61 protein-coding genes, 8 tRNA genes, 1 pseudogene and 1 riboswitch (2 of these 71 cut by a window edge) are annotated in these 56739 nt (G+C 45.0%); of the genes and pseudogenes, 6 read left to right on the plus strand and 64 right to left on the minus strand.

Features of this window, described 5'->3' with window-relative positions; all coding sequences use genetic code 11:
* The 12 genes from rpsC to yedF form a co-directional block, all read right to left on the minus strand.
* Positions 1–285, minus strand: the start of a protein-coding gene (rpsC, locus tag KGMB01110_RS05880) for a 30S ribosomal protein S3 (protein ID WP_117603123.1). Its footprint begins 372 nt before the window's first position; the window shows 285 of its 657 coding nt (coding positions 1–285); the start codon lies at positions 283–285; its stop codon lies off the left edge, out of view.
* Positions 286–299: 14 nt separating this feature from the next.
* On the minus strand, positions 300–686 hold the full coding sequence (rplV, locus tag KGMB01110_RS05885) for a 50S ribosomal protein L22 (protein ID WP_117603124.1): 387 nt from the start codon (positions 684–686) through the stop codon (positions 300–302).
* Between the two features lie 30 nt (positions 687–716).
* Positions 717–998, minus strand: coding sequence for a 30S ribosomal protein S19 (gene rpsS / locus KGMB01110_RS05890; protein WP_117603125.1), 282 nt, complete (start codon positions 996–998; stop codon positions 717–719).
* A gap of 23 nt (positions 999–1021) precedes the next feature.
* The gene (gene rplB / locus KGMB01110_RS05895; RefSeq protein WP_117603126.1) at positions 1022–1864 is read right to left on the minus strand and encodes a 50S ribosomal protein L2; all 843 of its coding nucleotides are present in this window, start codon (positions 1862–1864) and stop codon (positions 1022–1024) included.
* A 280-nt stretch (positions 1865–2144) separates the two neighbouring features.
* Complete coding sequence (gene rplW, locus KGMB01110_RS05900; protein WP_117603127.1) at positions 2145–2450, minus strand: 50S ribosomal protein L23; 306 nt, start codon at positions 2448–2450, stop codon at positions 2145–2147.
* The gene (gene rplD / locus KGMB01110_RS05905; protein WP_117603128.1) at positions 2450–3070 is read right to left on the minus strand and encodes a 50S ribosomal protein L4; all 621 of its coding nucleotides are present in this window, start codon (positions 3068–3070) and stop codon (positions 2450–2452) included. The genes rplW and rplD overlap by 1 nt, the downstream gene beginning before the upstream one ends.
* A gap of 30 nt (positions 3071–3100) precedes the next feature.
* Positions 3101–3778, minus strand: a complete 678-nt coding sequence (gene rplC, locus KGMB01110_RS05910; RefSeq protein ID WP_117603129.1) for a 50S ribosomal protein L3 — start codon at positions 3776–3778, stop codon at positions 3101–3103.
* A gap of 68 nt (positions 3779–3846) precedes the next feature.
* Complete coding sequence (gene rpsJ / locus KGMB01110_RS05915; RefSeq protein ID WP_117603130.1) at positions 3847–4164, minus strand: 30S ribosomal protein S10; 318 nt, start codon at positions 4162–4164, stop codon at positions 3847–3849.
* 799 nt (positions 4165–4963) lie between these two features.
* Positions 4964–5203 carry a DUF3343 domain-containing protein gene (locus KGMB01110_RS05925; protein ID WP_117603131.1) on the minus strand — a complete coding sequence of 80 codons (240 nt, stop codon included), beginning with the start codon at positions 5201–5203 and terminating at the stop codon, positions 4964–4966.
* Positions 5204–5258: 55 nt separating this feature from the next.
* Positions 5259–6431 carry an aminotransferase class V-fold PLP-dependent enzyme gene (locus KGMB01110_RS05930; protein ID WP_119299102.1) on the minus strand — a complete coding sequence of 391 codons (1173 nt, stop codon included), beginning with the start codon at positions 6429–6431 and terminating at the stop codon, positions 5259–5261.
* 31 nt (positions 6432–6462) lie between these two features.
* Complete coding sequence (selD, locus tag KGMB01110_RS05935; protein WP_117603132.1) at positions 6463–7512, minus strand: selenide, water dikinase SelD; 1050 nt, start codon at positions 7510–7512, stop codon at positions 6463–6465.
* Positions 7513–7767: 255 nt separating this feature from the next.
* A complete protein-coding gene (yedF, locus tag KGMB01110_RS05945; RefSeq protein WP_119297805.1) occupies positions 7768–8379 on the minus strand; it encodes a sulfurtransferase-like selenium metabolism protein YedF in 612 nt (203 codons plus the stop codon).
* Between the two features lie 242 nt (positions 8380–8621).
* Here yedF and KGMB01110_RS05950 point away from each other — a divergent pair, with 242 nt between their 5' ends.
* Positions 8622–9488, plus strand: a complete 867-nt coding sequence (locus KGMB01110_RS05950) for a class I SAM-dependent methyltransferase (RefSeq protein WP_117603135.1) — start codon at positions 8622–8624, stop codon at positions 9486–9488.
* Between the two features lie 225 nt (positions 9489–9713).
* On the opposite strand, the gene KGMB01110_RS05955 is transcribed toward KGMB01110_RS05950, so the two are convergent.
* The 5 genes and pseudogenes from KGMB01110_RS05955 to KGMB01110_RS05970 form a co-directional block, all read right to left on the minus strand.
* Positions 9714–10439, minus strand: coding sequence for an NAD-dependent protein deacylase (locus KGMB01110_RS05955; RefSeq protein ID WP_117603136.1), 726 nt, complete (start codon positions 10437–10439; stop codon positions 9714–9716).
* Positions 10440–10534: 95 nt separating this feature from the next.
* Positions 10535–11185, minus strand: a complete 651-nt coding sequence (locus KGMB01110_RS15805; RefSeq protein ID WP_408631091.1) for an HD domain-containing protein — start codon at positions 11183–11185, stop codon at positions 10535–10537.
* A gap of 282 nt (positions 11186–11467) precedes the next feature.
* Positions 11468–12277, minus strand: a pseudogene (locus KGMB01110_RS15955) (Gfo/Idh/MocA family protein); the annotation flags it as partial.
* Positions 12267–12926, minus strand: coding sequence for an HAD family hydrolase (locus tag KGMB01110_RS05965; protein WP_119297807.1), 660 nt, complete (start codon positions 12924–12926; stop codon positions 12267–12269). The gene KGMB01110_RS05965 and the pseudogene KGMB01110_RS15955, both read right to left, overlap by 11 nt.
* Positions 12927–12957: 31 nt before the next feature.
* Positions 12958–13470, minus strand: a complete 513-nt coding sequence (locus KGMB01110_RS05970) for a cysteine hydrolase family protein (protein ID WP_119297808.1) — start codon at positions 13468–13470, stop codon at positions 12958–12960.
* Positions 13471–13675: 205 nt separating this feature from the next.
* On the opposite strand from KGMB01110_RS05970, the gene KGMB01110_RS05975 reads away from it, so the two are divergent.
* A tRNA-Leu gene (locus KGMB01110_RS05975) sits at positions 13676–13759 on the plus strand.
* Positions 13760–13800: 41 nt separating this feature from the next.
* Here the strand turns inward: KGMB01110_RS05975 and KGMB01110_RS05980 are convergent.
* From KGMB01110_RS05980 to KGMB01110_RS05990, 4 genes are all read right to left on the minus strand, one after another.
* Positions 13801–14697, minus strand: a complete 897-nt coding sequence (locus KGMB01110_RS05980; RefSeq protein WP_119297809.1) for a DUF4299 family protein — start codon at positions 14695–14697, stop codon at positions 13801–13803.
* An 80-nt stretch (positions 14698–14777) separates the two neighbouring features.
* Complete coding sequence (locus KGMB01110_RS05985) at positions 14778–15107, minus strand: cytochrome C biogenesis protein (protein WP_119297810.1); 330 nt, start codon at positions 15105–15107, stop codon at positions 14778–14780.
* A 30-nt stretch (positions 15108–15137) separates the two neighbouring features.
* The gene (locus tag KGMB01110_RS14905; protein WP_156085436.1) at positions 15138–15278 is read right to left on the minus strand and encodes a hypothetical protein; all 141 of its coding nucleotides are present in this window, start codon (positions 15276–15278) and stop codon (positions 15138–15140) included.
* A 3-nt stretch (positions 15279–15281) separates the two neighbouring features.
* A complete protein-coding gene (locus KGMB01110_RS05990) occupies positions 15282–15917 on the minus strand; it encodes a DUF4317 family protein (protein ID WP_119297811.1) in 636 nt (211 codons plus the stop codon).
* Between the two features lie 380 nt (positions 15918–16297).
* On the opposite strand from KGMB01110_RS05990, the gene KGMB01110_RS05995 reads away from it, so the two are divergent.
* On the plus strand, positions 16298–16789 hold the full coding sequence (locus KGMB01110_RS05995) for a GNAT family N-acetyltransferase (RefSeq protein ID WP_119297812.1): 492 nt from the start codon (positions 16298–16300) through the stop codon (positions 16787–16789).
* Positions 16790–17007: 218 nt separating this feature from the next.
* On the opposite strand, the gene KGMB01110_RS06000 is transcribed toward KGMB01110_RS05995, so the two are convergent.
* From KGMB01110_RS06000 to KGMB01110_RS06035, 8 genes are all read right to left on the minus strand, one after another.
* The gene (locus KGMB01110_RS06000) at positions 17008–17739 is read right to left on the minus strand and encodes a J domain-containing protein (RefSeq protein ID WP_117888854.1); all 732 of its coding nucleotides are present in this window, start codon (positions 17737–17739) and stop codon (positions 17008–17010) included.
* Between the two features lie 125 nt (positions 17740–17864).
* Positions 17865–18260: a zinc ribbon domain-containing protein gene (locus KGMB01110_RS06005; protein ID WP_119297813.1), complete on the minus strand. Its 396-nt coding sequence runs from the start codon at positions 18258–18260 to the stop codon at positions 17865–17867.
* Between the two features lie 160 nt (positions 18261–18420).
* The gene (locus KGMB01110_RS06010; protein ID WP_119297814.1) at positions 18421–19431 is read right to left on the minus strand and encodes a DUF4340 domain-containing protein; all 1011 of its coding nucleotides are present in this window, start codon (positions 19429–19431) and stop codon (positions 18421–18423) included.
* Positions 19432–19453: 22 nt separating this feature from the next.
* Positions 19454–20956, minus strand: a complete 1503-nt coding sequence (locus KGMB01110_RS06015; RefSeq protein WP_119297815.1) for a GldG family protein — start codon at positions 20954–20956, stop codon at positions 19454–19456.
* Between the two features lie 12 nt (positions 20957–20968).
* Entirely contained in the window at positions 20969–21835 is an 867-nt protein-coding gene (locus tag KGMB01110_RS06020; RefSeq protein WP_117603153.1) for an ABC transporter permease subunit, read from the minus strand.
* A complete protein-coding gene (locus tag KGMB01110_RS06025) occupies positions 21819–22802 on the minus strand; it encodes an ABC transporter ATP-binding protein (protein WP_119297816.1) in 984 nt (327 codons plus the stop codon). The genes KGMB01110_RS06020 and KGMB01110_RS06025 overlap by 17 nt, the downstream gene beginning before the upstream one ends.
* Positions 22803–22946: 144 nt before the next feature.
* Positions 22947–24308 (minus strand): radical SAM protein, encoded by a 1362-nt coding sequence (locus KGMB01110_RS06030; protein ID WP_119297817.1) that lies wholly within the window; start codon positions 24306–24308, stop codon positions 22947–22949.
* A gap of 224 nt (positions 24309–24532) precedes the next feature.
* Positions 24533–25099: a TetR/AcrR family transcriptional regulator C-terminal domain-containing protein gene (locus tag KGMB01110_RS06035; protein ID WP_117603156.1), complete on the minus strand. Its 567-nt coding sequence runs from the start codon at positions 25097–25099 to the stop codon at positions 24533–24535.
* A 342-nt stretch (positions 25100–25441) separates the two neighbouring features.
* On the opposite strand from KGMB01110_RS06035, the gene KGMB01110_RS06040 reads away from it, so the two are divergent.
* On the plus strand, positions 25442–26401 hold the full coding sequence (locus KGMB01110_RS06040; RefSeq protein ID WP_119299104.1) for a 3-hydroxyacyl-CoA dehydrogenase: 960 nt from the start codon (positions 25442–25444) through the stop codon (positions 26399–26401).
* Positions 26402–26720: 319 nt separating this feature from the next.
* On the opposite strand, the gene KGMB01110_RS06045 is transcribed toward KGMB01110_RS06040, so the two are convergent.
* Positions 26721–27983: a zinc-binding dehydrogenase gene (locus KGMB01110_RS06045; protein WP_119297818.1), complete on the minus strand. Its 1263-nt coding sequence runs from the start codon at positions 27981–27983 to the stop codon at positions 26721–26723.
* 207 nt (positions 27984–28190) lie between these two features.
* A complete protein-coding gene (locus tag KGMB01110_RS06050) occupies positions 28191–28634 on the minus strand; it encodes a PTS sugar transporter subunit IIA (protein ID WP_174714247.1) in 444 nt (147 codons plus the stop codon).
* A gap of 227 nt (positions 28635–28861) precedes the next feature.
* Between KGMB01110_RS06050 and KGMB01110_RS06055 the strand changes: the two genes are divergently transcribed.
* Positions 28862–29143, plus strand: a complete 282-nt coding sequence (locus tag KGMB01110_RS06055; protein WP_117603160.1) for a nucleotidyltransferase family protein — start codon at positions 28862–28864, stop codon at positions 29141–29143.
* The gene (locus KGMB01110_RS06060; RefSeq protein ID WP_117603161.1) at positions 29124–29528 is read left to right on the plus strand and encodes an HI0074 family nucleotidyltransferase substrate-binding subunit; all 405 of its coding nucleotides are present in this window, start codon (positions 29124–29126) and stop codon (positions 29526–29528) included. Before KGMB01110_RS06055 ends, KGMB01110_RS06060 begins: the two co-directional genes overlap by 20 nt.
* A 208-nt stretch (positions 29529–29736) precedes the next feature.
* On the opposite strand, the gene KGMB01110_RS06065 is transcribed toward KGMB01110_RS06060, so the two are convergent.
* The 33 genes from KGMB01110_RS06065 to KGMB01110_RS06225 all read right to left on the minus strand — a co-directional run.
* Entirely contained in the window at positions 29737–31941 is a 2205-nt protein-coding gene (locus KGMB01110_RS06065) for a BglG family transcription antiterminator (protein ID WP_119297820.1), read from the minus strand.
* Positions 31920–33407 carry a PTS transporter subunit EIIC gene (locus KGMB01110_RS06070; RefSeq protein WP_119297821.1) on the minus strand — a complete coding sequence of 496 codons (1488 nt, stop codon included), beginning with the start codon at positions 33405–33407 and terminating at the stop codon, positions 31920–31922. Before KGMB01110_RS06070 ends, KGMB01110_RS06065 begins: the two co-directional genes overlap by 22 nt.
* A 10-nt stretch (positions 33408–33417) precedes the next feature.
* Positions 33418–34494 (minus strand): PucR family transcriptional regulator, encoded by a 1077-nt coding sequence (locus tag KGMB01110_RS06075; protein ID WP_119297822.1) that lies wholly within the window; start codon positions 34492–34494, stop codon positions 33418–33420.
* Between the two features lie 108 nt (positions 34495–34602).
* A complete protein-coding gene (locus KGMB01110_RS06080) occupies positions 34603–36060 on the minus strand; it encodes a PTS transporter subunit IIC (protein WP_119297823.1) in 1458 nt (485 codons plus the stop codon).
* A 48-nt stretch (positions 36061–36108) separates the two neighbouring features.
* Entirely contained in the window at positions 36109–36411 is a 303-nt protein-coding gene (locus KGMB01110_RS06085) for a PTS sugar transporter subunit IIB (RefSeq protein ID WP_117603166.1), read from the minus strand.
* 19 nt (positions 36412–36430) lie between these two features.
* Positions 36431–36913 carry a PTS sugar transporter subunit IIA gene (locus tag KGMB01110_RS06090; RefSeq protein WP_119297824.1) on the minus strand — a complete coding sequence of 161 codons (483 nt, stop codon included), beginning with the start codon at positions 36911–36913 and terminating at the stop codon, positions 36431–36433.
* Between the two features lie 14 nt (positions 36914–36927).
* Entirely contained in the window at positions 36928–37206 is a 279-nt protein-coding gene (locus KGMB01110_RS06095) for an HPr family phosphocarrier protein (RefSeq protein ID WP_117603168.1), read from the minus strand.
* Positions 37207–37234: 28 nt separating this feature from the next.
* A complete protein-coding gene (ptsP, locus tag KGMB01110_RS06100) occupies positions 37235–38947 on the minus strand; it encodes a phosphoenolpyruvate--protein phosphotransferase (protein WP_119297825.1) in 1713 nt (570 codons plus the stop codon).
* A gap of 26 nt (positions 38948–38973) precedes the next feature.
* Positions 38974–39762: an HAD family hydrolase gene (locus KGMB01110_RS06105; protein ID WP_117603170.1), complete on the minus strand. Its 789-nt coding sequence runs from the start codon at positions 39760–39762 to the stop codon at positions 38974–38976.
* Positions 39759–40661, minus strand: coding sequence for a PHP domain-containing protein (locus KGMB01110_RS06110; protein ID WP_119297826.1), 903 nt, complete (start codon positions 40659–40661; stop codon positions 39759–39761). The genes KGMB01110_RS06105 and KGMB01110_RS06110 overlap by 4 nt, the downstream gene beginning before the upstream one ends.
* A gap of 1 nt (position 40662) precedes the next feature.
* The gene (locus tag KGMB01110_RS06115) at positions 40663–41973 is read right to left on the minus strand and encodes a RuBisCO large subunit C-terminal-like domain-containing protein (RefSeq protein ID WP_117603172.1); all 1311 of its coding nucleotides are present in this window, start codon (positions 41971–41973) and stop codon (positions 40663–40665) included.
* A 64-nt stretch (positions 41974–42037) separates the two neighbouring features.
* Positions 42038–43066: a (Fe-S)-binding protein gene (locus KGMB01110_RS06120; RefSeq protein ID WP_117888835.1), complete on the minus strand. Its 1029-nt coding sequence runs from the start codon at positions 43064–43066 to the stop codon at positions 42038–42040.
* 14 nt (positions 43067–43080) lie between these two features.
* Positions 43081–44385: an FAD-binding protein gene (locus KGMB01110_RS06125; protein ID WP_117603174.1), complete on the minus strand. Its 1305-nt coding sequence runs from the start codon at positions 44383–44385 to the stop codon at positions 43081–43083.
* 12 nt (positions 44386–44397) lie between these two features.
* Complete coding sequence (locus KGMB01110_RS06130) at positions 44398–46029, minus strand: FAD-dependent oxidoreductase (RefSeq protein ID WP_117603175.1); 1632 nt, start codon at positions 46027–46029, stop codon at positions 44398–44400.
* 383 nt (positions 46030–46412) lie between these two features.
* Positions 46413–46841 (minus strand): secondary thiamine-phosphate synthase enzyme YjbQ, encoded by a 429-nt coding sequence (locus tag KGMB01110_RS06135; RefSeq protein WP_117888832.1) that lies wholly within the window; start codon positions 46839–46841, stop codon positions 46413–46415.
* 197 nt (positions 46842–47038) lie between these two features.
* Positions 47039–47425: an AAA family ATPase gene (locus tag KGMB01110_RS06140; RefSeq protein WP_119297827.1), complete on the minus strand. Its 387-nt coding sequence runs from the start codon at positions 47423–47425 to the stop codon at positions 47039–47041.
* Positions 47359–48042: a thiamine phosphate synthase gene (locus tag KGMB01110_RS06145; protein ID WP_243112686.1), complete on the minus strand. Its 684-nt coding sequence runs from the start codon at positions 48040–48042 to the stop codon at positions 47359–47361. Before KGMB01110_RS06145 ends, KGMB01110_RS06140 begins: the two co-directional genes overlap by 67 nt.
* The gene (thiH, locus tag KGMB01110_RS06150; protein ID WP_119297828.1) at positions 48035–49282 is read right to left on the minus strand and encodes a 2-iminoacetate synthase ThiH; all 1248 of its coding nucleotides are present in this window, start codon (positions 49280–49282) and stop codon (positions 48035–48037) included. The genes KGMB01110_RS06145 and thiH overlap by 8 nt, the downstream gene beginning before the upstream one ends.
* Positions 49283–49294: 12 nt before the next feature.
* Positions 49295–50071 carry a thiazole synthase gene (locus tag KGMB01110_RS06155; protein ID WP_117603179.1) on the minus strand — a complete coding sequence of 259 codons (777 nt, stop codon included), beginning with the start codon at positions 50069–50071 and terminating at the stop codon, positions 49295–49297.
* A gap of 191 nt (positions 50072–50262) precedes the next feature.
* Complete coding sequence (thiF, locus tag KGMB01110_RS06160) at positions 50263–50904, minus strand: sulfur carrier protein ThiS adenylyltransferase ThiF (RefSeq protein WP_117603180.1); 642 nt, start codon at positions 50902–50904, stop codon at positions 50263–50265.
* A 4-nt stretch (positions 50905–50908) separates the two neighbouring features.
* On the minus strand, positions 50909–51109 hold the full coding sequence (gene thiS / locus KGMB01110_RS06165) for a sulfur carrier protein ThiS (protein WP_119297829.1): 201 nt from the start codon (positions 51107–51109) through the stop codon (positions 50909–50911).
* A gap of 347 nt (positions 51110–51456) precedes the next feature.
* Positions 51457–51564: riboswitch (TPP riboswitch) on the minus strand.
* A 125-nt stretch (positions 51565–51689) separates the two neighbouring features.
* Positions 51690–53135, minus strand: a complete 1446-nt coding sequence (locus KGMB01110_RS06170) for a PTS mannitol transporter subunit IICB (RefSeq protein ID WP_119297830.1) — start codon at positions 53133–53135, stop codon at positions 51690–51692.
* 165 nt (positions 53136–53300) lie between these two features.
* A tRNA-Leu gene (locus KGMB01110_RS06175) sits at positions 53301–53379 on the minus strand.
* Positions 53380–53443: 64 nt separating this feature from the next.
* Positions 53444–53977, minus strand: a complete 534-nt coding sequence (locus tag KGMB01110_RS06180; RefSeq protein ID WP_117603193.1) for an ECF transporter S component — start codon at positions 53975–53977, stop codon at positions 53444–53446.
* A gap of 342 nt (positions 53978–54319) precedes the next feature.
* Positions 54320–54392 (minus strand) — tRNA-Lys (locus KGMB01110_RS06185).
* Between the two features lie 40 nt (positions 54393–54432).
* Positions 54433–54504, minus strand: a tRNA-Gln gene (locus KGMB01110_RS06190).
* Positions 54505–54521: 17 nt separating this feature from the next.
* Positions 54522–54595 (minus strand) — tRNA-His (locus KGMB01110_RS06195).
* Between the two features lie 5 nt (positions 54596–54600).
* Positions 54601–54674: transfer RNA gene (locus tag KGMB01110_RS06200), tRNA-Arg, on the minus strand.
* 54 nt (positions 54675–54728) lie between these two features.
* Positions 54729–54799 (minus strand) — tRNA-Gly (locus KGMB01110_RS06205).
* A gap of 5 nt (positions 54800–54804) precedes the next feature.
* Positions 54805–54879, minus strand: a tRNA-Pro gene (locus KGMB01110_RS06210).
* Positions 54880–55069: 190 nt separating this feature from the next.
* Complete coding sequence (locus KGMB01110_RS06215) at positions 55070–55549, minus strand: metallophosphoesterase family protein (protein ID WP_117603268.1); 480 nt, start codon at positions 55547–55549, stop codon at positions 55070–55072.
* A gap of 80 nt (positions 55550–55629) precedes the next feature.
* Positions 55630–56229, minus strand: coding sequence for an XTP/dITP diphosphatase (locus tag KGMB01110_RS06220; protein WP_117603194.1), 600 nt, complete (start codon positions 56227–56229; stop codon positions 55630–55632).
* Between the two features lie 3 nt (positions 56230–56232).
* Positions 56233–56739: the 3' end of a THUMP domain-containing class I SAM-dependent RNA methyltransferase gene (locus tag KGMB01110_RS06225; protein ID WP_117888826.1), read on the minus strand. The gene runs 651 nt beyond the window's last position; the window shows 507 of its 1158 coding nt (coding positions 652–1158); its start codon lies beyond the right edge, outside the window; it ends in the stop codon at positions 56233–56235.

A 56739-nucleotide genomic window follows, 5' to 3' on the forward strand; every position in this document is an offset into this window, starting at 1 on the left:
GTCAGTGAAGACTTCCAGTTCCTTCTTCACTTTCTCGATCTCAGAACCACCTTTACCGATTACCACACCCGGTCTAGCAGTGTAAACGATGATCTTTACACGCTCGGAAGCTCTTTCGATCTCGATACGGGAAATGCCTGCGCTGTATAATCTCTTCTTCAGAAATGTTCTGATCTTGTGGTCTTCTACAAGATAGTCTGCGAACTCTTTGTCTGCATACCACTTGGAATCCCAGTCTTTAATAATACCGACTCTTAAACCATGCGGATTAACTTTCTGTCCCATTATTGACCTCCTTATTATCTTTCATTGAGCACGATTGTGATGTGGCTCATACGCTTCTCGATTCTGTAAGCTCTACCCTGTGCTCTCGGTTTGATTCTCTTCATTGTAGGTCCTTTATTTGCATAACACTCTTCAATATAAAGGTTCTCAACATTCATTCCGTTGTTGTTCTCAGCGTTTGCGATTGCTGATTTCAATAATTTCTCTATTACACTTGAAGCATATCTCGGATTGTAAGCCAAAATACCGAGTGCTGTCTGTACATCCTTACCTCTGATGGCATCTAATACGAAGCATGCTTTCTGAACAGATACGCGAGCGTAAGAGATCTTAGCTGATGGTCTTGTATCCTTCTGAGCATTTCTTTCTCTCTTGATTTGGGATCTATGTCCTTTTGCCATGGATGAACCCTCCTTTCAATCTGTTAACAATTATCTAACCTTAGATTTCTTTTCGTCTTTTCCGTGACCTCTGTAAGTTCTTGTTGCAACAAACTCTCCAAGTTTATGTCCAACCATATCTTCTGTTACATATACCGGAACATGTCTTCTTCCGTCATGTACAGCGAATGTATGTCCAACAAAGCTCGGGAAGATTGTAGAACGACGAGACCATGTCTTGATTACGGATTTATCGCCAGATGCGTTCATCGCATCTACTTTTTTCAACAGACTTGCATCTGCAAATGGTCCTTTTTTCAGTGAACGAGCCATAGTTCTAACCTCCTTGTAAACGTTTATTTAATAGCTTTTCCGTCTCTTCTTCTTACAATCATCTTGTTAGAAGCTTTATTCTTCTTGCGGGTCTTAAGTCCCAATGCCGGTTTGCCCCAAGGAGTTGACGGTCCTGGACGACCGATACTGGTCTTACCTTCACCACCACCATGCGGATGGTCATTCGGGTTCATAACAGAACCACGAACTGTAGGTCTGATACCCATGTGACGTTTACGTCCTGCTTTACCAATGTTGATCAGGTTGTGGTCTCCGTTACCTACTACACCGATTGTAGCGCGGCAAACGATCGGAACCAGTCTCATTTCTCCTGAAGGAAGACGAAGTGTTGCATACTTTCCTTCTTTAGCCATCAGCTGTGCACTGTTACCAGCACTTCTTACAAGCTGACCACCTTTTCCAGGATGCATCTCGATGTTGTGAATCTGTGTACCTACCGGAATCTCAGATAATGGCAGGCAGTTTCCAACTCTGATTTCTGCATCCGCACCGTTCATAACGGTCATTCCATCTTTCAGTCCTTCCGGTGCAAGGATGTAAGCTTTCTCTCCGTCTGCGTAGCAGATCAGTGCGATGTTAGCTGTTCTGTTCGGATCATACTCGATACCGATTACCTTTGCAGGAATTCCTTCTTTATTTCTCTTGAAATCAATGATTCTGTATTTCTTTTTAGCTCCGCCTCCGCGGTGTCTTACTGTGATTTTACCCTGATTATTACGTCCGGCTTTTCTGCTCTTGGAATCCAGCAGAGACTTCTCAGGTGTTGTCTTTGTGATCTCTGAGAAATCAGATCCGGTCATCTGTCTTCTGGAAGGTGTATATGGGTTATATGTTTTGATTCCCATTACGTTCTCTCCTTTCGTGTCATCTAAATTATTTGTTCTCACGCTTCTATGCGTATAAAGGTATGTTCAGTTCGCTAAGTTCGAAAGAACTGAATCTCGTTCCGTGCGCCTAAGTGCCACATTCTTCGAAACGGGTATGTTCAGTTCGCTAAGTTCGAAAGAACTGAATCTCGTTCCGTGCGCCTAAGTTCGAACTTCGACTTCGTCTCGTTCTCACTAACGCTTGGGAACAGGTCTCAGCTAAGCCTCAATCTTCGGCTTTGCCTCGCTTTCGCCAAGCTTACAGACCTTCAAAAATCTCGATATCAGCACTATCTTCTGTCAGCTGTACGATTGCTTTTTTCTGTTTAGCAGTTGTTCCGTACTGGAAGCTTCCACGTGCTCTTTTTTTCTTTCCATCCAGGTTCATGGTGTTTACACTCTTTACCTTTGTTCCCTGGAACATTTTTTCTACGGCCTCTTTGATCTGGCTCTTTGTAGCCTCTGTGTGCACGTAAAATGTATACTTCTTATCAGCCATCAGGCCCATGCTCTTTTCTGTAACTACCGGTTTCAGAATTACGTCATAATACTGAATGTTTGCCATTATGCGTACACCTCCTCGATGCTAGCAACTGCTGCCTTTGTAGCAATTACTGTGTTGTATTTCAGAACGTCATACACATTGATTGTATTGGTATGTGCTGTCTTCACATCTGCGATGTTTCTTGCAGACAGTTCAGCGTTCTTGTTACCGTCTTCCAGAACAACCAGTGCCTTCTCAACGTTTAAGTTGTTCAGAACTGTCTGGAATTTCTTTGTCTTGATCTCGTCGAAGTTCAGTTCATCAACAACGATGAATTTCTTTTCTTCAACTCTGCTTGTCAGTGCAGATTTCAGAGCAGCTCTCTTTTCTTTCTTGTTCATCTTGAAAGAATAATCTCTCGGAACCGGAGCGAATACTACGCCGCCGCCTGTCCACTGTGGAGCTCTTGTAGATCCCTGTCTTGCATGACCTGTTCCTTTCTGTCTCCATGGCTTTCTTCCACCACCGGATACTTCAGAACGTGTCTTTGCTTTCTGCGTTCCCTGACGCTTATTTGCAAGCTGGCTGACAACCGCCATGTGTACAAGGTGTTCGTTAACCTCTACACCGAATACAGCATCGTTCAGATCGATTGTTCCAACTTCTTTACCTTCGATATTATAAACAGATACGTTTGCCATCTGTGTGTTCCTCCTTTCCTGACTCTAAGATTATGCCTTTACAGTTTCTTTGATAGTTACTAAGGATTTCTTCGGTCCCGGAACTGAGCCTTTGATCAGAAGCAGATTATTTTCAGCATCTACTCTTACTACTTCAAGATTCTGAATTGTAATCTTCTTGTTACCCATCTGTCCAGGCATCTTCTTACCTTTGAATACCTTACTCGGATCGGATGCAGAACCATTGGAACCTGCGTGACGATGGAACTTGGAACCATGAGTCATAGGTCCTCTGTGCTGGTTGTGACGTTTGATCGCACCCTGGAATCCTTTACCTTTGGAAATTGCGGTAGCATCTACCTTATCGCCAGCCTCAAAAATATCCGCTTTGATTTCCTGTGCAAGCGCATATTCTGCAGCATTTTCAAATCTGAACTCTCTGACAAATCTCTTTCCGGAAACTCCTGCTTTGTCGAAGTGTCCTTTCTCAGCCTTTGTCACACCATTTCTGTGAGCGATTTCTTTCTTGCCGCTCTTGTCTTTTGTAACGATCTTTTCTTTCTTGTCAACAAATCCGACCTGAACTGCTTCATAGCCGTCATTCTCAACTGTCTTGATCTGTGTTACAACACACGGTCCTGCCTGAAGTACTGTAACAGGGATTAAAGAACCGTCTTCGTCGAAAATCTGAGTCATTCCGACTTTTGTAGCTAAAATAGCTTTTTTCATATCATTACCTCCTGTGATTTACAGCGGAACACCGAAGTGTTCATCCTAAATTATAGGAATTACTGTTCTTATTTGTTTTTCATTTTGATATCGATATAAACACCAGCCGGCATTTCCAGTCTGGACAGTGCATCAACAGTCTTCTGTGTTGGTGCGATGATATCGATCAGTCTTTTATGAGTTCTCTGCTCGAACTGCTCTCTGGAGTCTTTGTACTTGTGTACAGCTCTCAGGATTGTAACTACTTCCTTCTTAGTCGGAAGTGGTACCGGTCCACTCACTTGTGATCCGTTCTTCTTTACAGTTTCGATGATTTTCTTTGCGGATGCATCTACCAGCTGGTGATCATACGCCTTCAATGTGATTCTCATTACTTGACTTGCCATAAAAAAAGTCGCCTCCTTTTCGTACTATTCATTGCAGTACGACAAGCGGTGACTGTACACTCTCCCGTGTGTGTCGTGAGAAACTCACACGTTGTTTCATATCCCTGGTGGATTTCCAGATGATAATCAGTTGTGATTCGTACAGTGACTTGTCGCCAGTTTCCTAACTTGACATTCGCTCCACGGAAAACCTGCCTTCTTGTGCAACTCTCACATCCAGCAGCAACCTCGCGCTTCATTGCTATCATGTCACAGCTTTTTTAGTATATATGATATCCTTTCTGTTTTCAAGTAGTTTTTCAGAAATATTGTACTTTTTTTCGTACAATCTAATTTTTTTGAAATTCTTGACATCTTTTTCCAAAAATGCTATATTGTTCACAACTTAGAGAAACCAAGGGCGGTTCCACTTTATGTGGGATCGCTTTCTTTTTTCTAAGCCAGGCATCTCTGGTAAAAGATGCCGTACATCCTTCATTGGTTGCTATGACAGAATTTGAAGCCGATTGTTTCCCCCAAAAACATTCCTGCTTCGAATTACTGATTTTTATATACACCCTCATTGCAGGACATTCCCCAGATTTTGTATATTCAGTAATGGGCTGCATAGCAACGAGGAAAAACCTCTCAATGACATACCAAAAGAAAAAGCACGGTGCAGGCCGTGCTTTTTCTGTACATTATATAATAGGAAGAAACTCCTTCTCAGCTCTACCGCTTCCAATATGAACGCGCTCATATCCCATAAGAGGTATATGTTTCTTTCTTCTTTAAATTATATGGAAGATTTTCCATTCTGTCAACGAAGCATACATTCCGCAACCGCTTCCATTTCCAGGCCTTCCTTCCCCATAAATGCCAGCAGTTCTTCCTTCTGATCTAACTGAGCGCACCAGGCAAGTCCGCAGCCCGCAGAGATTTCCTGCGGAATCGGAATCAATCTTCCCGAAATTCCCTGACTTTTGCATGCTTTCTCCATCGCCATTGCATCGGTTGTCGTGTGAAATGTTATCACCAGTTTTAATGTCTTTTCCCTCATGTATTATCCTTTTCTTATCATCTGCAACTTTTGAAACTGTTGCTTTTCCCTACGCTCAGGCAAGTTCCCGGATTGCATTTACAGCAAACGCCACTTCCTCTTCCGTATTATAATGCGAAAAACTGAACCGGACAGATCCCTGCTCTCTCGTTCCCAACGCCTCATGCATCAATGGCGCACAATGCCCGCCGGAACGGGTTGCAATTCCGTAATCCGTCAGCAGCGCATCGCTGACTTCTCCGGAATCATACTCGCCAAGATTAAATGTAACAATCGGGCATCGTTCTTTTCCCGAAAACGATCCACCGGATCTTTCTGTCGCATGCCTGGCATCAGAAAAATATCCGTAAATCCGGACTCCCGGAATCTCTCTGATGCCCTCATAGAACTGCCACATCAGATCCTGTTCTTTTTTTCGAATATTCTCAATTCCAGTTTCTTCCAGATACTTCAAAGCCGCATTTAAGCCCGAAATTCCATGCCCGTTTATCGTTCCGGCTTCCAGTGCCGTGGGCATTTCTTTCGGGTGATGCGGATTATAGGTTTCAATTCCACTTCCGCCTCGCGTCAATGGTTCGATTTCCAGGCCCGGTTTCACATAAAGTCCTCCGGTTCCCTGCGGGCCTAGCAAAGACTTATGTCCTGTAAAACATAATACATCAATCTGCAACTGTTGTACATCGATCGGGAAAACACCTGCCGTCTGAGATGCATCCACAATCAGCAAGGCATTTTTTCGTTTCGCCGCCGCGCTCACCTTCTGAAGATCTACCAGATTTCCCGTCAGATTGGAGCCGTGGGTACAGATCACTGCTCTGGTGTCCGGACGGATGGAGCGTTCCAGTTCTTCATAATCCAGAACCCCATTTTCATCACAACCAACTATCGTTAATTCTGTTCCGTTTTCCTGTCGTTCATAAAGCGGCCGAAGCACCGAATTATGTTCCAACACCGTAGTCACCACATGATCTCCCGGACGGATCAGCCCGCGGATTGCCAGGTTCAGACTCTCTGTGGAATTCTTGGTAAATGCAATCTGGCGGGCATTTTCTCCTCCAAATAATCTACAGAGTCTTTCTCTGGTATCATAAATCATCCGCGCCGCATCCAACGCCGCTTCTCCAAGCCCCCGTCCTGCATTCCCCATAGATTCCATTGCCCAGACAACCGCCTGAATCACTTCCGGCGGTTTCTGAAGCGTTGTCGCTGCATTGTCCATATATATCATTCGTTGCTTCATACCGTGTTACTTCCTTATATTATAGAATCTGAATTCTGTATGCTCCCTTTTCCAGAACCTTTCCAATCACCGCTGCCTTCGTATTCAATCCATCCTCTTCTAATTCTTTCAAAATCTTTTCTGCATATTCCGGTGACACCGCAAAAAGCAGTCCGCCCGAAGTCTGCGGATCAAAGAATACGTCTGCAAGGTCTTCCGGTGTGTCTCCCAGATCCACCGCTGCCCCTACATATTCCCGATTGCGGTAGGCTCCTCCCGGCACCAGACCGATCTTTGCATACTCACGAACCTCTCCCATCAACGGGATCCAGTCTTTATAAAGTTCAAGCGTCACATCACTTCCGACTGCCATTTCCGAGCAGTGCCCCATCAGGCCAAATCCTGTCACATCGGTACAGGCCGTCACCGGATAATTCCGGATCACATGAGCTGCCGTTTTATTTAAGGAAGTCATCACCTGCAACACTTCTCGCTGTGCCTGTTCACTTGCCAGTTCCGCCTTTACCGCCGTATTCAGGATTCCTGCTCCTAACTGTTTCGTCAGAATCAGCACATCTCCCGGGTGACAACCGTAATTTTTCAAAATATGATCCGGATGAACCAGTCCTGACACACACATACCGTATTTTGGCTCATCATCCTGGATGGAATGGCCGCCCACCAGCACAGCACCGGCCTCTTTCACCTTATCCGCTCCACCACGTAAGATTTCTCCCAGAATTTCCGGATCCAGATCATTTGGAAATGCTACAATATTTAATGCCACTTTTGGATCTCCACCCATGGCATAAACATCACTCAGCGCATTGGTAGCCGCAACCTGTCCGAAAAGATAGGGATCATCCACCATAGGGGTAAAGAAATCGACCGTCTGGATCATTGCCTGCTCTTCATTTAATTTATAAATGGCCGCATCATCCGATGTCTCGATCCCCACCAGAAGATTCTCATCCTCAAATTTTGGCAGAGTTCCCAGCACCTGCGCCAGTACGCCGGGCCCGATTTTCGCCGCACAACCGGCAGTTTTGGTCATTTTAGTTAACCGTATTTTCTTTGTTTCCTGAGACATTTTCTCTTTTCCTCTCTTTTCTCGCGATATATTGCGACTCTCTCGCCTTTTCTGCAATCCGGCAATGTGGCAATCCGCTCTCTATGTCAGCGTCACTCTCTGCGCCCTGAAATCTGCTCTCCCAATAACATTTCCGGCTTCCCATCTTGGCTTTGCAAATTTCCGACATGCTTTCTGTTGCTGTGCTGCTCCAGCTTCTCATCTTACTTGCTTTCCCTGCGTGAAAACGATATTCCCAACACAGCTTCACAGATTTTACGGACGAATGATTCTTCCTGCCTGATTCATAGTCTCCACAATACTGTACATATTGGTTACGGTACCGACTTTCAACTTCTCTTTCAGGCCATAATAGTCCAGGCAGGTTCCACAGGTCATAATCTCCACGCCCTGCGCTTCCAGACTCTTCAGATCTTCCAGAGATTCAGAGCCCTCTGTGGTCAGTTTTGCGCCGCCATTGTAAAACAGCATCGTCTTTGGCAACTCGTCCAACTGTGTCACTGCAAACAGAAATCCTTTAATCAGGACATGTCCCAGTTCTTCATTTCCCTCACCCATTTTATCTGAAGAAACCACAACGACTGTATTTCCGATCTGATCCGGCTGACAAACAGCTGCTTCCTTCACTTCTGGCTGTTTCAATGCCGCATCTCCCACCTGAATCTCCAGACGGAATTCCTTTTCTCCAAGCTTCTCACTTTTCACGCCACACTGCATACTTTTGGCCAGCTTTGTCACGTTCTGCACTGCAATCTCATTATCCACCAAAACTTCTACCATCTCCGGTTTTTCCAGAGCTTCAATGGCTTTTTTTGTTTTCACTACCGGAAGTGGGCAGGCAACGCCCCTTGCATCTACTGTAATCATAAGTAATCCCCTTTCTTTTCCCGTTCTTTTTTCTTACTTTTCGTCACTTTGACCTTCTATTTTAAGTATACCATTCCACTGTTTTTCTGCAAGTTCTATCTGCGGCGCACTTGCATTTGCGTTCTGTTTATGAGATGATGAAAATGTTTGGATAATAAACTGCCTCGAATCTCAATAAATTTTTTTGAAATCACTTCAGAAAATATAGAAAAAGAACATCAGAAAGGATATGAAAAGAAATTATGTGGATTGCCGATCAATGGAAAGATTACGAAGTCATTGACTGTTCAAAAGGAGAGAAACTGGAGCGTTGGGGCTCTTACATTCTGGTTCGTCCGGATCCGCAGGTCATCTGGGATACTCCCAAAACGGACGGTCGCTGGAAACATAGGAACGGACATTATCACCGCAGCAAAAAAGGCGGCGGTGAATGGGAATTTTTCGATCTCCCGGAACAATGGAAGATTCACTATAAAGACCTGACCTTCCATTTGAAACCATTTAACTTTAAACATACCGGACTTTTCCCGGAGCAGGCAGTCAACTGGGACTGGTTTTCTGAGAAAATCCGCCACGCCGGTCGCCCCATCAAGGTATTGAACCTATTTGCCTATACAGGCGGAGCTACGATCGCCGCCGCTGCAGCAGGTGCCAACGTTACCCACGTAGACGCTTCCAAGGGCATGGTTACCTGGGCCAAGGAAAATGCAGTCTCTTCCGGTCTGAAAGATGCGCCAATCCGCTGGCTGGTAGATGACTGTGTCAAATTTGTAGAACGGGAAATCCGCCGCGGCAACACTTACGATGCCATCATCATGGATCCACCGTCTTACGGAAGAGGCCCAAAAGGTGAGATCTGGAAGATTGAGGATGCCATTCATCCGCTGATCAAGCTTTGTACCAAAATTTTAAGTGATGATCCGCTGTTTTTCCTGGTCAACTCCTACACCACCGGGCTTGCACCGGCCGTTCTGACCTACATGCTCGGAACCGAATTAAAGCAATATGACGGACATGTGGACTCTCAGGAAATCGGACTTCCGGTCACCAACTCCGGTCTGGTACTTCCCTGCGGAGCCTCCGGAAGATGGGAATCAAATCGTTCGTAAGAAAATTCCTCTTCGATCGGTGATAAACAAACAATAGATTGAAATTTATCGTATTTCAAAACAGGTCGGAATCTTACTTAAAACGTAGGGTTCCGACCTGTTTCTTTCCATTCATTTTTAAATTCTTTCCAAAAAACCGGAGTTATAGGACAAAACGTGTTGATAAAAGCCATTATCCTCACGCAAAAGGTTGCAATGTGAATTGCTTACGGTTGCATTCTAAAATTATACGCGAATCCTTCCCATAATTTCTCCGATCGGAGCCGAAATCGTCAGTTCCGCTCCCACCTGTTTTGCCGTCTCCGACTTATTGATCACAACCAGATGTTTTCCCCTGAAATAATCAATAAATCCAGCTGCCGGATAAACAACCAGCGAGGTTCCTCCGATGATCAGTGTATCTGCCTGACTGATGGCACTGACTGCACCCCGGATCACCTCGGAATCCAGCCCCTCTTCGTATAACACAACATCCGGCTTAATCATGCCACCACAACTGCATCTCGGAACTCCCGCAGATTGTTTTACATAGGCCGCATCATAGAACTGATGGCATCTCATGCAGTAATTTCGATGAATGCTTCCGTGCAGTTCATAGACCACTTTGCTTCCCGCTGCCTGATGCAGTCCGTCGATATTCTGTGTCACGATCGCACGTAATTTTCCTGCTTTTTCCAGTTCCGCCAGTTTCAGATGTGCCGGATTCGGCTTTGCATCCAGAAACATCATTTTATTCTTATAGAAGTCATAAAACACGTCCGGATATTTCATAAAGAAGCTGTGGCTGACCACCTGCTCCGGAGAATATTTATAACTCTGATGATACAGACCATCCGCACTTCGAAAATCCGGAATCTTACTTTCCGTCGATACTCCGGCTCCACCAAAAAATACAATATTCTGGCTTTCATCTATGATTTTCTGTAATTTTGCAACCTCTGCTTCATACATCGCGATCTCCTCCTTCTTTCTGCACATCACATTCCCTGTCACCATGTATTCGCTCTTTTACACATCGACATTTATGAATCCTGCCAGATGCACTCTCAGTCGTCCTTCACATGTCCCATATCTATATGTTTCTGAATGATACCTTTCATATAGTCCCAGATTTCTTTGGAACTCTGGTCAATCTTTGCATTTCTCTTGTAAATCTGGGATTTGTGCACCGTATGCTCGATCCAACTGATTCCGCCGCTGGCATCATTTAACAACAATGGTTGGAAATTGTCCAGCAAATGTGCGTATTTTGCATCTGCCGTCTCGTATGTTTCAAACTCATCCCAGAGCGCACGAAGTTCTTCCCCCTGATCTTTTGGCAATAATCCAAAAATCCGCTCTGCCGCTTTCAGTTCTCTCTGGTGTTGCGTTTTTGCTCCCTCTGTATCATAGGCATAGGTATCTCCTGCATCAATCTCTACCAGATCATGTGCCAATACCATTTTCATCACCCTCGGCACATTGACAGACGCATCTGCATGTTCTTCCAGAAGCCCTGCCATCAATGCCAGATGCCAGGAATGTTCCGCATCATTTTCTTTCCGGCTGCCATTCGCAAGCGGTGTCTGTCTGGTAATCAGCTTCACTTTGTCCACTTCCCGGATGAAATCAAGCTGCTGTTCCAGCCTTTCTTTCAATACGTCCGGATCTTTATCTGCCGGGAAAATGATTCCGTTTTCCTTTCGCACCTGATCCATCACATCCATGACATCTTTAGAAATCTTCTCATAAACTTGCAGAGAATCTTCATCCACCAATTCTTCCTCATGTGCTGCTTCTGTATCAGACTTTTTCTCCTTCTGATCTCCTTGCAACTTCAAAGGATTCTCTCGATTTTTCACATAAGTAATAAAATCCTCTACTTCATAGATCAGTTCATTTTCCGCAACCTCTACTGAAATTTCTTCTCTGGTTCCGTCCGGATGCACCAGCGTGATCTGTCTCGGTTCCTGAATCGCATCCACCAGAAAGGATCCTTTTTCTCCCTGAATCTCACTGGGAATAAATCCATCCACCAGCTTGGAAAATCGAATCTGCGCCGTCAGTTCCGGATAGGTTGCCAGAATCATACCGCCCAGATCCACTTTTTCTTCCAGTCCCGGCATTTTCACAACGGAACCGGTTATTTTTTCCGGTTTTCCAAGCAGTCCAACCATCGCCTGCAGACAGTAGACTCCGATATCCGTCAGAGCCCCTCCTGCATATTCATGATTAAAATTGTTGGTCAGATCTCCGGATTTCAGACGATCCAGCTTGCTGGATTTCTGATCATAACACAGAGTCGCCGCCCGCACCGGTCCGATCTCTGCCAAATGTTCCTGAAGCCAGCGGTATGCCGGTTGATGCAGTGTTCGAACAGCTTCCATCAGCGCCACATGATGTTCCTCTGCCGTCTGAAACATTTTCGCCACTTCTTTGGTATTTGCTCCCAACGGCTTTTCACAGAGTACCTGTTTTCCGGCTTCCATCATCTGAATTGCGTGTGCACAGTGCAGAAAATTCGGACTTGCAATGTAAACCGCGTCAATCTCCGGATCTTCTGCCAACTTTCCCAGAGAATCATAATATTTTCCCACTCCGTATTTTCCGCCAAATGTCTTCGCCTTTTCCAGATTTCTGGAATAAACAGCCTCCAGCTTAAACTCCGGACATTTCAAAGCCGCATCCAGAAAATGATCTGTGATCCAGCTCGTTCCGATCGTCGCAAATCTTATCATGCCGTCCGCTCTCCTTTCATGCGCTCCCTCTCCTCTATTTCTCCGAAGATCTGATGCCATCTTAATTTGCATTGATCTTCTCAATCCAGCCAATCAAGTCAGCCAGATCCTGCAGTTCCGCGGAAACGCCTTCTCTCGCCTCTTTCGGAACTGTCGTCACATCCTGAATAAATACAGAATATCCCCCTGCTGCTTTCGCTGCAAGGATTCCCGGCTCACTGTCTTCCACCACAACGCACTCTTTTGGGTCCACGCCCAGAGCCTCTGCTGCCATATGGAAAGTCTGCGGATCCGGTTTACTCTTCGTCACCATGTCTCCGTATACTCCCGCCTGCAAATAGTCATAGACTCCGGCATTTTTCAGATTTTTAATCGCTGCTTCAGACCGTGTGGATGTTGCCACCGCTGCCGGAATCCCTTCCTTTTTCAAATACTCCAGAAGTTCTACCAGCCCTTTTTTCTTCGGCACACCATCCCGATCCATAATCTCATTCATATAATGGGTACGAAGTGCTCTCGCTTCATCATAATTTACAGAATTCCCGTAAATTTCCTGAAAAATTTCCCGCACACGATTGGTCGTTCTTCCTCTCATGGAATCAATGGTTGCTTTCGTAAGCTCAAACCCTTTCTCCTTTGCCACTCGCTGCCAGACCCCGGTGGATAATCTCTCGGTATCAATCATCGTTCCATCCATATCAAAAATCACTGCCTTAATCATCTCGTTTTACTCCTCTTACTTCTTATCCTACTTACTCTTCTATCTGAATCTGACATACTTTCATGGCTTCCAGTGCCCGCTCATGGCTTTCCGGCGTTACGCCTGCGCAACAGGAGGCATCCACTGTGATCGGGATCTCCGGCATAAATGCTTTTAGCACCATCGCATTGGAAATCACACAGATATCCGTGCAAAGCCCTGCTAATGTAATGCTGTCGATTTCTGTTTCCTGTTTCTTCAGAAATTCCGCTAGCTTCCGGCTGCCAAATGTAGGCTTGTCCATCACTTCCGCAGAAATCAGTTCCTGAATCTCCGGTCGCAGTTCCCATCCATTTGTTCCACGGATACAATGTTCCACCGGCAAGTTCTTTCCTTCCTGCGTCTGCAGATAGTCCGCCTCGTGGGTGTCTCTGGTTGCCAGCACCATTCCGTCAAAGTTCCGGATCTTCTCTACGACACGCGGCACGATTGCTTCTGCTTCTTTCGTTCCAAGTGCTCCGTCGATAAAATCATTTTGCATGTCAATAACAATCAGTACGTTCATGGTAATCCTTTCCTTATTTGTACTCACATCTTGTACAGTGTTTCCAGTGTTATTATACTGTTGTCTCGGATTCGATGTCAAACCGGATTCTGCACTTTGAAAACCCGGAAATGATTCGCATGAAAATCCGGAAAATGTTTTCGCAAAAAAATTAAATTTAGGGGTTTACAAACCCAGATCATTGTGATAAGATATTTTTTGTCGAGCGGAAGTGGCGGAATGGCAGACGCGCTAGATTCAGGTTCTAGTGGGAGTTTATCCTGTGAGAGTTCAAGTCTCTTCTTCCGCATGAAACCCATAACTATTACAGTTATGGGTTTTTTGTTTATCTCAGTGTTTATGCTTGTTTGATTCTTCCACCCACTCCCGCAACGTCTCTAGCGGGATTCCCTCAAACAGGAATTTATCCCCGTCAAATCGTTCTGCCTGAGAAGATACTTTTCGTGCAAATTCATCAAAATTGCATTTTCCAATCATTTTCTCCATCGTTGTAGAATAAAAGAAAACTTCAAACTGATCACATTTCAGAGCTTTCCCCGTCTCCGGATCTTCCATGCCAAATGGCACCTGTGCTTTCACCGGGAAAATGGTTCTGCAGCCTTCTGTTACTGCATACCCTCCCAGGATTCCGTTTGGAGTCCGATAAAACTGCGGTCTTGCGAAATAAGCATCCATGGTCTGTCTTTCATGTAGCCAATCTGCAAATGCATCCATCTTTATATTTTCCGGATCTTCTCCGAAAAGTTCCGCCTCTTTTTTCCCTAAAGTCAGCGGGAACATGACACTAAATAACGTCAGTGCACTTTTTTCTCCCGTCAGGATATCTGTGCAAATGTCCCCCAACACGCCTCGGTTAAATTCCTGAATTTCCGGAATCCGTGACTTTAACTCCTCCGCTTTGATGATTTCACCGTCCATTTCGATCTCGCATTTCCAGTACTCTGAAATCCGCGCAATCGTATCAAAAAAGTCCTGCAAGCCTTCCTCGCTGTCCGGATTTACCGCCCGCAGATCCACAAAAGTTTTCTCTTCTGGATTCCAGGTGATACTGAATCCTCTGGAGACATGCTGCGGATGATAGAGCAGAATTTCTTCCCCTTCCAGATTTCCTTCTTCAAATTTCGTCCCATCGCCGCTTCCATAAACCAGGGTTCCCCCGGTAATTACTTCCAGCGGAAGTGTCTTTTTCCGCAATCCTTTTTGCGTAATTCGAATATCAATTGACATTTTCTTCTCCTTTTCTCACATCTGTTTCTATTGACGGTAACTGATTTCCACGATTCCTTCGTAATCACACAGTTCACATCTTAGAAGCTGGTTCTGTATAATGGAATTGCATTGATCACCGGCTCTTCATATGGATGTACCTTTTTAATCGCCTCAATCGTCATGTCCACATTTTCCGCGTAAACCGTTACTTCCACCTTCAATTCCGGTTCACAACTGATTTCTCCCATCGATCCAAGATAGGGATTGCAGCCATCAAGCGGTCGCCAGTAACCCATCACTTCCGACACAGATAAGCAACAGTCATAATTGCCAATGTGTCCCGCATCCACCGACTGCAATGCTTTCTGAAGGACCTCCAAATGGGACTTTGGAATAAAAATTTCCAGCTTACAGTACTTTACTTCCATCGAATCTTCCTCCCGCTCTTCCTGATACCATCATGCTATCACATGATTCTTTCCATCCCGGAAAACCTGTCTGTCATCGGTAGTCTCACCTCTTCCGGATATTATAATTTCATCAGGTTCTTCATCCCTTGCGCCATATTCCACTACCGACACCATTCTCGTCTCTTTCAAACGCTATCTCACACCCAAAATCTTCATCTCCAGCTCTTCTTTTGCACGCGTTCCATTTTTCTGAAATACATTAATATGATTCAGATCCGCACAGCGATCCGTATATGCCGGAAACAGGAATCCACATTCCGGTTCTCCCGGCTCATATTCCCCGATCAGCGGACAAATGGCACAAATCAGATATTCATAGACTTCCTCTGATTCCCACAGTCTTTCTTTGTCTGCTGCCTTCATCGGCACATCATACCGGTCATGAAATACAAAGATTCCATAGGGTGTATTCTCCATGTTTGACTGGAAATGTTCCATCACCACATCGTAAAATACGTCCAGCATCGCATCATTTTTCAATCCACTCTGCCGGATTCCCATCAGCAGTTTCCACATACTTTCCGTCTTCTTTTTCTGTCCTGAAAATTCATACTGTTTCAGTTTCTCATTAGTCTCTGAAAACACCACAGCCTTCGCCAGTTTCAGTTGTTTCGTCCGCTCCGGCGCCGACAGCTTCAGAAAATTCGTATTAAAACTCCCGTCAAATTCTCCTTCTTCATCCACATAGCATCCCGCCACACGGGTAAAAGATGTCCGGGAAACATTCATTCGACGGGTCAGTTCCATCATATCTTCTCGGTTGATCATAAGATTTCTCCATTTCTACTGTTTTTTCACTGCTGTAATCTCTCGCTTCGTAATACCTTGTATATAATAATAACTCAGCAGGATTTTGGAAGAATTTCTTCACAAGTCATATGCTTTTATTATAACGTTTTTGCTCTCCACGCACAACCTGACGCTCTCAAAACCTGCAACGCTCCCCTGAACCTTTTTATCCTATACCTGGCAATAAAAACAAGAACGAATCACGGCAAACATTACCTAACATTATACACCATTGCACAAACATTCATATTTACTTCTCTCTCACGACGTTTTATAATCTTTTATAGAATTCCGGGAGCGATTTCGAGAATCCTGTTTTTTCATTTCTTAAAAGTTATACAAAAGTGAGGTCTTTTATTATGAACATTATCATTCGGGCTTTTGAGCCAAAAGACGTCCCAGAAATGGCAGTCATCTGGAATCAGGTCGTTGAGGACGGTGAGGCTTTTCCGCAGGAAAACTGCCTGAGCGATACCGAAGCCGCTGATTTCTTCGCAGAGCAGACTTACTCCGCCGTTGCAGTGGATAGCGACACAGAAACCATTGTTGGACTTTACATTCTTCATCCAAACAATCTCGGTCGCTGCGGTCATCTTTCCAATGCCAGCTATGCCGTGAAAAAAGGAATCCGCGGACAGCATATAGGTGAAAAACTGGTGACGAACTGCCTGAAAAAAGCCGGGGAATTTGGTTTTCAGATTTTACAGTTCAATGCCGTTGTAAAATGTAACTACTCTGCGATCCACTTGTACGAAAAGCTGGGCTTTGTACGCCTGGGTGAGGTTCCAAACGGATTCCGCATGAAAGACGGACATTATGAAAATATCATTTTGTTCTATCACACGATATAAGATTGCAAATAAAGCATTTATCAACAATCCCCCTGCTCCATTGTATATGCCATCGGCACAATTACACAGATTATGATTTCCTCTTCACTCTGGCAAAATTTCTATCAAAAGAACAGGTGCAATGTATCTGTTTCACCTTCCTACACTACACCTGTTCCAACTGTTCTCACTGTTCTTTATTTACTTTTGCTACGATTCTGTCTTTCCTCTTATATCTCTTACATAATCCGTCCACCCGGAGTAGTTCCTCCACAGCACATGCCTCCGCCACAGAACAGATTACACATAATATTGGCAATACAGAGTTTCATACAGAAGTCATTACTTCCCACCGTAGGAAATCCATACATAGACTGCTGCCCCTGATACCATCCGCTTCCACCTTCCATTCGTTGTAAGAACATCTGATACTGCAGATTATTCGGCTCCAGACGCACTGCCTCTTTTGCATGTTCCAACGCTGTCACATTATTCCCGGTTCCGTAATTTGCAACTGCGCTGTAATAATACCAGAGTCCATTTCGCTGTGAAATAGTATTCAACACATTTAACGCTTCCGCATAGTGCCCGCTCTGGATATAATTCGCTGCTGCACGGAAATGAATATCCGACTCGCTAGCCTGACCGTTTCCTGCTCCGTTAGTTCCATAACCGCCGAATCCACTTCCAAATCCACCAAAACCTCCGTAACCGTAGCCACCATATCCGCCGTTTGCTCCGGTCGAACCATAGGGGCCATATCCTCCCTGCGATCCACCATACTCTTTTTCTTTCATGATCTGGTCATAGGCCTGCTGCACTTCTTTGAATTTAGCTTCTGCTTCCTCCTTGTTCGGATTGTTGATATTGGCATCCGGATGATATTTCCGGCTTAGTTTTCGATATGCTTTCTTGATTTCCTCGTCGGTGGCACCTCTTGAGATCCCCAACACCTGATATGGATCTGTCATCGTTTGAAACTATCCCCCATCCGGTTTCCAGATCTTACGAAACCGGTTCTTTCTCATTTATTTCCTGATCTGAATTTCTGCTTTCTCTCTTCTCTCGTTCTGAAACATTTCTGCAAGACATCTTCTCAGCTTCGCTTGATAAACGTAGTACTGCATTTCGGGCAACGGATCTCGATCTTTCCTTTGCCTCTCGGAATCCGGATCTTCTGCTTGCAGGACGGGCATTTGTAAATATGATAGTCTTTACTCTGCGCCATCCGGTTCTTCAGGCCTGCAAATTTAGAACGGATCTTATAGGTCTTATTCAGATACCAGCGATTTTCTGCAGAACGCTTGGCATAATCTTTTGAGAACATCCGGAAATAGGACCAGATGATCATTATCCAAGCGATCATATAGAGAACTCTTACATGCGTCGCAGATGATACAACTGCCAGGATTACTCCTGCGATCACCAAAAATTTTGATAAGGCATCCGTTCCATATCTGCCCTGCATAAACCGCATAAATTTATCTCTCATATAAAGGCCTCCATTCTTTTTCATCCCTCGTATCTGATCTGTGTTTTTATCGGATCTGTTCTGATTTTCCTTTGCCGTATAAAAATGTAAAAAATATTTCTGTCCGGCTTTCGTTTGTCATATTAAAGAATATTTTCTTCCATTTTCCTTTAAAAGTCAACTACTTCTGATTCAGAATGTTCTTGCATACTGTTGTCGTGACCTTGTAGACGATACCGGAACCTTTCGGCATCACATACGTGGTTCCGTCTTCCGCCTGTGTTCCGATATACAGCGTATATGTCTTCTCCTTACCCGATGTATCGGAGTCTGAGTTCCCGGTGTCTGAATTCTCAGAATCGAAATCAGATGTCGCCGGTTCTGCTTCATCTGTTTCGCCGGCATCTGAGTCCGTACTTGTACTGTATACAGCATCTACCTGCGTACGATTTTCCTCATCCAGACCGTACGACGCCAGTTCTTCCGGCTGCACCGTATAATTTTCTACCGTATCCAACGTCAGAGCTCCTAATCCTCCGATCACTGCTGCCACTGCTTCACTGTCATCTTTGTTGTCCGCAGAATAGGTGGTTTGCGATCCAGCTTTCGTAATCGTCTCTTCCACCAGATTGCCGCTTCCGATCGACGGCACCTGATCCAGCTGCGCCATTTCTTCCAGACTGTACTGCAAATCTTCCATCACTGCTGCCGAAACCGTGTAGACCGTCTGACTGTCATCCACCGTTGCATAATACGTATCTCCGATCACATTTCCAATCGAAATCTGATGCGTGTTCCCCTTCGAATCCGAAAGCTCCACGGTATAAACCGGATCTTCCAATCCATAATCAGAAAGCTGATCTGCATCTTTTAATTCCCGCTCCGCCTTCAGGGTCCCGAAATCTGATGCAATCTGTTCCGGGTAGGTCTGTGCCAACGGGAAGTCCGGCTGAGCCTCCACTTCCCAGTTGTCACTGTCTGATTCTTTGACAAAAACCTGTTCCCCGTTGCCGATATTGTAACGGATTTCCGTCACATCCTCCATTTTGGTCAGATAGATCTCCGAAGCTTTCGCTTCTTTTTCCGCTTTCTTTTCCTGATTTTTATTAAAACCTCGTATTCCGAAATATGCCACCAGCAGGAGCACCACAGCTCCCACCAGCAGGCAGAGGGTTCTGGTTCTTTTTTCCATGTTTTTCCACCCTTCTTTCAATTTACGCCCGTCTTCTGCGGATCCATACCACCAGACCGCTGATCAGTACTGCTGCCGGGAGTACGAAAATCACCAGAATACTCAGCAGACCTCCGTGCTGTACGGAATTATACTCTGCCGTCAGACTCTTCGGTTCGATGGAGATATTCTGCGTGTCGTCAAAGTTTGCCGTTACCGCATTCATAAACAACTGACTGTTTTCCAGGGTGCTGAAAGAATCGGTTACCTGAGGATCGATCAGGGAGGCACTGGCAATCACTGTCAGTCGGCTCTGTGTCGTGTTCACCTCAGATGCTGTATTTTCCGATGTATCTGTTTCACTTGTGGCATCCGTATCCTCTGCATTTTCCGCCGAATCGCTTGTTGCAGCATCCGCTGAAGCTGCATCGGTCACACTCTCCGTCGCCACCGCACCCAATACATAGGTTCCTTCCGTCTGGGCATCCTCTGTTACTGCATACCCACCCTGAGAAGTCGTCATAAACGGGGTCGTCGTGATGGTATCCCTTGCCGGATCGATCTGGGTCAGACCGTGGCTATTGATTACCAGTACCATTTCCGAAGAAATGCCGGAAGAAAGATCGCTGTCCAGGGACAGTTCCGGGAAAATGTAATAATAGTTGCCCTGATAATTCCGCTGGGTATCTGCGATATATCCGTCAGCCATTTCCAGACCGTAAGTCTTCATCAGTGCTTCCAGATTCGGCAGTTCCCCTTTTTCTTTATCACCCAGAATCACCATCATCTTTCCGCCTTTTTGCAGATACGCCTCCAATGCAGAAACCTCTGTTTCGCTTAAATCTGTGGTCGGTGCATACATCAGCAACAGATCACAGTCCTCCGGAATCGAAGCATCCATCACCGTATTTAATTCCGTTACGGTATCATTTGACTTATCCATCAGATCCGAGATTGTGGTAGAAAAGGTACTCTCCCCATGTCCGGATGTCCGGTAAATGGTATGGTTTTCCGTGGTGGTCACATAGTTGACCGCACTGGTCAGTTGTCCTTCTCCGTCAAACTCTGCCTCCGTCGCCGTTCCGGTATAATAATAGGAAGCCTGATCCATCACGATAATATCATCAAACGATACGGTGGTTGTTTTTCCCGTCTCTTCACAGGAAACCACGATGGAATTCTCCGAAGCCTGATATTCATTCAATGCAGACGGATGTAATACCGGGTCAATCCATTTTACGGAAATATGATCAGACAGAGCACTGTATTTGCTCAAAAATGTCTTAATCCGCTCATCTGTATCACTTTTATCTGCCAGTACTGTCATGGTCACATCCTGATCCAGTTTTTTCAGCAACTCTTTTGACGTATCCGTAATTTCATAAATTTTGGTACTGCTCACATCTATGTTCCGTATTTTCTCCGGCAACTGTCCCACGATCAGATTTAAAATGATCACAATCACCAGCACCAACACGGTAATCCCCACGCTATAGGAACCATTTCTGGATTCCGTGGTCTGGAAAAATTTCTTGATTCGATTCATGTCATGCCCCTCCTAACTCCAACGTCTCTTCTGGAACGTCTGCACCGTCAGGAAGAAAAAGATCACGATCAGCGACAGATACAGCACGATTCCGCTCACATCCAGAATACTGTTGTCCGCGATTCCGGAAAATACATCCGTCAACGCCAGACCTGACAGACAGTTGGTTAAAAGGTTCTCGAACAGGCTGGATTTTACCAGATATGTGACAACACCTGCCACAATCCCCAATAACTCCAGTCCTCCGCTTAAAATAACGTTTCCCGTCATGTGGTAAATATAACCCACTGCCACTGTAAATAGCAGCAGAATTCCGATCAGTCCACCGATGGCAGAACTGGGCAGAAATCCAAGGATTCCATTCCACAGATATAACACCAGCAGAATCCCAAAAGTACTGATGGACGCGATGATCTGGCTCTCTGTCAGAGAAGAAATGAACATGCCGATTGCCACGTAGACGCATCCCAACAGATAAAAGACCAGAATCGACAGATAATCAATCCCCAGATATGCGGTTCCCTGCATTTTAATGATCAATGGAAACAGGCAGAAAATCACCATCGGAATCGCCAGCACACTGATCATTGCCAGATATTTTCCAAGAATTACTTTAAGCAGACTGACCGGTGCCGTCAGAAGCAACTGATCCGTCTTATTTTTCCGTTCTTCGGAGAAGCTCCGCATGGTCAGGATCGGAATTGCTACAAGATAGACCATCAGCGAACCCGCCAGAGAATAAGAGAAATACGGATAACCCATATTCAGGTTATATGCCATGAAATAAATTCCGGTAAATACTACCAGCAATGCCACAAACACGTTTCCTGTCATGGAACGGAAGTAGGACTGAAATTCTCGTTTATAAATTGCTCTCATCGCTCTTCCCCTCCTTTTTGTCGTCCAGTTCTTTCGCTTCTCTCTGCGTCAGTTCCAGGAACACATCTTCCAGACTGACCTTGCGTGTCTCCATCCGCAGGATCGGTGTCTTTTTCTCTGCAAAGGCAAAGAATACATTTTCCCGGATATCCTTTCCGGTTTCCGCCTGCAGAATCACATTTACCGTATCCGGCTCTGCCTTCTTCACTTCGGATTTCTGTATGTAGGAAATATTTCTCAAAATCTCTTCTGTCTTTTCTCTTGTGCCCTTCACCGTCAGTTCTACCGTTTCATTTCCCGCCATCAGCTCTTCCAGATGATCCGGCGTGTCACTTGCCACCAGCTTTCCTTTTGAAATGATCAGGACATAATCGCAGATCTCCCGGATTTCTGCCAGAATATGAGAACTTAAGATTACCGTATGATCTTTGGCAAGCTTCCGGATCAGTTCCCGGATCTCGATGATCTGCTTCGGATCCAGTCCCACTGTCGGCTCATCCAGGATCAGGATTTCCGGGAATCCCAACATTGCCTGTGCCAGACCCACTCTCTGCCTGTATCCTTTGGACAGATTATTAATCAGACGCTCCGATACCTCCATCAGTTTCGTCATCCCCATGACTTTCCGAATCTCTGCTTCTTTCTTTTCTGCCGGAATTCCTTTCAGATCCGCCGCAAATTCCAGATATTCCAACACTTTCATATCCAGATAAAGGGGAGGGATCTCCGGCAGATACCCGATACATTTTTTTGCCTCTTCCGGTTCTTTCAGAATATCATGTCCGTTGATCAGGACTTCTCCTTCCGTGGCTCCCAGATACCCTGTCATAATATTCATCGTCGTAGATTTTCCCGCGCCGTTCGGACCTAACAGACCATAGATCCTGCCCGGTTCGATCTGAAAGTTCAAATGGTCAACCGCCAGATGATCTCCGTACTTTTTGACCAGATTCTTTACTTCGATCACAACATTGCCTCCTTTAGATTTACAGTCTTACTGTTAAACCCTATCAGCATTTTGTGATAAATATGTGTAACACTTGTGATATTCCTGTGTCAGACTCCCACCTCTCACCACTTTTTATTTCTGCCAGTTACCACTTCATAGCTTCTACGCTTCCGCCTTTCCTTTCGGACTGTTTTTCCACAGTCTGTCTGCAGCTTCTTGCCAGTTCTTCGCATACTGCTCACATTTTTCACAAAGATGTTCCGCACTTTCCGGCGATTGCAGATCTGTCGAATGAGCCTGACTTTCCGCTACCATTTTCCGCAATTTCTCTGGATTTTCCAACATCGGACAAGGCCGAAGCTGATTGTCATTAAACGGCTGTCCCTTATGGTACGCCATAAAGATCGGGGACTGGAGCACTTCCAGCAAGCTGTGTTCCCGAATGTTCATATTGGAATAATGAATGAATACACAAGGATCACAATCTCCATTTGCATTAATATGGAAATAACGTCGTCCGCCTGCCACGCATCCTCCCACATATTCTGCATCATTCTGGAAATCCATAGCAAAGATCGGTTTGGTTTTCCGCACTTCGCGAATCTTATGATACATATATTCTCTCTGTTCCGGCGTCGGCATCAATTCTGGAACCGCATCATTTCCCACCGGCATATAATGGAAATACCATACGAAATCCGCACCCCACTCTACCATTTTGTCAAAATATTCCTCACTTCCGATGGAATCCAGATTCTGACTGGTGTAGCAACAACTGATTCCAAATGGCAGCTTCTTCTCCCGGAGAATTTCCATGGCATGCATTACTTTTTGGAACGTTCCCTCGCCTCTTCTGCCATCGGTGGCTGTCTCAAACCCTTCCACACTGATGGCCGGAATCAGATTGCCCACTTCCAGCATTTCCCCGGCAAACGCTTCATCAATCAGTGTCGCATTGGTAAAGGTCAGGAACTGACAGTCATGATGCTTTCTGCACAGCGCGATCAGATCGTTTTTTCTGACCAACGGCTCGCCACCTGTGTAAATATACATGTAGATCCCCAGTTCTTTTCCCTGCGTGATAATGGAATCCATCTCATCAAAGGTCAGGTTCAGCCGGTTTCCATATTCCGCAGCCCAACATCCGGTGCAGTGCAGATTGCAGGCACTGGTCGGATCCAAAAGGATTGCCCACGGAATGTTACACTGGTATTTTTCCCGCAGCTCTTCCTGCCGCTTCCATCCCATGACCGTTGCATTTAGGAAAAAATTTTCGAAGGTTGCTTTTAATACATTGGTGTCCGTATCTCTTAGTATGTGCAAAATCAGCTGATACATGTTATTTTCCGGATCTTCCAATACCTGACGCACCATTTGCCGCTGTTTTGGCAGCGTATCCGGATTGTCTCCCGCCAATTGGTCCACAAAATCCATCAATTTCATCATATTTTTTTCCGGATCTTTTTCGATATACCCAAATGCCTTTTTCAACCCATACCGTACCACTTTACTCGAACCATCCATATGCGGATCCTCCTTCTTTTTTCTAAGTTTATTATAGAAACCGCAAAACATTCGGAATATGAACAAAACGCCAAAATGTCTTATTTTTTGACATTTTGGCGTTTTTGTCGTACTTAATTTTTATCTTCTTTTCATAGAAATCCAAGGATAACTGTCACCTGTATTTGCTACAAATCTGCTGTCATTTTCTTTGATATCCGTCTATGACCTTTGCAGCACATCTTCTACTTCTCTGCATTTTTAAACCGCAGTAATGCACTGTTCATACTGCCGTCTACCAGTGTAAAATAATCCTCCAGCTGAACCTGTGTCTCGTCCTGCATCCCTTCGTCGATCCATTCCAAGAAGAAACTTAACAGGATTCTGGTATACACTTCTTCTATAAACGTTTTCTTTTCTTCCGATACTTCTTCTGCTTCCGGACACTCTGACACCAGCTGTCTTACCACCGGTTGAATTTCTTTTTTCAGAAACACCTCATAATACAGATGGTTCTTTTCGTCATATGCATTGAGTAATCCGCGCTTTCGGGAGCGCATCACTGCAAAAATCTTTCGGACATATTCTTTCCAGTCTGTGGGACTGATTTCCCGGGTTCCAAGTGCTTTCCGAAGTTCTTTATCCAGAGTCCACTCCATAAGATCATAAATATCCGAGAAATGATAATAAAACGTCTGTCGGTTGATCCCACAGCGATCGGTAATATCTTTGATCGTGATTTTCTCGATCGGCCGTTCCTGCAAGAGATCCGTCAAGGCTTTAGCAATCGCATCTTTTGTAAGCTGATTCATATGTATTCTCCTTTGACGACATTATAACATAATATTTTTTATTGTCATCCCCGGATTTTCCAACTATAATAAAAGCGTATTGTTGGTTCCGGGAGGAGTGCGGGCTTGCCCCGTATAGCCGGTGTCTAAGCTCAACCATTAGAATTTCCCTTAGAAACACGCGGCTGCCGACAATCTTTTATTTTTATCCTATCCCTTCCTTCAGTCGGGATGTATTTTCTGATATTTCAAGCACCAGCGAACGGTTTCAAGAAGATGAATGGGAAGAAATATATGAGCAAGAAATAATTCATAATAGGAAACACATAAAAAAGCATGAATTATAAAGGGAGGAACTGTATGATGAAGTATTCAAACGTAGTAGTAGCAGGCGGCGGAGTCCTGGGCAGCCAGATTGCTTTTCAGGCAGCGTATTGCGGATTCAATGTCACCATCTGGTTAAGAAGTGAAGGTTCTATTGGAAGAACCCAGCCGAAGATTGATCATCTGAAAGAGACCTATACGGAAGCGATTGAGAAAATGGCAGAAGACAAGAATGCCTGGTGTGCAGGGCTTGCAGATGAAGATACCTTCGACAAAGAAGCCTGCCTTAAAAAGGTAGAGGATGCTTATGCCAATCTGAAACTTGAGCTTGATATGGGCAAGGCTGTAGCTGATGCAGATCTCATCATTGAGTCTATGGCTGAGAACGAGAAGGACAAGATTGCTTTCTATGAAAAGCTGGCACCGCTTCTTCCGGAGAAAACGGTGATCGCAACCAATTCTTCCACGCTTCTTCCGTCCATGTTTGCAAAATATACCGGCAGACCGGACAAATATCTGTCCTTACATTTTGCAAATTCTATCTGGAAAAATAATACGGCTGAGGTTATGACGCAGTCACAGACCGACATGAAATACTTTGATGAAGTGATGCAGTTTGCCAACGATATCCGAATGATCGGACTTCCGGTAAGAAAGGAAAAAAGCGGATACCTGCTGAATTCTATGCTTGTTCCATTCCTGCTCAGCGGTCTTGACTTATATGCAGCAGGCGTCTCTGATCCTGAAAGCATTGATATTGCCTGGACAAGAGGAACCGGCGCACCGAAGGGACCGTTCCAGATTTTCGATACCGTAGGACTGAACACGGCTTACAATATTGTTCACCAGTATCAGAGCGTTCCGGGAATCTTCTCCCCGCTTCTTAAGAAAATGATGATGCCATATAACTTCAAGAAGATGGAAGCGATTCTTAAGAAATATATTGATGAGGGCAAACTGGGAATGTCTTCCGGAGAGGGATTCTATAAATATAAGTAAAATGTGTTGACGAAACCCCAACTAGCCAAACTTTACTTATCCCGAAAAAGATTTGCCCAAGGGAACATCCGCAGCCCCGGTACTTCCTTCGAGCGTGCGTGAGCACCGCTCGAAGAGTATCTCTCTATGGGGCGAAGGCAAGCGCAAGCGGTTCCCGGGGTAAACTTTTTCGGGAGGAGGAGGGTTTTTATCAACACATTTTGTCCTATAAGGCAAACTTAAGCCCGGAATCATATTTTTCATGATTCCGGGCTTGTTTCTTTCTAATCTTTTGACTTCTGTTTTTTAATTCTTCCTAATGCTCCATCACAAAATCTTTTTAATACTCTACCCCAAAATGCTCAAACAGGATATTTTCCGCTTCTGCACACCAGAGGCCGCGATTCTTCTTGCAGGCTTCATCCAGTTTCTTGAATAACGGATCTGTCTTGCCCAGCTTTCCGAAGTCTTCAATGGCTGTCAGTGGCATATCAAACTGTGTATAGGTCAGTTTCTTTCCCCCCGGAATCTGTGGCAGAGTCAGGGTTGCATCGATGATACTGTTGATTCCTCCCACATGTGTCACCATAACTGCCGGTTCGATCTTTCCGGCCGCTGCCAGGGTGTTGGCCTCAATCAGGTCATCGTTGTTTCCGCCGGTAGTTCCCACGATATGTTTGCTGGTGTAATGCACATCGTACATGTTGATGTTTGCGCTGAACTGGTTATCCGTCGGTCCTGCAAAAAAGTTCATGCATCCGTCAAATGCCATCAGCTTATCGCACAGTTCTACGACCGGTTTGATCGGCAGCATTACAAAAGCATCATCAAATCCGTGTCCGTCTGTCAGTTCCATCAGTTCTTTCACCGGGTCTGCCATGGTTGCTGTATTTACGTAACACAGTTCCACACCGTTCTTTGCAGCCTGCTCTACAGAGATTACTTCTTCCGCACGTGCCAGTTTTGCGTCATCAATATCCGTTACCACGATTTTCTTCGGATGATCTTCCAACTGGATTCCGTAGGAAATCATTCCCAGTCCCATCGGTCCGCAGCCTCCTGCTACCAGTACATATCCATCTTCTTTTACCCCTGTTTTCAGGTCGTGATTTCTCTTGTTGGTATGATAATTTCCGTGATATCCACCGATACAGCAGCTCATCGGCTCACCCAGAGATGCTTCAAAGAAGCTTCCGTCATACGGCATCAGGCATCCCAGTTCCATAACTTCATGAGGAATGATGCAGTAGGTGCAGGCTCCACCGAAGAATTCATAGGAATATCCCGGAGAAGCCAGGCTTCCTTTGTAATTCAGTGCCGGCTGCTGCGCAAATTTCATGCCCGGTTTGAACTGATCTTTCCATTTTTCTCCGACTTCCACGATCACACCGGAGAACTCATGTCCGATGATGACTGGATTGGTGTCGATGTTTTTCGGAGCACGTTTGTGGTTCTTTCCCTGCTCTACTAATTTGTACGTGGACATGCAAATGCTGTCGCTCATGATTTTTACCAGGATCTCGTCGTCTTTGATCTGCGGCAATTCAAATTCTTCCAATCTCAAATCTCTTGTTCCATACATTCTTACTGCTTTTGTTTTCATAATCCTACACTCTCCTGTTCTGACTCTGTCTTTTCGTTTCTGTTTTCTATCTCTGCCAATTCTTGCAACTTCTGTTTATTCGCTTTTTGTGTTCTACTGTAGATTTGCTTTTCTGCTTCCTGATTCCTTCGTCTTTTTCGCTCATCTCAGTCTTATTGATTTCTAATTACAAGTCATTTTGGCACTTTGAATTCTTCCGGAGCAATTTTACTTTCCGCCCAGGATTTCGTATACTGTATCCACATCTCCGGTTGCCAGCTTTTCTGCTGCCGTTTCATCCATCATCTTGTCTGCGATCACCGACAGGATATCCAGATGTTCTTCTCCCACACCGGCGATTCCGATGACTACATTTACTTTATTTCCGTCCCAGTCTGTGCCTTCCGGAAATGTCAACACTGCGATTCCAGAGGATTTGATCTCTTTCTTCGCCGCTTCGACTCCATGTGGAAGTGCCAGTCCGTTTCCCATAAAAGTGGAAAATGTTTTCTCGCGCTCTACCATTCCATCTACATACGACTGTTTCACATATCCTGAATCCACCAGCATCTGCCCCACCTGACGGATCACCTGTTCCTGCGTATCCGCTTTGCAGTTCACACGGATATTTTCCCGCAGAAGCAATTCTTTTTTCTTGGATTTAAAAAACATTTGATTCACTCCTATTTCATTTCTTCACAGTTTGTTTCAGCCCGGGTTTGCTTCATTTTCTCAATTCTTTTTGTTTCTTTCTGATCTCATTATAGTCGCCGAAAACGCACATTTTCAATCAAAAGAAGATGGGATTTGGCACCATCAGATAGTGCCAGATTTTCTTGCACCCCTCTTATGTTCCGTATTATAATGTAAATACTATGAAGCAGGAGGAACTTTGAATTATGCATACCATGCCGATTTCTACACTCATCGCCCAGGTGACCGCCATTTGTAAAAGAAACGGTGTCAAGCGTTTGGATTTATTTGGTTCTTTTGCCACCGGAACCGCCACTCCTACAAGTGATATTGATTTTGTAGTATATGGATGCAACGACTTGATAAAATTAGAAAATGATCTGACTGAAATAAATACTCTCAGAAAAATAGATATTTTTGATTTTGATTCGATTCACAACGAATTTTTATTGGAGGATATAAGAAAATATGGAAAGCAAATCTATTAATCGTTATCATACTTTTTGTAAAAGTCTGGAAAATTTAAAAAAGAGTCTGACTGCCGATCCCACGGCTGATTTTGTTTTAGAGGGAACTGTACTTACGTACTGTCTGACTTTTGATATTTCCTGGAAAGTTATGAAAGATATTTTAATAAAAGAAATGGGGATTTTGGATTTTGCCACGGGCTCTCCCCGTGAAACTTTACAGCAAGCCTTCACCAACCATCTGATCGATGATGACCGCTGGATTGAAATGATGAAAGTAAGGAACCATTTAGCTCATGATTATGATGGAACATTTGCAGTAAAACAGTTCCAGAATATTATACAGGTTTATTATCCTCTGTTTGAAATATTCCGGGATCATGTGAAGAAATATTTCGAGAATTAAGTTTTGCGCAGCTCCACGAAAGAGTCATAATATACAGCGCTAAAATAATATGTGGTACTGAGATTGTACCCATGCTTTTGAAGGTTTACTTATTTCTTCCGCAAAAGGAATGCATAAGGTAAGCGTAAGCGGTTCCCATTGTAACCTTTTGCGGGAGGATAATGGTTTTCAGCAACACATTGTCCGTATTACCCTTCCCGCTCTTGCTTTACACACCCGAAACTTCCGTCACAATCTTCTGAAAATATTTTTTCAGGTTTTTCGTAATCGCCTCTCGGATTTCGTCTTCATCTTTTTGCTCTACCGTCTCCATCAATTCGTAATCTTCGATCAACATGGTGCTGATATACCCCAGGATCTCATTGTTGATCTGCAAATGCTCATCCACGGGAACCAGCATCACAAATACCGCTGAAATTCCTTTCATATAGGGATCTGTAAATCGGATATCTTCCGGTTTCATAGAATCGTTGGGTCCGTGTTTCATTTCCTCAAAGTCTGTGTTTGCACGTTTCGTTTCTTCGAACGCTTCCCTTGCACGTTCTGCGCTCGTGAATTCCGTCTTTTCACATTTTCCCGGCAGGCAGACTGCAAGGGTCGGCCTTACCACGCCTTCTGACCGGTTATGCAAGAGTGCAAAGCCAAACTCTGCGTAAACCTGAGTTGCGATTTCTTCCCGCCGCATAATATCCGCATAGATTTTTTCCTGGCGATCCTGGTAAGGGGAACATCGTTTTGCAATCTGTTCTACCAACTGTTGGAATCCGATTGCACTGTCTTCTTCATAAATATCCAGATGCTCAATTACGGTTCGAATCTGGACTGCAATCTGATGGATCCTTGTCAGTTCATCGGAAAAAGTTTCTTCTTCCTTCTTCGCCGGCATCCGCTCATACTGATAGACCATCCGCCGAATCCGTTCCATATCCGTTTCATTTAAAAGCGGACTCACATCGATCACCGGAATTTCTGATTTTTCCATTGGAATACTGGTGATAAAGAAATCGGTATTACTCACGATATATGGGGTAATATCATTTTTCCCATAGGTTGAGATCCGCACCCGATCCCCGAACTGCTTCTCCAGCTTTGAAGACATCAGGCGTGAAATACCGATTCCACTGGAACACACCACGCCGATCTCCACTCTTCGGATCTGTTCTTTCTGTCCTTCCAGCCGCACCAGTGCTGCGCCGAAATGCACCGTCAGAAATCCGATTTCTTCTTCCGGAACCGGACAGTTCAACTTTTCACCTAATACATTTCCCACCCGGACACATTTTTCAAAAAGATCCGGGTATTCTTTCTTTATATCATCCAACACCGGATTCTGAATCTGCATGTTATGTTTTAACCGCACAAAAGTGGGCTGCAGATGCGCCAGAAGTCCCTGCAGGAACTCATCATCCTGTTTCAGAAGATACCCGGCTTTTTCATCAAATGCATCAATCATCTGATTCAACAATTGCTGAACCTCCCGGTTTTCCAGATCCAGAACTTCGGTTCCTTCCAGTGCCACCTTTTCATGCTTGGAGCCTTTGATATGCAGACAAATGTATGAGATTTCCACATCCGGGATCTGAATTTCAAATTCCTCTTCCAGTTCTTCTACGATCTCTTCTGCCAGCCGATAATCCTCATCCTTCGACAGTTCTTCCTGCCATTTCGCATTTGACTCAATCACTTCGCCTTTCAGGATTCGATTGATCGCAATGGAGATATGAATGACCAACCCCACATAAGAGTTTTCCGTCAGCGTCAAAACTTTGGTATGGTTCATCCCCCGCAGACACTCCATGACCCTGCACATAATCTCATCATTTAATATCTTTCCGATCCCACTCTTTTTCAGGGCATCTTCCCTGTCATATTCATAGGCCTCCCGGACCGCTTTTGTATCAATATTTTCCTGGATAAATGCCCGCAGTGCTTTCCGGTAATTTTCTTCCTCTCCCAGAATTACCACACCGCTTCCCGGCTTTTTCCCCACATGCAGATCAAATTTCTCCAGCCATTTTCCGACCACATCCAGATCTGTCCGGATCGTCGCTTCGCTGACCTGGAACTGACTGCTGTAATAAAACAGTTTTTTCAGTCCCTTTTCTTTCAGGATTTCCAGGATCAGACGCTTCCTTCGTTCTTCCCGGTCTCCGCCATCATACCCATCTGCATCAGAAAGTTCCCGTTTCAACCGTTCCTTTTCTTCTTCGCTTCCCTCCAACCAGACTCCCACACCGGTCTTGGAATGAAAGGTCAGATCATATCCTTTTAAGGACTGTTTTGCATATTCCAGTTCCCGCTGTACGGTTCGTTTACTTTTTCCGATCTGTTCTGCCACTTCCTGCACCGAAACCGGTTCCTTTTGATTCAGAAGTACCAGAAAAATCTGTCTCATTCTTGCTCCGATTTCCATGGACTCCCTCCGTTTCTTCTCTGGATTTTCTCAAGCAGCGGACGATACAGTTCCGTCTGCATCAGGTTTTCCACCGTATAAATTTCCCGACTATCCAATTCTTTTGGCAACAAAGGTCTGTAATCTTTCTGACACACGATAATCTGTGCGGTATCCGGCACCAGATCTGCCGCATAAGCTTCCACCGTCACATCTGTGATCTGCTCCTGTCGCAAAAGCCGCCGGAAAACAGCCGCTCCCATGGCGGAAGATCCCATGCCGCCATTGCAGACTACCGCAATTTTTTTATATTCCGCTCCCGAATCTGCCAAGTTGCTTGCGCCACCAACAAGATTCCGTCCGTTCTCTTTGTCTTGTTCTGTATTATCACATTCAAAGTTCCATGTAGGCTCTTTCGCTTTTTCCCCTTCTTCTCCCGACTTCTCACCCTCATCGTCACTGGCACTTCCCATTTTCCGACTCCTCAGCACCAGCAAGCCACCATAAAAAGACACCACCGCCGAAACGAAGATCCCCGCCAAAACCGGAACCAGGGAAGCTCGCCCGGACATCAGAAACAAGGTCACAATACTTCCCGGGGATACCACGCCTTGTACGCCGGCTCCCAACAGGGAAAAACAAACAGTTCCTGAAACACCGCCCAGAATCAACGGCAACAACAGCCGGAAATTCGACCATACATAGGGAAAATAAACTTCATGGATTCCGCCGGCCACCTCTGTCACGATGGCTGCTGCCAGTTCCTGCTTTTTCCGTTCTTCTTTCAGTTTCCAGTAAAGTGCCAACAATACCCCTAGTCCTGGTCCCGGATTTGCCTCCAGCAGAAACAGGATCGAACTTCCGGTTTCCTGTACCTGCTGTATCCCAAGGGGAACCAGAATGACATAATTGGTGACATTATTTAAGAAAAAGACCTTCGCCGGTTCGATCAGAAAGCTCAACAGCCAGGTCATTTTCTGCTGCACCAGAAAATCCACGCCGCGGTACAACCCTCCTGCCAGTACATTCAGCACCGGCACAATCGCCCACATCCCAAGGGCTGCAAGCAAGGCTCCCAGAATTCCCAGGCACAAATTTTTCACCAGCATCTGAATCCCCGGATTCACCGACTGCCGGATCTTTTTATCCACAAGTTTCCACAGGATTCCCGCTGCCGGCCCTGCAATCATCGCAGCAAAAATTCCGGCATCTGTATCTTTCATCAACATGCCACCTACTGCCAGAACCGCCAGAATTCCTCCTGACACATTGCCCTCTTTTCCACAGATCAGCCGTCCCCCCTCAAACGCCATCAAAGTCGGAAGCATCCAGCGATAGACAAATTGAGAAAGGGCATACATATTTTCATTTGGGAACCATCCCCGCTCGTGGAAGAGCACGGACAGAAGTCCCACGAAAATAAATATGCCTACATTGTTCATGATGATCCTTGTATAAAAATTGCCGATCCTGCGCAGCTTTTTCATAGGTTGCCTCTTATTCTTTATATTTTACATGCTTATGGATGACCATCGCCAGTTTAAATACGATCGCCTGATCAAAATTTCTCACGTCCAGTCCTGTAAATTTCCTCACCTTTTCGATTCGGTACATCAACGTATTTCTATGGATAAACAACTGTCTGGCCGTCTCCGATACATTCAGATTGTTGTCAAAAAAGCATTGAATCGTATCCAAAGTTTCCGACTCCATCGTCTCGAAGCTTCCCTTTATAAATACTTCTTTTAAATAACGCTCACATAGTGGAAGCGGCAATTGATAAATCAGCCGGTTGATTCCCAGATGAGCATAATTAATTACACTGGACTTTTCTTCAAACAGATACAATAACGCCAAAGCATAGATACATTGTTTATAAGATTCTGGAAGCTGCCGGATATCTGTCACGATCTCTCCGATTCCGACTGCCGGTTTTTCTCCATACAGTTCTTCTGCTGTCTGTTGGAAATAATTTCCCATCTCATCCAGTTCTTCCCGTGTCGTATTGGATCGCACCTCGGCAATCACCAGAACATCGGTTTCTGTCATGGAAAACACCTCATATTTTGCCGGTTTCTCCATATCCTGGATTAAGGAATTCCAGTCCCAGTCTGATTCTGTCTTCCGGAATCTTAACAGGAACACCGTCCGTGGTTTCAGAAGAGGAATCTTCAACATATTTGCACGCACATGTACATCTTCCGGAAGTATATTCTCTAAAAACAGATTTTTGTAGAACAGATGACGGTTATATTTTTCTTCAAAATATGCCTTCATTCCGGTAAAACACACTGCAAGAATCGTCACATAATCTTCTGCGACCTGATCCGTTCCTTCCACAAATACTGCAAATTTCATTAAATGATTCTGATAAAACACTCTGTATGTATTCTCAGCCACGATAAAGCTTTCGTTTTCTTCTACTTTATAATCTATTAAATTAAACGAGTTTTTCAGCCCGATCCATTCCTGATTGCTGCATGAAACAATCTCCTTGCTGTCTATCACTCCAAAGGTTCTCGGGATACTTTCCTGCAACTGATATACATATCCCTGAAAGAATCTGTCTGCCATTTTTCACACCACCTTATCAGTGCCATTATTATAACATTTTGCCTTAGATGAAACAAGCAGAAGTCCCTCTCAGAACTCCTGCCATGTTTCCTTAAAATAACTCTATTATTACTCGATATATCCTCTTTCCTGAAGATATTCTTCGCTGGCACCTGCTGCCATCCACCATTTCTTTTTATTCTTTCTGAAAGAAATGTAGATCAGTCCGTAAACAGCCAGAACCAGAATGATTCCAACCACTCTCATCATACCTTCTGCGGAAAATGCTTTGTATACCAGATACAGTACCGGATTGGTTCCTACGGTCCAGGATGCAATTCCCAATCCCTGTGAGAATGCATTTGCCACAGATTCCATCTGATTGGAAACACCTGCAGATTCTGCTGCTTTTGTAAAAGCTGCACACACATCCGAATTCAGGATATTCGCAATGTTAAACCAGACTGTACCGGAAATAATGGTCAGAAGAATATCTCCTCTGAATACACAGATCAGACCGGCTGTCATGAATGCCATTGCCGGAATATCTGCCAGCATCAGGATCTTATTTCCAGGCATAATAATAGAAGTAAAGAATACGATCGGGATCAGGATCAGGGCAGCTGCCATATTGTCTCCGTTTCCGAAGAATACAGCCGGATCCATTGCTACGTGGAAGAATTTACGATTGGATTTTCCCTCTCTTGCTCTTGCCTGCATGGACTGGCTAAGCGGAATCAGACCTTTTACAAACAGACCGGAAACAGATGGATAAATGACCATAACGCCGGCAATCGTAATTGCAGTCGAAATAATTCCTGCCCAAGTTGCAACTTCACCCAGTCCCTGTGTGGAACCAAGCAATGTGATCAGAAGTCCGACTATAAGTCCGATGGAAAGTGGTTCTCCCCAGAACCCGAATCTTTCCTGAAGGCTTTCTGCGCTGACCGGTTTGGTCTTAATTTTCAGTTTCACTACGATCCAGCGAACGATCATGGCAAACGGTGCACCACCCTGAGGTACACTGGTAAGTGTCAGGTTGTCATATCCGTTAAATTCCTGCAAAGACGGAGCAATAATATCTGCGATCAGAAGTACTACCAGGTTGCAGACAACGGCTGCTGCCACGCCAAGTGCAAAACTTCCGGTTGTGAACTGTACGATAACTGCCCAGAATACGAACTGATAATAGTTCCAGATATCTGTAGGCTGGAAGGTATCTACCAGGTTCAGAGCAAATAACAACAGGTTTAAGCCAAGTCCCAATACCAGATAGATATATCCTAATGTATTGGAATATACTACAACGGATGCCCCCTGCCATCCGATGTCAATATACGGAAGGGAAATTCCCACATTACTTGCCATTGCGGTAACATATGGCGTAATCGCTGACATCAGGATTCCCAGTACTGCATTAAACAGCGTCAGTCCGACAGCCATGTAGATTGCTCCCTGGAACGATTTCTTTACACCGACACGCATGCACATACTGATGATAAAAATAACGATTGGTACGATGATAGTACTGCCGAAAATACCCATCACGCTGTTAAACGCATTACCTAATGATAATAAAGCCTGCATAAACTGTTACCTCCTTTTCTCATTTCCTCTCTTTGATTGTTTTTGTTGTTACTCTTCCATAATTCTTCTGATTTCTTTTAAAAGTTCTTCTGTAAATTCTTCAGCCCCAACTCCTGTAAATAACGGAAGTCCCAGCATCACCGGAGCTCCTGCCTTATTCGTAGCATTGGTCTTTCCTGTCACAACAATCAGATCATATCCTTCCAGATTTGCAACTTCCGTGATCTTGTGTGGTGTGATCGAGAACTGAATTTTTTCTTTCTTTAAAATGTCTTTGATCTTATCTGTTACGACTGTCGTTGTAAAGATACCTCCACCACATGCAACTGCCATCTTAATCTTGCTTTTCATACGCTCTCTCCTCTCTGAACTATGCTTCCGTTACCAGATACTCATCCAGCAATGCCTTCATCTGTTCCATGACTTTTTCTGCCTCTTTCGTTTCCATCATCTGATGCAGTTCTTCCTCACTCTGGAAAATCGTACTGAATTTTCTGAGAACCGCTGTCTGATAACTGGGATCTGTGATTCCGAATAAAAAAACCAGTCTTGTTTCGATGACTTCGTCCGGATCCCCCATGCATCGAAATGACACCGGTTCATCCAGAACCGCCATTGAGAAAAAGGATCGTAAGCATCCGTCATGAATATGCGGGATTGCAAGCGGCACCATGGTTGGAAGTCCTGTGGGATATTCTTTTTCCCGTTCCAGAATCGCCTGCACAAACACCGGTTCAATACAACCATTGTCCATTGCCTTGTCACACAGCAGACGAATCACGGACTCTGCATCCTCTGCCTGTACCCCGGTCAGTATCATCGTAGGATTTGTATATAATCCAACTGTCTCCATATGCATTTCCCCCTTTACTCTTCGCCGAATTTGCTTTGAACCAATGCAACCAATTCTTCTACTGCTTCCTTTTCATCCTCTCCTTCTGCACTGATTTCAGCCGTTACTCCCTGAGCAAGGCCCTGTGTGATCAGCATGATGATTGATTTTGCATTTGCCTTACAGCTTCCCTCTTCGTCCATATTCTGGATATAGACTTTGCTTTTAAATTTCTTTGCCAGCGCTGTAAAATCCGATGCCGGACGGGCATGAAGTCCTGTTTTGTTTTCTATTACGACCTGTTTTGCATACATGGCAATTTCTCTCCTTTACTTCTTCGCATTACTGCGGTAATTCTGAGTTCATATAGCTTTCCACCTGCACTGCAGTAGACAGTTCCAACACAGTCCGTGCCATTCTCTCTGCTTTCCGGATATTGAGCTGATGGATCATTTTCTTCACCGGTGCCACGGACGAAGCGTTCATACTGAATTTCCGGATTCCCAGACCCGCAAGCAAGGCAACCGCCTGAGGATTTCCACCCATTTCTCCGCATACGCTGACCGGTTTTCCCTGACTGGTAAAAGCTTCTGCAATCTGTTTAATTAGACGAAACATTGCCGGATGAAAACTCTGATAATACTTGGCAACACTCGGATTCAACCGATCCACTGCCATCAGGTACTGGCACAGATCATTGGTTCCGATACTGGCAAAATCCACTTCCGAAGCTGCCACATCTGCCATCAGTGCAATCGATGGAATCTCCACCATGATTCCCACTTTGATGTTCTTATCATAAGGAACCTCTTCCTGATCCAGCTCCTGCTTCACTTCTTCTACGATCTGCTTTGCAAACCGGATGTCTCCGATACTTCCCACCATCGGGAACATGATCCAGATATTTCCATAGACACCGGCTCTTAAAATGGCCCGAAGCTGTGTCTTAAAGATCGGCTTCATCTCAAAACAAAGGCGAAGTGCCCGAAGTCCCAGGAATGGATTGTCTTCCTGCGGAAGTTCCAGATAGTCCAGTTTCTTATCGCCGCCGATATCTAACGTACGGATGACCACCGGTCTTTCTCCGTAGACTTCCGCAATTTTTTTGTATACCTCGAACTGTTCTTCCTCCGTAGGCAACTGTTTTTTGCTCATATACAGGAATTCTGTCCGGAACAGTCCTACTCCATCGGTATATTCCTCTAACTCCAGTTCACTTTTTTCTGCGGAACCCACATTTAAGCAAACCTCAATTTTGGTTCCATCTACAGTCTCAGGTCGAATCGGAAGATATTGTTTCATATCACTGATTTTTTTCAGATACTCATCCCGCATGACCTGATACTGTTTTTCCTGATCCACTGTCAGATTCGTAATTACTTTTCCCGCTTTTGCATCCACAGCAATCCGCTGTCCGTTTTCTGTATGTTCCAGAATATCCGGTACTCCAAGAACTGCGGGGATTCCGTAATTTCTTGCCAAGATTGCCATATGGGAGGTATAGCCTCCCACTTCCGTTACAATGGCCTGTACATACTCCCGTTTCATTGCCGCTGTATCGGAAGGTAACAGATCATGAGCAACCAGGATGACTTCATCTGGCAGATTTTCCAGGGAGTTTTCTTCCACTCCTAAAAGCAGGCGAATGATTCTCTGACTTACGTCTTTCAGATCTGCTGCTCTTTCCCGGATTAAATCATCCTTCGCTTTGGAAAGGATCTCGATATAACGTCCGTAAACTTCTGTTACCGCGCACTCCGGTGCCAGCAGATTTTCCCGAATCTCATCTTCAATTTCCAGATTCATTTCTTCGTCCTGGACAATGTCAATGTGTGCCTGAAAGATTTTTCGCTGTTCTTCCGCCAGATCTGCATTTTCCATCAGACTTATCAGTTCGGCCTCCGCCCTTTCCAGAATACTCTGATACTTTTCAATTTCCTGCTCTGCCTGCATCTCTTCGATCTGTCGTTCGTTGATCTCCAGCTTCACAGGTTTGTAATGAAACACTTTTCCGATCGCAGCTCCATCCGAAACTGCGGTTCCTTCGTAAATCATCTCACCACCACTTTCTGGTTTTCTTTTTACATATATCTTCGAATTGCTTCTGCAACTCCACTTTCGTTATTAGATAAAGTCACTGCATCCGCAACCGCCTTAACACCTGGCATTGCGCTTCCCATCGCCACTCCGAATCCGGCATACTGTAACATCCCTTTATCATTTTCTCCGTCTCCGATGGCCAGAATGTTTTCTCTTGGGATCTGATAATGCCCCGCCAGCCATTTCAACGCCTTCCCCTTGTCGCTTCCTCCGATTTCCAGTGAAAAATCATAGGCAAGTTCTGCCAAGAGTTGTCCCCGAAACTGCTCCATCATCCAATTTTGGATCTGTAAAATCCGTTTCGGTTCATCTAAAACTAAAATTTTTCCAAGAGGGATCTGTGCATAGGTCTGTTCAATATCCTCTGTATAAATGACTTTCTGGTTCATACATCGTTCAAAAATTTCAAGATATCGATCCTGAAGATCTCCATAGACGTTATCCTTTTGATAGATCAACGGATGATATCCGTTCTTTACGCAATACTCCAGAATTTTTCTGCAATTTTCCACGGAAATCATTTCTTCATGCAGAATATTTTCACCGGTATAATCTGTAATCTGACTTCCATTCTGTGTGATCACTGCATTCCTGATTCCCAGTTGTTCGATAAAATCCTTTAACGCCCAATAACCTCTTCCGGAACAAAGCACGACTTTTCCGCCCTTTTCCAGCACCATCTGAAGGGCTGCTTTATTTTCCTCCAAAAGGCGATGCTCCTCGTCTAATAATGTACCGTCTACATCGATTGCTACTAACTGATACTTCATTTCTTTTCCTCGATCATCTGCGTTAAGGTCTGAAACATTTCCATATCTGCTGCTTCGATCTTTCCCATTTCATGTCCCGGTTTCTTCTTGAGATCATGATAGTCCGAGCCCGCCGTAGCAAATAAGTGATGCTGCTTCGCCAGATCCTCAAAATAGAGTGTCTGTTCTTCCGAATGATACGGGGTGTAGACTTCCACGCCTCTCAGACCACATTCCAGCATCCGACCGATCTTCCATTCATCCTCTGTTGTAAACCATTCTCCCGGATGCGCCAATACGGGAATTCCTCCTGCTTCACTGATCATCTGAATTCCCGAATAAATATCCACAATATACTCCGGCACATAACATTTCTGTCCTGCCACTAAATAATCCCGGATAAAACGAATATATGGCTTGTCCGATTTTGCTCCTCCCGGTCGGTAAATTTCAAGCTTTGGATTGCCTGCATTTCTCGGATCCATAAGAATTGCATTTGCAAAATTTGTAATGACCGGTGAGTGAGGTGCTGCCAATTTGTACACCATTTCCATATCCACTGCAAACCCTTCTGCTTCCAGATTTTTCTGAATCTGCGGAAGGATCTCAATTCTGGAGGTCTGAATTTTATCGACGGTATCCGACATCCATGTTTCTGCCTTTGTGTCGATTCCATATCCCAGAATATGTACCATCCTGTTTTCGTCAATACAGGACAGTTCCAGTGCGGGAAGGGATAAAATCCCTGTCCGCTCTGATTCCTTTTTCGCTTCCTCCCAGGCTTCACAGGTGTCATGGTCACAGATTACAATCGCTTCCATTCCATATGATTCTGCCTGTTGAAACAATTCCGGTACCGAAAACGTCCCGTCACTGGAATATCCACTGTGGATATGCAAATCCACGCTTTTTCTTTTCATCTTATTTCTTTAAGTCAAACAGATCCTGATGTACGCCGATTCCCCACAGATCCAGTGCAACTTTCAGAGACTCACAGTCTTTTGCTGCTTCCTCCAGCGGAATTCCCTCTGCGGTTGCATCTGCTGCTTTGATCAGACTTTCTACTCCGGCTGCTGCTCCCATCGGATGTGCATGCATTGCTGCACCTGCGGAAATGGAGAAGTCCAGTCCGAGATCTTCTGCCACATCCGGAATCAGTCCCTGATATACTCCGGCTGCCGGTCCTGGGAATGTACGTTTCATACCTCTGAAATCTGTGGTCAGTGCCTGTGCGATTCGGATATAACGTTCTCTCTGGATATCAACCTTTCCATATGCACACGGATAGATTACGATATCTGCGCCACTCATTCTCATGAATTTTCCAAGTACCAGATGACTGGAAATTCCTGAATAGTGAGATTCATACATAGCTCCTGCAAAGGCCGGATGTGCCAGGATCGGAAGATCGATCTCGTCATTTTCCGCGATCATCTGCATGGACGGCCAGCCCACACTCAAGGTATTGATCATCAATCCAGGAATACCCATTTCCTTACACATTTTCGCTTTATCCAGCATTCTGTCCGGACGGTCTGTAATGTTCGGAGAATAGATCACGTGTTTTCCGGTTCTCTCATAAACATCTTTCAAAATATCTGCCGCGATCTTTACACGATCTTTTACGGTACAGTAATCGGTATCGCTGAACAGCTCATCGTCTTTGATCCAGTCGATTCCTGCCATTGCCAGTTCGCGGATCAGTTTTCCTGCATTTTCCGGAGTTGCTCCGGTACAAGGTTTGATCATGCTGACGATAAACGGTCTTTTCTTTACGCCTGTGATTTCACGAAGTCCCTCGATACCAAATCTCGGTCCCTTGAATCCGTCTGTAAATACTTTCGGGAAATCAATGTCAATCAATTTTAATTTTCCTGCCATGGAAATATTTCCGATTACGGAAGTCAGAACCTGCGGAAGGTTTGCTCCCATGTTTTCAAATGGGAATGCAATCTGGAACACTGCCATTCTTTCTTTTCCTTCCATTTCCGGCATTCCGAATTCATAGCATGGAATCTCATGAACTGCGATAACTTTTCCACCGTGACGTCTGCGGACTTCCGGAGTCTCCAACGGCACCGGTGCCCAGGTTCCTGTTGTCTGCTCGATTGCCATAGAACCTACTTTTGTCAGAAGATCGGATGTATATCCCTCGCAAAAATATGTACAGATAATGTATTTCTCTTTGTCAATGGACTCCGGCATCTTAAAAATATTCTGATCATATTTCATTTTGATTTCCTCCTCTTTCTATTCTTTTTCTACCTGATTTCAATTGGTTTCTTTTCCAGAAGTTTTATCTGGAAATATAGTCAAGCAGCGTAAGGACTGTTTCTCTTTCTGCACAGTTTAATCCGGCTGCCTCACATGCACACGGTGTCACGATCACATCATGGCTTTCTTCCATTAAATCTGTCATTCTTCTTCCTGCGATTGCCATCAGATTTTCCGGTTCATAAAGTCCCAGACCTCCGGCCATTCCCGAATCTGTCACATCGTATCCGCTTCGCTTCGGAAGAAGAAGTTCCGCTGATTTCAACAGCTCTTTATAATCCACTTTACGCATCGGATATAATCTCTCGATCACGCCGCTTTCGTGCAGAACAACCTTTTCCGCTTTTCCATCGATCGCGCCTTTTGTTTCCAGAATAAATGCATCGATAAACTGAATCTTTTCCTTCAGTTCCGGGAACTGGACCAACAGAGTATCCAGTACGTAACTGTCATCTGTCACAATCGTTTCATACGCTGCCAGATCTGCTTCCATCTTTTTGGCGATCGCATTGGCTGCATCTGTCTGACCCAGTTGAAGCAACAGATATCCACAGTCTTTATATTCATTGGTTGCATAGGCTTTCTTTCCGCAGGAATCTGCCAGTTTCAGGAACTGATCTGCCGTTTTCTTCGCATCTGCTGCCGCCGGGCTGATCAGGAAAAGGATCTCCCCGTCTTTCATTCCATCGGAATAAGCTTTGTACTGGCCAAATGCGCTTTCTTCATTTTTGATGCGATCGGTGAGTGCCCAGTATTTTTCCGGAAGCTGTTCTCCCGCGATCACTTCACTTCTTACATAGCGCATCACCTCTGCCACCGGTGTATCATCGATGCTTCTGGTGTCTGCCTCATAGTTTTCTGTTGCCATAAAGGCTTCTTTTGCAACATACTGCATGTCAAATCGGGTTCCCATTGCAGTAAATACAACGCCCATTCCACTGGAAGTATCTACTCCGAGCACTCTGCTGACTGGTGCGAAATCGGCAATGATATCACTGGTCAGACAGTTGGTTGTCCGATAATATATTTTTGAAAAATCCTGTGTTGCCATATCCTTTCGCCTCCTTATACTGCTGCTGCATGTTTTCCTGCCAGATATGCAGACGCTGCTGCAATTCCAGCTCCGCTTCTTTCATTTGCAAAATTGTGTCCGGCCAGCACATCTCCGCAGGCGAACAGACGTCCCTTCCAGGTTTCTTCTTTCACCGAAAGATCTTCATTGACCTCCACACCAAGCTGCATAAACTGCTGACCTTTCGGAGCAATGGCATCCCGTGTCAACTGATCGGTGGTAAGCGTTCCAAGATTCTGATCCAACAGTTCAATCCACACTTCTGTTTTTCTCGCCTTGATTCCGCCTCCGATATATCCGCCCGTTGCCAGAACTGCTGCCGCAGCTTCGATTTCTACGCCTTCTCCCGGATGAAGCTGATCCGTCAGTCCAACCACACAATCTGCTTTCACTTTCTGATCAACCGCTTCAATCTTCGCCACTTTCGATCCTTTCAGCATCTGAATACCTTTGACCTCCAGTGCCCGATAGATCGCACGTGTGAAACGATAACCAACGACCGAATTGCCAAGCGCCTGTACTTCCGCGATTTTGCATCCGCACACTTCTTTTAACTCCGCTACAATGCTCTGAGTCTTCAGATATCCCAATACCGGCGGGAACAAAATGGTGTCAAATGCATATCGGTTGTTCATACAGAAGGTTTTGATCAGCGTCAGAAGTTCTTCTTTTCCTTCTGTTGTATCCAGATAGTCTGCCAGTTCTCCGTCACTGATCTTTCTCCGATCTCCCCAGCCTGTCAGATGAATCTCTGTGGAAAAGTAGGTTGCCTTTCCTCCCAGCTTTTCCTGATACTTCTGATAAGACATGGCTGCCGCTTTTGCGTTAAATGTTACATTTCCTTTGATTCCTACTACCAGGATCCGTGCTTCCTTTCCCGGTTCCACGATTCCGTCTGCCATCGCCTCCGGTACATACGCATTGACTGCAAATGTTCCAAGCATATTCGGAACCCAGACATTTTTTCCATCAAAGCCTTTCATCGGATAGCCACCGGCTTCTGCCAGATCCACCAGCGTCTTTACACCGGATTCCAGGCTGTCTTTGCATTTTCCGTATACATGATCCGGAGCTTCTTTCAGAACTGCCTCGATGCCTTCCTGATAGTCTTCACAGATCTCCGGTTTTTCTCCCGGGATCACTCCCAATATATCAATGGCTCCCCCCGATATTTCACTGCTTCCACCGTTTGGAAATACCATTGTCACTTTCTTTCCTGCTTCCATGGCCGATGCAGCCGCAACACATGCAGCGGTTCCTCCGCCGATAACAAGCACGTCACTTTTTATTCCGCTCATGATCAGCCCTCCTTATCCAATATTTAATACGTCGTAGCTTCCCATTCCGATATACATTTCCTGCATTAACTCTGACAATGGTAACTGATCACCGTATTGAGCCGCAAAGTAAATACCTTTCCAACGTTCCTGTACATAACCAAGTACACACTTTTCAGCTTCTGCCGGAGTCATGCCCAGATCTTCCTGTGCAATTCCACCAGCTTTATAGATAGAGAATGTTCCCTGTTCCTGCCCCATTCCGATACGGGTCCGGCGACGGAGATCTCTGAAATTCTCTACATTTTCTTCTTTAAAGGAATAGCAGACCTCTGATCCGATCATCTGAACTGCATCATCGATCACATAAGCATGTTCCGGATATTCTTCCAGGATCTTCTTTGCAAACACTCCGTATCTTGCCGTAAACTTATGGGCTGCATAACGGGAAATATGATAGGTTTCATGAATTTCCTGTGCTTCCTTTTCTGCTTCTTCTTTGGTCGTTGCGCCGTAGATAAATTCTTTATCTGTGGTACACGGAAGAACTTTTCCTACCAGTTTCTCACATGCAAGGTTGACTGCTTCCTCTGCCATCAGTCTTGCGGTTGCATATTTTCCACCGGTAATGGTGATGATTCCTGCGACCCCTTCCATTTCCTCATGATCCAGAAGGAACATGCCACGGCTGATGTTTCGGCCGGTTTCTTTTCCTGTGGTGTAAAGAGGTCTGACACCGGTACACAGTCTCAACATTCTTGCTTCCCGAAGTTCCGGAATGATGTCTGCCACAGAATCTTCCATGATCTTGATCTCGTCCATTCCCGGATCTGCATCATCCGGATCATCCACATCTACAGAAGATGTTCCGAGAAGTGCGGTATTCTGGAATCCCTGACTTACCAGTCCGTCTCCATCGGCCGGGGTACGTAAGATACCGATCAATGTCTTTGTCGGCCGCATACTGTATACTCCGGTTGAGCCTTTGTTTGGTTTCATCGGAATTGCAAATCCTGCCATCTCTGTAATCTGTGAACACCACGGTCCTGCTGCATTGATGATCAGTTTGGCATAAACTTCGTAAATGTTATTTTCTGTTTTATCCAGTACCCGAAGACCTACCACACGATTTCCTTCCATCAGTGCTCCGATCACCTCGTGATGGGTTCGGATCTCTGCCCCCTTGATTTTCGCATCGTATGCCTGTGCGATACACAGACGGAATGGATCAAATCCGGTGTCGATCGTTCGAAGTGCAAATCGAATATCCTTCGTCAGAAGTGGTTCTTCTTTCGTTGCTTCTTCTACCGAAATGATTTCATAAGGAAGACCGATCTCATCTGCACCTTTCATCCACTTCTGTGCAAATTCCATCTGCTCATCGGTTTTTGCTACCCAGATTGCATCTGTCGGGTCTACAACCTGTGGTACGATCTTTCGATAGATCTGATTTTCCTGCAAACATTCTCTTGCAGTCTGTACATCTGAAACCACATATCTTGCTCCGCCATGTAATGCGGAATGACAACCTCCTGAAGTTCCGGCTGCCAGGTCGTCTCTTTCCAGCAAAAGAGAATTCGGGAAACCACGAAGCACTAGGTCTCGGATAACACCCGTTCCAGTGGTTCCACCGCCAATTACAACCACATCAAAATTTTCTCGCATAACTCTGCCTCGCTTCCTGTTTTTCTTTTCATCCGGCTGAAAGTGTTTCCATCATATCATCGTTATTTTGCATAATCAAATCCAGTTTTTTCTTATTTTTTTATTGTTTTTGTACACATCTTGTACAAGGTGCATTTTACCCCCCCCCCCCAATTTTTAGGCACTTTGTACACTTTCCAAATATTTTTCATTCCTTTTTCGTTTTTTTGCCTGCAAACTGCATAAATTTAACTCCCTTTTTTCTACATCATTTTTTCAGGTAATCTTCCAACGCAAAAAGACCACCTGCCTGAGATTGGTATGGTCATCCTGCATATTGAAACAGAAAAGCAAAAAAATTTGCCAGCAGATAAATTTCTGCTGGCAAATACTGTTTATTTTTTTCAATATTCTCCGATAATCTTCACACAGATTTTCTTCTTTCTCATTCCAGTAAAATCTACATAAAAGACCTGCTCCCAGTTGCCCAAATCCAACTTTCCATTTGTCACGGAGATCATCTCACTTCTCCCTAAAATATCTGCTTTCAAATGTGCCGGTGCATCTTTCTCGCTCTTATTATGCCTGTAATACGGTACTTTGAATTCCGGAACAATACCGTCTAGATATTCCAAAGTATCCTGTATCAGACCTTCTTCATCATCATTAATAAAAACAGATGCCGTGGTAGAAAATGCTGATACCAGAACAATCCCTTCTTTGACTTTGCTCTCTTTCAGCACCATTTCCACATGGCTTGTTATATTTTTTATGGTCTCTGGTTCCTCAAACTGAAACGATAAATACTTTTGTACGGAAATCAATGATCCCATGTCCTTTCTTCTGCTCTTTTCACTCGATCTATTATGATTTTACATGATTCCACTACACTACGCAAGGGATGTTTTTACGCACACAGTGCCCCAGACAGAACAAGCAGAATCCTCCCGGTGAGGATTCTGCTTGTTTCTATCTTTCTCTCAGATATCTCTTCAGCAAGAATGCGCAGAAATACGGAAATGTATATACGTTATCTGCCATTCCTGCATTTGCATCTGCCAGTTTTATACCCCACACTGTTGCTATGAATCTTTTTATAATTCAATCCCAGCAAAGACCCGCTGCAAATCACATCATATCTGCCGTCCATCTGAAACGCTTTCAACGCAGTCGCGATGTCCGGGAACTCCTGTAACTCATCAAAAAAGATCAACGTCTTTCCTTCGACAAACTTTTTATTCGGATCAATCAGCGAAATATTTTTTACAATACTGTCTACCTCATATCCATCACTTACGATCGTCTTGTATTTCTGCTCCAATACAAATTGTGGGATGATAATGGCTATTTTTATACCTGCATCATCCCGGACATAATACAGCCTCCGACTGCCTTTGCCTCCCTGATTTCCTGCCATTGCTCCGGGTCAAATTTGATCCCGCCGATGGCAAAGACCGGAAGTTCCACGCTTTCACAGACTTGTCGCAAGAACTCAAGTCCACGGGGTGCCAGCCCTTTTTTACAGTCCGTCGTATAAATGTGGCCGGCAGTCAGATAGGTGGCGCCCAGACTCTGAGCCTCCACCGCTTCTTCGACCGCATGGATCGAGGTTCCGATCACCCGGAACTTTTTTTTTGCTTCCGGATCCAGCCCCCTCAGCAAATGCAGTGGCAGATGGATCTGGTTGCATCCCAGTTCCAGCGCCTCTTTCCAGAAACTGTGCAAAATGCAGGGAACCTGATATTCCCCGCAAATTTCCAGCACCTGTTCTGCCAGTTCTTTATATTCCTGCGGACTCAGATCTTTCTCTCTCAGAACCAGCGCGTCCGGCCGAAGCTTGCAGACGCGTTCAATCTGTTCTAAGAACGGGCGCTCGCACAGGCTTCGATTTGAAATGGCAAGCACCGGGTGAAATGCGGTGTACTTTACATACTCTTCACTTTTTTTACCACTCGCTCCGTCTGGCACAACTTTTACATTTTGTGTGGGTGTGCCTGTCAGCACACTCTCACCTACGCTTTCCATTTTACACATAAATATAATCACTCATGACCGGTTGCAGATGATTTGACAGCAACGCCTCGTACACTTCATCCACGGAACGTCCGTCTGAAATCTCGAACTGGTCATCTCCCTTATCCTCAATATCTTCCACATGGCTTCCGATTCCCGTGCTGACTCCCGCCGAAATCTTTGTAGCAGCAATCTGTACCAGATGATCCCGCACTCTTTCGCACTCTCTGGTAGATACCGTAATGCTCGCATACGGCATGAACAACCGGTACGCACAGACTACCTGCAACAACTGCGGCTCGTGAACATCCATGGGATTGATCCGGTCGTTGTTGATGATCGGACGCAGTCTCGGACAGGAAAATGCGATCTCTGCGTGAGGATATTTTCTCTGCAATAAATAAGCATGATATCCCGTTGCAAAGGCATCCTTCCGAAAATCATCCAATCCCAGCAGTGCTCCGAAGCCGACTCCGCGCATGCCGCCCATCAACGCCCGCTCCTGAGCGCTGACGCGATAAGGGAAGATCCGCTTATGACCTGCCAGATGCAGGGTCTCGTATTTATCCGAATTGTAGGTTTCCTGGAACACCGTCACATAATCTGCGCCACACTGATGTAAATACGTGTATTCATCAGAATTCACCGGATAGATCTCCAGCCCGATCACTTTGAAATATTTCCGTGCGATCTTGCAGGCTTCTCCGATATATTCCACTGTGGATTTGCTGCGGCTCTCTCCGGTCAGGATCAGGATTTCCTGCAGCCCGGTCTCTGCGATCGCCTGCATTTCCTTCTCGATTTCCTCCGCATTTAACTGGGCTCTGTTGATCTTATTATGGCAGTTGAATCCACAGTAAATGCAGTAATTCTCACAATAATTTGCAATATAGATCGGTGTAAACATATAGACACTGTTTCCGAAATGTTTTCGCGTTTCCATTTGTGCAGCCTGTGCCATTTCTTCCAGGAACGGCAGAGCAGCCGGTGACAGCAGTGCCTGAAAATCTTCCGGTGTCCGCACGTCATGAGCCAGAGCTCGTTTTACATCTGCCGCCGTGTAACGATCGTAGTCAAATTTTTTCATTTCAGAAACGACCTGATCCATCACATCCGACGGAATCTCTTCCATACCCGGAAGATAGGTCATGTGATCAATCCGGTTTTTCTTCTGATCTTCCAGAATCTCTTCACTCAAAATACTTTCATTGATATGTGCATCGGCACTGACATCTTTTGCTCTTTTTGTTACATCTGTCATGTTCTGTGCCTCCTAATCCTGAAGAAATCCTGTCAGTGGAGAGGATGCAGATGCGCCCCGTTCCATGGTTCTGCCAAGTCCGGATAAGTAAGCACTTCTTCCTGCTTCGATGGCTTTCTTAAAGGCCTCTGCCATAACAGCTACATCTCCGGCTGTCGCGATCGCCGTGTTTGCCATGACGGCTGCCGCACCCATTTCCATCGCTTCACAGGCCTGAGACGGACGTCCGATTCCCGCATCCACTACGATCGGCAGATCAATCTCATCCACCAGAATCTGGATAAAATCTTTGGTACACAGACCTTTATTGGAACCGATCGGTGCACCCAGCGGCATAATACAGGCTGCTCCTGCATTTGCCAGATCCCTTGCCACGTTCAGATCCGGATACATATACGGCATGACCACAAATCCCTCTTTCGCCAGGATTTCCGTCGCTTTAATAGTTTCGTAATTATCCGGCAGTAAATATTTGGAATCATGAACCACTTCAATCTTTACGAAATCTCCACATCCCAGCTCTCTGGATAACCTTGCAATCCGTACAGCCTCTTCCGCATTTCTTGCACCGGATGTGTTTGGCAGTAAGGTTACATTTTCCGGAATGTAATCCAGAATATTTGCCAGTCCGCCCTCATTGGCACGGCGAAGTGCCAGAGTGATGATCTGTGCATCTGCTTTTTCAATACACGCTTTCACAAGATCCAGTGAAAATTTTCCGGATCCCAAAATAAATCTGGAGGTAAATTCATGTCCTCCCAATACCAGTTTGTCGTCTTTTTTTCCCATCGTCGTTTCCTCTCTTGTCTTATTCTGTTATTTTTCTTGCTTTCGCTGTCTTCTTTGCACTTTCGGCGTCTTCGCTGTGGTTTTCCGCTCTCGTTACAGCTTTCTCCGACTTCGTTGTGCTTTCGCCGTCTCTACATTTTCTGTTGCTCATTTTTCATGTGCTTTCTGAACTTCACCTTGAGCGACCTTTCCTAGATTTCTTCTTCTCCGAGAAGCAGACGGGTAATCATATTTGCCTCATGCGCCGCGCAGATCGCAACGCGCGGTGCCATCAGACCTTTTCCGTAAGACGGCTCAGACACCCTGTCGCCACACAGATAAAAGTTCTTCGTCATCCGTCTGGTTACGATTGTGTTACTGCTGCCAAATCCTGCCATTCCTGTGGCTGACACCAGCTTCTTTTCCGGAAATTTTTCCAGAATCTCATTGACCAGCATGGCCTTTGCCTCCGGATTATCGAAGGCTTCACAGACAATATCCGCATCCTGAAACAAATCCGCTGCATTTTCCTCTGTCACTCTCACGCAATCCGTCTGAATATCCAGATAGGGATTGATTTTTCTCAACAGCGCTTCCAAGGCATCCGTTTTGTACTTTCCGATATCTTCCATAAAATACTGCTGGCGGTTCAAATTCGTAATGTCCACCCGATCAAAATCCACCAGGTGCAAATGTCCGACTCCGATCCGTGTCAACGCATATGCTACATTCGAACCCAGACCGCCAAGACCTGCAATGGCCACTTTTCCTCTGGAAAGCATGTCCTGAACCTCCGGAGAATGGCGTTCATTAAGCGCTGCCTGAATCTCTTCTTTTGTCAATCTGCTGCCCATTTTATCAGCCTCCTCCTACAAATGTTACAACTTCCATGCTGTCACCATCTTTTAACATGGTCTCTGAATATTGATATTTCGGAAGAATATCCCCGTTTAATTCCACCGCGATCCGCTTCATCTGATATCCGCTTGCCAGCAGATAGCTTTCTACGCTTTTTGCCTCTTCCATCTGAATCTCATTTCCATTGACTGTTATTCTCATGTGTTTCTCCTTTCCCGGATCTCTGTTACTCAAGTTATCATGTCATCTACATTCCACTTCGGTTGGGACTCCGCAAACATCGATTGTCATGAATAAAAAAGAGTTCACAAAGTAATACACCCGTGGTGGTGCACCCCTTCATGAACTCCTGTTCACTCTCAACTTCATCCGTATTCCTTTTTCATTCCGTAAATATCCCCAATCGGTCAAATCCACAGGATTTAAGACTTTTGCCCGTTGCCAGAAAAAATCATCGGAAGTGTTTTCAGACACATACCGGGATTGTATACTGTCTCTAAACAACGAACGAAAAAACGGAAGATACGCCAAGGTATCTTCCGCAATCTTCATACAGTTATGATCCGTTCCTACGTTGGCATTATCCAAATCAGGTATAAGGGTCGAAATTCTGAATTTCCTCTCAGCCTGTTACACAAGCTCCCCTGTTCTATTTACTGTTATCAGTATAAGAAGAGTTTTCAAAAATGTCAATCCATTCTTGCGTTTTTTCAAAATATTTCCGAATCTTCTTTTCTGTTTTTATATGGATTCCGCGGATTGCTGTGCATTTTCACAGCTTCTACTGAGCTGCCCGTCTTTTCAAATCCTCCACTAAAATCTCATATTCCGGTGCTGCAAGGAAATTGGTGATCAGCACCAGTTCTGCATTGGGATTACTGTGCGCAGCGCGTTCGCCAAGTTCCTGATGCGTTACAACGATCTGAACATCTTTCGGTATGGAAGATACCGGTGTATGAATGACTTCTATTCCCTGTAATCCCGCCGCAGCCAGCTTCTTTTTCAGGACTGTGGCTCCCATGGCAGAGGAACCCATTCCTGCATCACAGGCAAACGCGATTTTTCTTATTTTTTCTGCTTTTCCATTTTCTTCAACGTATTTTCCGGCTGTTTCTTCTAATCCATCTTCTTTCACATCAGCTTTTGCAACGCCACTGTCCATTCCTTTGGACGCTTGTTTCATGGCATCTTTTTTCTGCTGCGCTTCTTCGAGGGATGTATCTTTTCCCATAAATTTCAGAATCGGAAGGCTGATCAGGAGAGAAACTGCGGCAGATACAACGACTCCCACAACCAATCCCAGATAACTGTGCCGTTCCGCCATCATCAAAATCGCCAGAATACTTCCTGGTGAAGCCGGTGCCGTCAGACCTACTCCAAACAAATTAAACAGGAAAATTCCGCTTGCTCCTCCTGCGATCGTCGATAAGATCAGCAACGGATTCATTAAAATATATGGAAAATAAATTTCATGGATTCCACCGAAGAAATGGATAATCACTGCCCCAGGTGCAGAACTCTTTGCGCTTCCTTTTCCCGCAATACAATATGCCAGAAGGACGCCAAGTCCCGGTCCCGGATTCGCTTCCAGCAGGAAGAAAATAGATTTTCCGACTTCCTCTACCTGCTGAATTCCCATCGGTGATAAAATTCCATGGTTGATGGCATTATTCAGGAACAGAACCTTTGCCGGTTCAATAAATACGCTGGTCAATGGCAGCAGTCTGTGATCCACGAAGAATCCCACGCCGGCTCTCATCGCTTCATTTAATCCGTTTACCAGCGGTGTAATTCCCTTCATCGCCAGAAGTGCCAGAATTGCACCGATAATTCCCAGTGAAAAATTATTGACCAGCATTTCAAATCCCGCCGGTGTATGTCCCTCGATCGCCTGATCGAATTTCTTTAAAATCCAGGCTGAAAGCGGTCCCACGATCATTGCCCCGATAAACATCGGAATATCGCTTCCGACAATCACACCCATGGTCGCAATCGCACCGATCACTCCGCCTCGTTTTCCGGCTACCACTTCCCCGCCTGTATATGCGATCAAAAGTGGAAGCAACATCGACGACATCGGTGTTACCAGTTTTGCAAATGTTTCATTCGGGAACCATCCGGTTTCAATGAACAGTGCCGTAATGAGTCCCCACGCGATAAACGCGCCAATGTTTGGCATTACCATTCCGCTTAAAAAACGTCCAAATACCTGTACTTTTTCTTTCATTGATTTCACACCTCATTTTACCCATCGTTTGCAGAGGTATGATTGGCCAATCAATCTCTTTCCTTGTTTCTATCCCCATTATATCCGGCGCTTTTACATTTTTTCAATAAATAGAAAATGAGATTTGTCACCAATATATAGTGCCAAATCTCATCACTTTTTCTCTGCGGTCAGTGGGACTTGAACCCACACGGTTGCCCACTGGCTCCTAAGACCAGCGCGTCTGCCATTCCGCCATGACCGCAAATGTCGTACCTGTATACTATACACCATGCGCTCTTGACGTGTCAACCGCGGCAGAACCTTTTTTATTTCTGCTTTACTTCATAAGCCATCTGTCTCATATCCGGAGCCGCCATCAATACCGGATACAATACTGCTGCCAGAACCAGTCCGCCGACTCCCTGGATAATATTTGCCGGAATACTTGCTGCCGCTGCTGATGCTCCATACAGGAAGGATTCGCATACAAAATATCCACCTGCTACAAAGATAATATCAATCACGCCACCTAAAATTACGGCTACATAACGTGACTTGGAATTCTTTCCAACACTCTGATAGATCAGAGCAGATACCAGAGCGATCAGTCCCTTGATTGCAAATGTAATCGGTACATAGACAAAATATCCTCCCAACAGATCCGCCATCGCAGAACCGATTCCTCCTGCCAGCAGACCATATACCGGTCCCAGAATCACGCCGGACAAGATTACAACTGCATCTCCCGGATGGATATATCCGCTGGTTCCCGGTGTAGGAATACGGATTGACATGGTTGCTACACAAGCCAATGCGGCAAAAAGTGCTGTCATCACAATTTTCTTTAAATTAGAATTCATAGTATTACCTCTTTCCTCATTTGTTTGCCCTATTTACGACTGCACTTACTTTACCGCAATATTGGTTCGATTCAAACAGCCAGTTTATCAAAATTTAAGCAAGCCAGTTTTGTTTTCGAACTATCTCCCTGTTTTCGCTTATTTCTACCGCTTTGGATCGGCTGGATACCTACCTAAAAAAGGCATGATTTTGTACCACGCTTTTACCACGCAACACCATTTTCACCACGCATTTACCACGTTTTCCTGTGCGTTTCTGTGGTGTTAAGTGGTGCTAACAGGAATACATAAAAATAACGGAAAACCCATTGTTTACAAGGTTTTCCGCCATTTTACTAGTCCTGAGCGTGCGGGGATTCGAACCCCGGACAACTTGATTAAAAGTCAAGTGCTCTACCACCTGAGCTACACGCCCATATTTAATTTTGAATGGTTCACTTTTCAGCTACCCAAAACTGGGCTAGCTGGATTCGAACCAGCGAATGCAGGAGTCAAAGTCCTGTGCCTTACCGCTTGGCGATAGCCCATCAATCAGACTTAAAAGGGTGGGTAGTGGGACTCGAACCCACGACATCCAGAACCACAATCTGGCGCGCTAACCAACTGCACCATACCCACCATGACGAGCCTGGGGGGATTCGAACCCTCGACCTACGGCTTAGAAGGCCGTTGCTCTATCCAGCTGAGCTACAGACTCAGAAAGACTTTTTCTCTCGCTATTGAATCCTTATAACTTATATTGTTACAGGAAAGCGGGTGATGGGAATCGAACCCACGTATCCAGCTTGGAAGGCTGGTGTTCTACCATTGAACTACACCCGCACAAATCGGGGTGACAGGATTCGAACCTGCGACCTCCTGGTCCCAAACCAGGCGCTCTAGCCAAGCTGAGCCACACCCCGTCAGTCGCATGTCGTTTGTGCGATTTCTTTAGTACCCCGCGACGCAAGAATTATTATATTACAGAGAATCCATAATGTCAACAAAAATTTTCATTTTTTTCAAAATATTTTTTTGAAGGCCTTTTCAGCACCTCTCGCCATGCTTTTCCTCGTTTTTCACCGTGATTTTGCACAAAGAACCATAGTTTTCCTACAAAAATTTCTGCTCGAATTTCAAATCCCCTTCTTCATCCATTTCCATAATCATATAGCTTCCCCGTCTGCCTTCCTGTCTCGGATAGGACACACTTCCCGGATTCAACACCGTAATATCCTCATCCTGTTCAAAATACGGCCGGTGTGTATGCCCGAACATCACCACATCCGCCCCGATCGACAATGCTTCTTCTTTTAAAATTTCCGGTCCGGTTGACACATGATAATGGTGTCCGTGGGTAATCATGATATGATGCGGTCCCAGATCAAACTCTTCTTCATACGGATGGGGTGCAAAAAAATCATTATTTCCGCGCACAATATATTTTGGACATTCAAACATCACATCCAGATAGATTTCTCCGCCTTCCACATCCCCCAGATGGATCAGCATATCAAACTCTCCCTCACGCTCCAGGATCTCATCGACTCCTTCATGTCTTCCGTGAGTATCACTTATTATTAACGTTCTCATTTCTTTCATTTCCTATAATTTTTCTTCTCTGGTTACTCTGTACTTTCCTTCCGGATTTCCGAATTATCGCCTTATCTATTCTATTCTTTCGCTTCTATCACAACACGCATCGCACGAAGTGCTTTTCCTCTGTGGCTAATGGCATTTTTATCCTCCGGGGACAATTCTGCTGAAGTACAGCCATATTCCGGCAGATAAAAAATCGGATCATAGCCAAATCCATTGGCACCGGCACTCTCATACGCAATCCGGCCTTCCATATTTTCGCGCACAACCTTTTCCGTACCATCCGGGAACACTGCTGCCACCGCGCAGGCAAATCTTGCGGTTCTCTTTTCCTCTGGAACATCTTTCACCCGATCCAGGATCAACTGGTTTTTTATCTCGTAAGAGGTGTTTTCTCCCGCATATCTGGCTGAATAAATCCCCGGTTCTTTATTCAGGGCATCCACTTCCAGACCGGAATCATCCGCCAGCACAATATCATTCGGAAGAAGCTTTGCAACCTCACGCGCCTTGATCAGTGCATTTTCCTCGAAGGTTGTTCCGTCTTCTATAATTTCCGGATCTACGCCCACTTCTTTCATCGAAATCACCGGCATCCCCAGATCTTCTAAAATCTGTCGGATCTCTATCATTTTATGTGCATTTCCTGTAGCAAATACAATTCTTTTCCCCATGATCTATCGTTCCTCCCGATGCTTTCTGGGCGGTTTCGGTCCCAGAAACTGATAATAATAGGTCTTAATCATTCCATTGTAAATCTTACGGTTTTTATCTGCTTTGCGTCCAAAATACCGCTCTGCATCCTCATAAGACGTGATCATATATGCGGACCAGGAATCCAGCTTTTTGAAACTTTCTCCAAATTCCCGATACAATGCCGGCAGAGTTTCTTTTTCATTTAATCGCTCTCCATAAGGAGGATTGGTGATCACAAAACCATATTTTTTCGGATGGCTCAAATCTTTCACCGCGCGCTGCTGAAAATGAATCATATGATCCACACCTGCCACCTGTGCATTTTCTCTGGCCACCTTAATCACATCTCCATCGATGTCATAGCCCTGGATATCCACTTCCACATCACGTTTTACCAGATCATTTGCCTCATCCATCGCGTCATACCACTGCTTTTTCGCCACCAGATTCGTCCAGGCCTCCGCCGTAAAAGAACGATTCATTCCCGG

Origin of the sequence: Mediterraneibacter butyricigenes (assembly GCF_003574295.1) — a bacterium.
Classification (GTDB): domain Bacteria; phylum Bacillota; class Clostridia; order Lachnospirales; family Lachnospiraceae; genus Mediterraneibacter_A; species Mediterraneibacter_A butyricigenes.

Coding starts and splice junctions, on each gene's coding strand:
- selD (WP_117603132.1), bottom strand. CDS start 7,512: ATGTCTCAGGAAACAAAGAAAATACGGTTAACTAAAATGACCAAAACT.
- rpsS (WP_117603125.1), bottom strand. CDS start 998: ATGGCTCGTTCACTGAAAAAAGGACCATTTGCAGATGCAAGTCTGTTG.
- rpsJ (WP_117603130.1), bottom strand. CDS start 4,164: ATGGCAAGTCAAGTAATGAGAATCACATTGAAGGCGTATGATCACCAG.
- KGMB01110_RS05925 (WP_117603131.1), bottom strand. CDS start 5,203: ATGAGGGAAAAGACATTAAAACTGGTGATAACATTTCACACGACAACC.
- rplD (WP_117603128.1), bottom strand. CDS start 3,070: ATGGCAAACGTATCTGTTTATAATATCGAAGGTAAAGAAGTTGGAACA.
- KGMB01110_RS06000 (WP_117888854.1), bottom strand. CDS start 17,739: ATGACAGATCCATATCAGGTGTTGGGGATCTCAAGAGGTGCCACCGAC.
- yedF (WP_119297805.1), bottom strand. CDS start 8,379: ATGATTACAGTAGATGCAAGGGGCGTTGCCTGCCCACTTCCGGTAGTG.
- KGMB01110_RS06180 (WP_117603193.1), bottom strand. CDS start 53,977: ATGAATTCTAATTTAAAGAAAATTGTGATGACAGCACTTTTTGCCGCA.
- KGMB01110_RS05965 (WP_119297807.1), bottom strand. CDS start 12,926: ATGATTAAGGCAGTGATTTTTGATATGGATGGAACGATGATTGATACC.
- KGMB01110_RS06155 (WP_117603179.1), bottom strand. CDS start 50,071: ATGGGAAAAAAAGACGACAAACTGGTATTGGGAGGACATGAATTTACC.
- KGMB01110_RS06065 (WP_119297820.1), bottom strand. CDS start 31,941: ATGGAAATCGGAGCAAGAATGAGACAGATTTTTCTGGTACTTCTGAAT.
- KGMB01110_RS06040 (WP_119299104.1), top strand. CDS start 25,442: ATGAAGTATTCAAACGTAGTAGTAGCAGGCGGCGGAGTCCTGGGCAGC.
- KGMB01110_RS05985 (WP_119297810.1), bottom strand. CDS start 15,107: ATGGAAGTAAAGTACTGTAAGCTGGAAATTTTTATTCCAAAGTCCCAT.
- ptsP (WP_119297825.1), bottom strand. CDS start 38,947: ATGATTTACGAAGGAACCGCAGTTTCGGATGGAGCTGCGATCGGAAAA.
- KGMB01110_RS06115 (WP_117603172.1), bottom strand. CDS start 41,973: ATGAAATATGATCAGAATATTTTTAAGATGCCGGAGTCCATTGACAAA.
- KGMB01110_RS06135 (WP_117888832.1), bottom strand. CDS start 46,841: ATGGGATCATTGATTTCCGTACAAAAGTATTTATCGTTTCAGTTTGAG.
- KGMB01110_RS06130 (WP_117603175.1), bottom strand. CDS start 46,029: ATGCGAGAAAATTTTGATGTGGTTGTAATTGGCGGTGGAACCACTGGA.
- rplV (WP_117603124.1), bottom strand. CDS start 686: ATGGCAAAAGGACATAGATCCCAAATCAAGAGAGAAAGAAATGCTCAG.
- KGMB01110_RS06015 (WP_119297815.1), bottom strand. CDS start 20,956: ATGAATCGAATCAAGAAATTTTTCCAGACCACGGAATCCAGAAATGGT.
- KGMB01110_RS06020 (WP_117603153.1), bottom strand. CDS start 21,835: ATGAGAGCAATTTATAAACGAGAATTTCAGTCCTACTTCCGTTCCATG.
- thiS (WP_119297829.1), bottom strand. CDS start 51,109: ATGAGAATAACAGTCAATGGAAATGAGATTCAGATGGAAGAGGCAAAA.
- KGMB01110_RS06080 (WP_119297823.1), bottom strand. CDS start 36,060: ATGCAGGCTTTATTATCATTAGGTAATGCGTTTAACAGCGTGATGGGT.
- KGMB01110_RS15805 (WP_408631091.1), bottom strand. CDS start 11,185: ATGGATCAGGTGCGAAAGGAAAACGGAATCATTTTCCCGGCAGATAAA.
- KGMB01110_RS06125 (WP_117603174.1), bottom strand. CDS start 44,385: ATGAGCGGAATAAAAAGTGACGTGCTTGTTATCGGCGGAGGAACCGCT.
- KGMB01110_RS06075 (WP_119297822.1), bottom strand. CDS start 34,494: ATGGCAGACAGATTCTTTCAGGGATATGTATATCAGTTGCAGGAAAGT.
- rplW (WP_117603127.1), bottom strand. CDS start 2,450: ATGGCAAACATTCAGTATTATGACGTAATTCTGAAACCGGTAGTTACA.
- KGMB01110_RS06060 (WP_117603161.1), top strand. CDS start 29,124: ATGGAAAGCAAATCTATTAATCGTTATCATACTTTTTGTAAAAGTCTG.
- KGMB01110_RS06120 (WP_117888835.1), bottom strand. CDS start 43,066: ATGGCAACACAGGATTTTTCAAAAATATATTATCGGACAACCAACTGT.
- KGMB01110_RS06085 (WP_117603166.1), bottom strand. CDS start 36,411: ATGAAAAGCAAGATTAAGATGGCAGTTGCATGTGGTGGAGGTATCTTT.
- thiH (WP_119297828.1), bottom strand. CDS start 49,282: ATGACAGATGTAACAAAAAGAGCAAAAGATGTCAGTGCCGATGCACAT.
- KGMB01110_RS06095 (WP_117603168.1), bottom strand. CDS start 37,206: ATGTATGCAAAACAGGTCGTAATAGAAAACAAAACAGGACTTCATGCC.
- KGMB01110_RS06035 (WP_117603156.1), bottom strand. CDS start 25,099: ATGAATCAGCTTACAAAAGATGCGATTGCTAAAGCCTTGACGGATCTC.
- rplB (WP_117603126.1), bottom strand. CDS start 1,864: ATGGGAATCAAAACATATAACCCATATACACCTTCCAGAAGACAGATG.
- KGMB01110_RS06090 (WP_119297824.1), bottom strand. CDS start 36,913: ATGGAGACAGTTGGATTATATACAAATCCTACGATGATACTGACCGGG.
- KGMB01110_RS05930 (WP_119299102.1), bottom strand. CDS start 6,431: ATGATATATATGGACAATGCAGCGACAACGCTTCAGAAACCGCCGGAA.
- KGMB01110_RS05950 (WP_117603135.1), top strand. CDS start 8,622: ATGTGGATTGCCGATCAATGGAAAGATTACGAAGTCATTGACTGTTCA.
- KGMB01110_RS06215 (WP_117603268.1), bottom strand. CDS start 55,549: ATGAGAACGTTAATAATAAGTGATACTCACGGAAGACATGAAGGAGTC.
- KGMB01110_RS05980 (WP_119297809.1), bottom strand. CDS start 14,697: ATGTCAATTGATATTCGAATTACGCAAAAAGGATTGCGGAAAAAGACA.
- KGMB01110_RS06105 (WP_117603170.1), bottom strand. CDS start 39,762: ATGAAGTATCAGTTAGTAGCAATCGATGTAGACGGTACATTATTAGAC.
- KGMB01110_RS06005 (WP_119297813.1), bottom strand. CDS start 18,260: ATGAGAGATAAATTTATGCGGTTTATGCAGGGCAGATATGGAACGGAT.
- KGMB01110_RS06010 (WP_119297814.1), bottom strand. CDS start 19,431: ATGGAAAAAAGAACCAGAACCCTCTGCCTGCTGGTGGGAGCTGTGGTG.
- thiF (WP_117603180.1), bottom strand. CDS start 50,904: ATGGGCAGCAGATTGACAAAAGAAGAGATTCAGGCAGCGCTTAATGAA.
- rplC (WP_117603129.1), bottom strand. CDS start 3,778: ATGAAAAAAGCTATTTTAGCTACAAAAGTCGGAATGACTCAGATTTTC.
- KGMB01110_RS05955 (WP_117603136.1), bottom strand. CDS start 10,439: ATGTATGAAGCAGAGGTTGCAAAATTACAGAAAATCATAGATGAAAGC.
- KGMB01110_RS06170 (WP_119297830.1), bottom strand. CDS start 53,135: ATGAAAGAAAAAGTACAGGTATTTGGACGTTTTTTAAGCGGAATGGTA.
- KGMB01110_RS05995 (WP_119297812.1), top strand. CDS start 16,298: ATGAACATTATCATTCGGGCTTTTGAGCCAAAAGACGTCCCAGAAATG.
- KGMB01110_RS06145 (WP_243112686.1), bottom strand. CDS start 48,042: ATGTGTAAAATGGAAAGCGTAGGTGAGAGTGTGCTGACAGGCACACCC.
- KGMB01110_RS05990 (WP_119297811.1), bottom strand. CDS start 15,917: ATGATCAACCGAGAAGATATGATGGAACTGACCCGTCGAATGAATGTT.
- KGMB01110_RS06140 (WP_119297827.1), bottom strand. CDS start 47,425: ATGGCAGGAAATCAGGGAGGCAAAGGCAGTCGGAGGCTGTATTATGTC.
- KGMB01110_RS05970 (WP_119297808.1), bottom strand. CDS start 13,470: ATGAACGTACTGATTGTTATTGACATGCAAAATGATTTTATCGACGGA.
- KGMB01110_RS06055 (WP_117603160.1), top strand. CDS start 28,862: ATGCATACCATGCCGATTTCTACACTCATCGCCCAGGTGACCGCCATT.
- KGMB01110_RS06070 (WP_119297821.1), bottom strand. CDS start 33,407: ATGAAAAAGCTGCGCAGGATCGGCAATTTTTATACAAGGATCATCATG.
- KGMB01110_RS06050 (WP_174714247.1), bottom strand. CDS start 28,634: ATGTTTTTTAAATCCAAGAAAAAAGAATTGCTTCTGCGGGAAAATATC.
- KGMB01110_RS06110 (WP_119297826.1), bottom strand. CDS start 40,661: ATGAAAAGAAAAAGCGTGGATTTGCATATCCACAGTGGATATTCCAGT.
- KGMB01110_RS06220 (WP_117603194.1), bottom strand. CDS start 56,229: ATGGGGAAAAGAATTGTATTTGCTACAGGAAATGCACATAAAATGATA.
- KGMB01110_RS06030 (WP_119297817.1), bottom strand. CDS start 24,308: ATGGATGGTTCGAGTAAAGTGGTACGGTATGGGTTGAAAAAGGCATTT.
- KGMB01110_RS06045 (WP_119297818.1), bottom strand. CDS start 27,983: ATGAAAACAAAAGCAGTAAGAATGTATGGAACAAGAGATTTGAGATTG.